Source organism: Streptomyces sp. WAC05374 (assembly GCF_004353505.1).
Lineage (GTDB): Bacteria > Actinomycetota > Actinomycetes > Streptomycetales > Streptomycetaceae > Streptomyces.
This window is the reverse complement of sequence record NZ_SMNQ01000001.1, coordinates 1,019,456-1,075,004: the sequence shown is the minus strand read 5'-3', so window position 1 is coordinate 1,075,004 and position 55,549 is coordinate 1,019,456. Positions and strand designations below refer to the sequence as shown.

Below are 55,549 nucleotides of genomic sequence, written 5' to 3'. Positions count from 1 at the left end.
CTGGCGGTGGCGGACCTGGAGCCGCTCGCCGACGCGGTGGCGGCGGCGAGCGGCCCGCTGGAGGCGCGCAGCTACGGCTGACCGGCCGGGCTCCGCCTCGGACGGCTCTGCGTGAGGGCGGCCCCCGCCAGGACGATCAGCGCCCCGACGGGCGTGTTCCAGGTCAGTGCCTCGTCCAGGAGCGTGACGCCCGCGGCGGTGGCGATGACCGGGATGAAGTAGGTGACCATCTGGCCGGTCGTCGGGCCGACCTCGGCGACGATCCCGTACTGGAGCAGGACCGCGAACCCCGTGCCCAGCGCGCCGAGCGCGACCACCGCGAGCACCGGCACCACCGGGAAGGACGCCGGCCACGTGGTGAACAGCGGGGTGACCACGGCCAGTTGGAGCGTGGCGAGGAAGAGCTGCGCACCGGTCAGGGACAGGTGCGACTCGCCGCGCCCCGCCAGCGTGCGGCGGACGTAGATCCATCCGACGGGGTAGCTCAGCGAGGCCAGCAGGGCCATCGCGGTGCCCGTGACGTCCAGCCCCGAAAAGCCCTGCCAGGCCCCGAGCACGGTGAGCACGCCGAGGAAGCCGATGCCGAGGCCCGCCACCCGGCGGCGCGTCGGACGGTCCTCCGACAGGGCGACCAGCGACAAAGCCATCCCCCAGAGCGGGGAGGTCGCGTTGCAGATGCCGGCGAGCGTGGAGGGGATCGTCAGCTCGGCGTACGCGAACAGCGAGAACGGCAGGGCGTTGAGGAAGAAAGCCGCCACGGCCAGATGGCCCCAGGTGCGGGCGCCGCGCGGCGGCCCGGCGCGCCTGACCGCCATGGCGACGGCGAGCACCGCGGTGCCGAACAGCAGGCGGCCGAAGGTGACCTGGAAGGGCGCGAAGGCGTGGGTGCCCACCTTGATCAGCAGGAAGCTGAAACCCCACACGAGGGAGAGCAGCGCGAAGCGGACGCGCCAGTCGAGGGCGCGGCGGGGGGCGGGCGCGGTGGTCGCCGTGGGCAGCGAGCGGTGGGAGGGTGCGGTTGCGGTGCTCATGACGGACACGATGGCCGACCACAACCTCGTAGAACAAGCGAGATTTCGTGATGCCGTTCGCTTAGTATTGCTTACATGTTGAACCTGGAGCGCCTGCGCACCCTGGACGCCCTCGCCCGCCACGGCTCGGTCAGCGGCGCGGCGGACGGCCTGCACGTGACCACCTCGGCCGTCTCCCAGCAGCTCGCCAAGCTGGAGCGGGAGGTGGGGCAGCAGCTCGTCGCCAAGAACGGCCGCGGCGTGCGGCTCACCGACGCGGGCCTGCTGCTGGCCGACCACGCGGCGCGCATCCTCTCCCAGGTCGAGCTGGCCCAGGCGGACATCGAGGCGCAGCGCGGCCAGGTGGTCGGCGAGGTACGGCTGGCCGGGTTCCCGACGGCGGCCCGCGGCCTGTTCCCCGCAGCGGTCGCCGCCCTGCGCCGGGACCACCCCGACCTGGTCGTCCGCACCAGCGAGCTGGAGCCCGAGCAGGGCGTGCGCCAGGTGATGCGCGGCGACATGGACCTGGCCGTGGTGCTCGACTGGAACAACAAGCGGCTGCCCGTACCGGCGGGGCTGGCCAGGGCGCAGTTGCTGGACGACACCGCCGACGTGGCGCTGCCGGCCGGCCACCCGCTCGCCGGGCGGGCGGAGCTGGACCTGGAGGAGCTCGCGGACGAGGACTGGGTGTCCTGGCCGGAGGGCGAGTTCTGCTACGAGTGGCTGATGTTCACGCTGCGCGCCAAGGGCGTCGAGCCCCGCATCGCGCACCTGGCCGGGGAGCACCACACCCAGCTCGCGCTGATCCGCGCCGGGCTCGGCGTGTGCGTCACGCCCCGCCTCGGCCGCGGGTCGGTCCCGGACGGCGTCGTCCTCGTGCCCGTACGGCAGCGGATGCTGCGGCACATCTACGCCGTGTGGCGTTCCGACGCGGACCGGAGGCCCTCCATCAGGGCGGCGGTGGAGGCGCTGCGCGAGGTGGGGCGGTCGGTGGGGAGCTGACGCTCAGGGGCGGTGGCCCAGCCTGCGGAAGTCCCAGGAGGCGACGGCGTCCGGGGTGAGCCGGAGCCACGCGTGGCGGCCGTCGTGGGGCATCGCGTCCAGGCCGAAGTTCTTCCGCGCGAACAGCCTCTCCACCGGCTCCAGTTCGGGGCAGGTCTCCCCCGTGCGCGGCGCCTCGCCGACGAAGACGGCCGTGCCCGACAGCTCCACGCCGCGCAGCTCGCCGTACTCCTCGCCGTCGTCCACCACGACCGCGATCCGCGGATCGCGGCGCAGGTCCGCCCAGCGCCGGCTGCGCGTGAGGGAGTACAGCCACAGCGACGTCCCGTCCCAGGCGAACCACAGGGCGCCGACGTGCGGGCGGCCGTCCGGGGAGACGGTCGCCACCCGGCAGGTGCGCTGCCCGGTGAGGTACGCGTCGAGCTCGGGCTCCGACATCATGATGCGCCGCCCCCGGCGCTGGGTGACCGCCATGACGCTCGCCCCGCCTTCCGCTGAGGTGTTCTGATGGGGTGTCAGAAATCATGGGGTCTCTTCCGCCTCCGCGCAATGGCGGCTACCCTCCCGCCGCATGCCGACGTTCGCACAGCTCCGCGAGCAGCTCGACCCCGCCCGGACCGTGCTGCTCACCGTCGAGTGCCAGCGCGGCGTCGTGGGCCCAGGCAGCGCCCTGCCCGAACTCGCCGCCGAGGCCCGGTCCTCCGGCACCCTGCACCGGATCGCCCGGCTCGTCACCGCCGCGCGCGAGGCGTCCGTGCAGGTGCTGCACGCGGTGGCGGAGCGCCGCCCCGACGGGCGGGGCGCGAGCCGCAACGCCCGGCTGTTCCGGGCCGCCGAACGCCTGCCCGTGCAGCAGCTCAGCGGCTCCGTCGCCGTCCGGGTCGCCGAGCCCATCGACGTGGCCGACGAGGACATCGTCGTACGCCGGCTGCACGGGCTTTCCCCGCTCGCGGGCACGGACGTCGACGCGCTGCTGCGCAACCTGGACTGCCGGACCCTCGTCGTCACCGGCGTCTCGGCCAATGTCGCGATCCCGAACGCCGTCTTCGACGCCGTGAACCTCGGGTACACGGCGGTCGTACCGGCGGACGCCATCGCGGGACTCCCCTCCGACTACACCCCCGCGATGGTGCGCCACACCCTCGCGCTCGTCGCCACGGTCACCACCACCGACTCCGTGCTGGCCTGCTGGAAGCGGCCGGTGCGCGGCGGCCGCGCCGTCACGCGAGCCTGATCGAGTCGCCCTCGACCGTGATCGGCGCGGCCGCCAGCGGCATGGTGGCCGGGCCCGCCTTGACGCTGCCGTCCGCCGCGTCGAACTTGCTGCCGTGGCACGGGCAGTTGATGACCCCGTCGGCGACGTCCTTGACCGCGCAGCCCGCGTGCGTGCACTTCGACGAGAACGCCTTGAACTCGCCCGCCTTCGGCTGCGTCACCACCACGTTCCCGACGACCTTGCCGCCGCCCTCGGGGATGTCGGCCGTCCTGGCGATCACCTGGCCCCCGGCACCCCCGCCCCCCGTCGCCGCGCCCCCGGTGCCGCCCGTCGAGCCGCCCGCGGTGCCGCCGCCCGCCGGGGCGTCACCCGCGGACGCGGCCGGGCTGTCCGACCCCCCGCACGCGGTGAGCGCGGCGGCCAGTCCGGCCCCGCCCGCCGCCGCGACGACGGTACGGCGCGCCACTGCCCTGCTGGTCCCCTGCGATCCCGTCATTCCGGCTTCCCTTCCGTGGTCCCGTGGTGGTCTCACGACGTCAACGCGTCACGGGGGAGTACGCGACGGCCGCACGGGCCGTTCAGCCGCCCAGGGACCTCTTCAGGAACTCCACCTCGGCCGCCAGCAGGCCGCTCGCCACCTCCTCCCGGGTCACGGCGTGCGTCGCGCCCGGCAGGGGCAGCACGCTGTGCGGACGCCCGGCCGCCAGCAGCGCGGCCGAGAGCCGCAGGGTGTGGGCGACCACCACGTTGTCGTCGGCGAACCCGTGCGTCAGCAGCAGCGGACGGGTCAGCCGGTGGGCGTACCCCAGGTGGGAGGAGCGCGCGTAGTTCTCCGGCCGCACGTCCGGGTGGCCGAGGAACCGCTCCTCCCAGTGCGTGTCGTAGAGCCGGCGGTCGGTCGGCGCGGCACCGGCGACGGCCGCGTGGAACACGTCCGGGCGGTGCAGTACGGCCCCGATGGCGAGGTAACCGCCGTACGACCAGCCCCGGACGCCCACCCGGTCCAGGTCCAGGTCCGGGTACCGCCCGGCCGCCACGCGCAGCGCGTCCACCTGGTCCTCCAGCGGGGCGGACAGCCGGTCGCCGTGGACGGCCGTCTCCCACGCCCGGCCGCGCCCCGGCGTGCCGCGCCCGTCCACGACCAGCACCGCGAAGCCCTGCTCGGCGAACCACTGGGCCACCGCGCCGTGCCACCCGGCCCCCCGCACGGCGAGCTGGACGCCGTACCCCGCGTACGGGCTGAGCAGCACCGGCAGCCGGCCGGAGCCCGGCCGGTGCCACGACGGCAGGTGGAGGTGGGCGCGCAGCTCCCGCACGCCCAGCGACAGGTGGACGGGCCGGGGCGTGACGAGGGGCGTCTCGGCGAGCACGGCGATCCGGCCGGCGGGCCTGCCGCCGCGCAGCACGGTCACCGTCCGCCCGCTGTCCGTCCGGCTGTCCAGGACGACGGTTCCGCCGCCCGCCGCGGCCGTGTGGACGCCCGGCTCCCGGCTCACCCGGCTGAACCCGTCCGCCGGGTCGTACGCCCACACATGGACCTCGGTGGGGTCCTCGCTCGCGGTGAAGTACACCCGCTCGCCGGCCGTGCCGAGGACGGCGCGCACCTCGAGCCCGGGCGGGCTCGCCACCTGCCCGACGCGCAGGCCGCGCACGTCGTCGCGTACGCCGGTCACGACCGGCGTCCCGGCGGCGGTGCGGGCCGGGACGCCCGGGGTGAGCTCCACCCAGGCCGGGTCGGCGCGGCGGACCAGCGGGCGGGTCGCGCCCGTGTCCGGGTCGATCGCCAGCAGCTCGGCCGACCGCTGGTCCCGCGTCTGGACCTCCACGAACGGCCCGGCCCCGTCCCAGCCGGCGGCCGTGACGTACTCGTAGCGCGTGTCGGTCCACGCGCCGGGCGGATGGGCGGCCGGATCGGCCCCGGCCGGTGTCCGGACGGGTGTCCGGCCGCCGTCCAGCCGCAGGACGTGCAGCGACACCTCCGCGTTGGCCGTACCGGCCGCCGGGTAGCGGACGGCGCGGGGCGCCCGCGCGGGATCGGCGGGATCGGTGAGGTGCCACCGCCCCACGCGCGCGTGGTCCGTCCGCGCCACCAGGAGGGCGTCCCCGTCCGGCGACCACCAGTGGCCGCGCGGCCGCCCGATCGACTCGGCCGACACATGGTCCGACAGCCCGTACGCCACCTCCGGCCCCTCCGGCGCGGCGAGCAGCCGGTCCTCCGCCCCGTCGGCGGTCCGCACGACACGCAGGGCGCCCCCGGTCACGTACGCGACGAGCGACCCGTCCGGCGACGGCCTCGGGTCCACGGCCGGGCCCGCCGTCGGCACCCGCCAGGGGGCGCCGCCACCGGTCCGTACCGCCCACACCGCGCCGGCCACCGTGAACACCGCCACGCGCGCGTGCCGGTCGGTGGCGTAGCCGGTCACACCGGTCGCCGTCACCCGGGCGCGCTCCCGGCGCACCCGTTCCGCCTCCGGGAGGTCCTCCTCCCGGCCGCCGCCCAGCACGGCGGGGTCGGCCAGCAGCCGCTCCCGGCCGTCCTCGTACAGCCACAGCCGCCCCACCGCGCTGGAGCCGGAGGCCGTCCGCACGAACAGCACGCGCTCGCCGTCCGGGGAGACGGTGAACCCGCCCGGGACGCCCAGCGAGAACCGGCGCGTACGGGCGAACTGGTGGGGGAAGCCGGGTGCGTTCAGGGCGGGAATCATGGTCATGGGGCGGATCATGACAGGCACGTACTGTGGGGGGATGCTCTCCGAAGTCACAGCGACCCGCTACGTCACGCCCTTGCGTGAGGGCGGCTCCCTCCCGGGCATCGTCGAGGCCGACGATCTCGGGACGTACGTCATGAAGTTCACCGGCGCCGGGCAGGGCCGCAAGACCCTCGTCGCCGAGGTCATCTGCGGCCGGCTCGGCCGCCGGCTCGGCCTGCGCGTCCCCGAACTGGTCGCCATCCAGCTCGACCCCGTCATCGGACTCGGCGAGCCCGACCAGGAGGTCCAGGAACTGCTCAAGGCCAGCGGCGGGCTGAACCTCGGCATGGACTACCTGCCCGGCTCGATCGGCTTCGACCCGCTCGCGTACGCCATGGACCCGACGGAGGCGGGGCGGGTCGTCTGGTTCGACGCGCTGATCAACAACGTCGACCGTTCCTGGCGCAACCCCAACATGCTCGTCTGGCACGGGGAGCCGTGGCTGATCGACCACGGCGCCACCATGATCTGGCACCACAACTGGCCCGGCGCCCCCGCGTCGGCCGCCAAGCCGTACGACGCCTCCGACCACGTCCTCGCCTCCTTCGCCCCCGACGTCGCGGCCGCGGCGGCCGCGCTGGCGCCCCTGGTCACCGAGGAGCTGCTGACGGAGGTGGCGGCGGACGTCCCCGACGCGTGGCTCGTCGACGAGCCGGGCTTCGCCACGGCCGACGCGCTGCGCCGCGCCTACGTGGAGACCCTGCTGGCGCGCGCCGCGACCATCCACGAGCGGATCACCCTGGGGGAGCGGACGCCGGACACGCCGTCCCGCGCCCCGGGCTGGCTCACCGACCACCTGGCCCCCTGGCCGCACCCCACCAAGCAGGACCGCACGAAGGACAGCAGCCAGTGACCGACCGGGACGTCTTCGAGTACGCGCTGCTGCGCGTCGTACCGCGTGTCGAGCGCGGCGAGTGCTTCAACGCCGGCGTGGTGGTCTACTGCCGCGCCAAGTCCTTCGTGTGCGCCCGTACGCACCTCGACGAGGCGAAGCTGCGGGCGCTGGACCCGGACGCCGACGTGACCGGCGTCCGGGCCGCCCTGCACGCCGTGGAGGGCGTGTGCGAGGGCGGCGAGCACGCGGGCCAGGCGGCGCGCGACGACGCCGGGCGCCGCTTCCGCTGGCTGATCGCGCCGCGGTCCACGGTCGTCCAGCCCGGCCCGGTCCACACCGGCCTGACCGCCGATCCGGAGGGCGAGGCCCAGCGGCTGCTCGACCTGCTGGTGCGCTGAGTGACCGGGTGCACCCGGTGGGCCGTTGACACCGGGTGCCAGGGTCTCTAGCGTCTCGTCTGCTGAAGGTACTAAGCGGTCGCTCACCGGCATGGACGAATGCCGGCCGGGCCGCTTTTCCGGCATCCAAGGGCGAGGAGAACCAGCATGTCCACCACCGAGCAGCGCGTCGCCGTCGTGACCGGGGCCGCGCGGGGCATTGGCGCCGCCACCGCGGTCCGGCTCGCGGCCGAGGGCCGCGCCGTCGCCGTACTCGACCTCGACGAGGCGGCCTGCAAGGACACCGTGGAGAAGATCACCGCGGCGGGCGGCAAGGCCATCGCCGTAGGCTGCGACGTCTCCGACGGCGCCCAGGTGGAGGCCGCCGTCGCGCGGATCGCCACCGAGCTCGGCGCGCCGACGATCCTCGTCAACAACGCGGGCGTGCTGCGCGACAACCTGCTGTTCAAGATGAGCGAGTCCGACTGGGACACCGTGATGAACGTGCACCTCAAGGGCGCGTTCCTGATGGCCAAGGCCTGCCAGAAGCACATGGTCGACGCGGGCTTCGGCCGGATCGTGAGCCTCTCCTCGTCCTCGGCGCTCGGCAACCGCGGCCAGGCCAACTACTCCGCCGTCAAGGCGGGGCTCCAGGGCTTCACCAAGACCCTCGCCAAGGAGCTCGGCAAGTTCGGCGTCACGGCCAACGCCGTCGCGCCCGGCTTCATCGTCACCGAGATGACCGCGCAGACCGCCGCGCGCGTGGGCATGGGCTTCGAGGAGTTCCAGGCCGCCGCCGCCACCCAGATCCCCGTCCAGCGCGTCGGCCGGCCCGAGGACGTCGCCCACGCGATCGCCTTCTTCACCGGCGACGACGCGGGCTTCATCTCCGGCCAGGTCATGTACGTGGCCGGCGGCCCGCTCAACTGAGGAAGGCGTGAAGGACATGACCGCACAGGAACTGCCCCCGCCGTCCGGCAGGGTCGCCCTCGTCACGGGCGCCAGCCGGGGCATCGGCCACGGCGTCGCCGAGGCGCTCGTCGCCCGCGGCGACCGCGTCTGCATCACCGGCCGCAACGAGGACGCGCTCAAGGAGGCCGTGGAGAAGCTGGGCGCCGACCGCGTGATCGGCGTCGCCGGCAAGGCCCACGACGAGGCGCACCAGGCGCTCGCCGTGGAGCGCACCATGGAGGCCTTCGGCCGCGTCGACTTCCTGATCAACAACGCCGGTACCAACCCGGTCTTCGGCCCGATGGCCGACCTGGACCTGAACGTGGCGCGCAAGGTCTTCGAGACCAACGTCATCTCGGCGCTGGGCTTCGCCCAGCAGACCTGGAAGGCGTGGCAGAAGGACAACGGCGGTGCGATCGTGAACATCGCCTCGGTCGCCGGTCTGGCCGCCTCGCCCTTCGTCGGCGCGTACGGCATGAGCAAGGCCGCCATGGTCAATCTGACCCTCCAGCTCGCCCATGAATTCGCCCCGGTCGTCCGGGTCAACGCGATCGCCCCGGCCGTCGTGAAGACGAAATTCGCCCAGGCCCTCTACGAGGGCCGGGAAGCGGAGGTCACGGCCTCCTATCCGCTGGGCCGGCTCGGCGTGCCCGAGGACATCGGCGGGGCCGCCGCATTCCTCACCTCCGACCAATCGGACTGGATCACCGGCCAGACGCTGGTCGTCGACGGCGGAATTTTCCTCAATGCCGGAGTCGGCTGATCCCGATTTTCCCGATTGACCGCTGAATGCCGCAAGCGCCCCGCCCGGCCACCACATTGACCTGGCGGGGCGCTGCGGTATGGTCGGCCGACCCATGGCTGAACGAGGAGCGTGCGCACGTGTTCAACCGGACCAGTCTGCAGGCGGCTGCAGCCCTTGCGTCCATATCCCTGCTGGCGGGATGCAGTCTCTTTTCGGAGGATGACGCCGATGGGGAGAACAAGATCGTGGTCGGCACGACGAGCGCTCCCAGCACGCTCGACCCCGCCGCCGCCTGGGACGGCTCCTGGGAGCTGTACCGGAATGTCTTCCAGACTCTCCTGAGCTTTCCGACCGGCAGCGCGACGCCCCAGCCGGACGCGGCCGAGTGCAAATTCACGGACACCGTGAGCAAAGTATTCGAATGCCGGCTCAAGGAAGGGCTGGCCTTCTCCGACGGCGGGAAGCTCGACGCCCGGGCCGTCAAGCACTCGATCGACCGCATCCGCACGATCAACGCCAAGGGCGGCCCCGCCCCGCTGCTCGGCACCCTCGACAAGGTCGTGACCAGCGGCGACCGCACCGTCACCTTCCACCTGAAGGAGTCGGACGCCACCTTCCCGTTCATCCTGGCCACCCCCGCCATGTCCATCGTCCCGCCCGAGAAGTACCCGGCGGACGGGCTGCGCGAGGACGGCAAGCTCACCGGCTCCGGCCCGTACGTGCTCAACTCCTACGAGGAGGGCACCAAGGCCGAGCTGACCAAGAACCCCACCTACAAGGGCTTCGCCAACCGCAAGAACGACGCCGTCACCATCCGGTACTTCCAGGAGTCCGAGGCGATGGTCGGCGCGCTGCGCGAGAAGGAGATCGACGCCACGTACCGCGGTCTCACCGCGGAGGAGGTCGTCCAGCTCCGGGAGAAGAGCCCCGAGAACGAGGGGCTCCAGCTCGTCGACTCCACCGGCGCGGACATCCGCTACCTCGTGTTCAACGCCGAGGACGCGTCCGTGAAGAAGCTCGCCGTGCGGCAGGCGATCGCCCAGGTCGTCGACCGCGAGGCGCTGGTCGCCAAGGTCTACAAGGGCACCGCCGAGCCGCTGTACTCGATGGTCCCGAAGGGCATCGCCGGGCACACCACCGCCTTCTTCGACCGGTACGGCGAGCCCGACGTCGACAAGGCGCGCAAGCTGCTGCGCGAGGAGGGCGTCGACGCCCCCGTGGCCCTGACGCTCTGGTACACCACCGACCGCTACGGCTCCGGCACCAAGGCCGAGTTCACGGAGCTCAAGCGGCAGCTCGACGCCTCCGGGCTGTTCGAGGTCACGCTGAACGGCAAGCCGTGGAAGGAGTTCCAGGCGGGCTACCAGAAGGGCCAGTACCCGGTCTTCGGCCGAGGCTGGTTCCCCGACTTCCCGGACCCGGACAACTTCATCGCCCCGTTCGTCGGCAAGGAGAACGTGCTCTCCACCCCGTACGTGCGGCCCGAGATCACCGACCAGCTCCTGCCCAAGTCCCGCAAGGTCAGCGACCGGGGCGCGGTCACCGAGGAGTTCGAGCGGGCGCAGGAGATCCTCGTGGACGACGTCCGGCTGCTGCCGCTGTGGCAGGGCAAGCTCTACATCGCGGCCAGCGAGGAGATCGCCGGCGGCGAGCGCGCGCTCGACCCGCAGACGGTCATGCAGATGTGGGAGCTCCAGCGCAAGACGAGCTGGTGACGATCGGCCGCCGGGGCCGGTTGTCAGTGGTCACCGGTAGGTTCTGTGATCAGAACAAGGCGATCACCACCGGAGGTTGTTGACGTGACCGACACCGACATGCTGCCCGAGTCCTGGCGCGGCGTCCTCGGCGACGAGCTGCAGAAGCCGTACTTCAAGCTGCTCACCGAGTTCGTCGAGGAGGAGCGGGCCAAGGGGCCGGTCTACCCGCCGCGCGAGGAGGTGTTCGCCGCCCTCGACGCCACTCCGTACGACGAGGTCAAGGTCCTCGTCCTGGGCCAGGACCCGTATCACGGGGAGGGCCAGGGGCACGGCCTGTGCTTCTCCGTGCGGCCGGGCGTCAAGACCCCGCCCTCGCTGCGCAACATCTACAAGGAGATGCAGGAGGAGCTCGGGCACCCCGTGCCGGACAACGGCTATCTGATGCCGTGGGCGCGGCAGGGTGTCCTGCTCCTCAACGCGGTGCTGACGGTCCGTGCCGGTGAGCCGAACTCGCACAAGGGCAAGGGCTGGGAGAAGTTCACCGACGCGGTGATCACGGCGGTGGCCTCGCGGCCCGACCCGGCCGTCTTCGTGCTGTGGGGCAACTACGCGCAGAAGAAGCTTCCGCTGATCGACGAGACGCGGCACGTGGTGGTGAAGGGCGCGCACCCTTCGCCGCTCTCCGCGAAGAAGTTCTTCGGCTCGCGCCCCTTCACGCAGATCGACAAGGCCGTCGCCGACCAGGGCCACGCCCCCATCGACTGGCGCATCCCGAACCTCGGCTGACGACGGCCACGGCCGGGGCGCCCCCGCGGGCGGGCGCTCCCGGCCCGTTGCGGTGCTCGGGGCGGGCGCTCCCGGCTTGGCGCGGCTCCCCGGGCGGGTGGCCGCTTCGGCCGGTGCGGTGCTCCGGGTGGGCGCTCCTGGCCGGGCGCGGTGCTCCGGGTGGGCGGGTGCTCCGAGCCCGGTGCGGTGCTCGGGGCGGGTGCTTCGGCCCGGCACGGTGCTCCGGGTGGGCGGGTGCTCCGGGCCCGGTGCGGTGCTCGGGGCGGGTGCTCCCGCCTTGGCGCGGCTCCCCGGGCGGGTGGCCGCTTCGGCCGGTGCGGTGCTCCGGGTGGGGCCGGTGCGGTGTCCCGGTGGGCCGGCCGGGGGGCGTGCCCCGAGCCTGACCGGGAATGGCCGGTGTCTGCGGCTAGCGTCGGAGCACCGGCCCGGGACCTCGCCGGTCCCGGGCCGGGATGCCGGCGGACGACTGGAGGCAGCGGTGCGGGAGCAGCAGCAGGACACCTCGGACGCGTCCGAGGACGCCCTCATGACCAGGATCGGGCAGACCAGGATGCTGCTCCACGGCGGGGACCGGGAGGAGGCCCGCAACCGCTTCGGTGAGCTGTGGCAGCGTCTCGCCGTCGACGGTGCCCCGCTCCACCGCTGCACGCTCGCGCACTACATGGCCGACGCCCAGGACGACCCCTACGACGAGCTCGCCTGGGACCTGCGGGCCCTGACCGCCGCCGAGGGCTCCGAGGGCCGGGGCGACGCGGCGCTGCGCGCCCTGTACCCCTCCCTGCACCTGAATCTGGCGGCCGACTACGTCAAGCTCCGGCGCCCCGACGCGGCCCGCGTCCACCTCGACCGGGCCCGCGCCGCCTCGCACGCCCTGCACGACGACGGGTACGGCAACGGCGTACGCGCGGCCATCGCCCGCCTCACCGAGCGCCTCGGCACGCAGTGACGCCACGGTGACGCCCGGCGGCGCGGTCCCGGCCGGGCGGCCGGCGGGTCAGTGGCCGTAGGCCTCCCGGCACACCGCGGCCTGGCGGCTTCCGGGGGCCCAGCCGCCGTGGGTCCGGCCGACTTCGCACACATCGGGGACGGTGTCCCGGACGGCCGGCACGTCGGGGCGCTCGATGCGGGGGAGCCGCTCCCGGACGTCCTGCGCCGACGGGAGCCGCACGGGCCGCTCGGCGCGGGGCTCGGCACGCGGTGGGGCGGGCGGGGCGGCTTCCGGGGCGTGCCGGGTGTCGTCCGCGGGCGGGGCGGGTGGGGCGGGAGAGGGCGCCCGTGGCGCGGGCGGCCGGGTGGGCGGCAGCGCGGCCTCCAGGGCCTCCCGTGCGGGCCCCTCCAGGATCTGCGGCGCGACGTCCTGGCCGGCCGGGTGGATCGCGTCCGGGGCGGCCGGCACGGAAGCGGGACCGGGGTCCACCGACACGCAGCCGGAGACGGCCGCGACGGCCACGGTGGCCAGTACCTTCGCTGTGATTCGCGTTCGTTGCACGCCGTAACTGTGGTCGCCGACCGGCCCGTTGGACATGGCTACCCGCGGTTATTGGTCCGCACGGGTGAAGGGTCCGGCCGCCGGACGGTCAGCCCCGGTCCTCAGGGCGGGCGCCGAGCATGCCGGTCAGCAACTCGCCGAGGCCCGTGCGCAGTTCCTCCCGGCCCGGTACGGCGGAGTGGAACGACCCCACCGCGCAACTGAACATCAGCCCCTCGCACCAGGCCACCAGCGACAGGGCGTGCCGCTCCGGCCGCGCCGAACCCGCCGCCCGCATCAGCGCCGCCAGCGGTTCCCGGAACCGCCGCCCGGTCTCGTCGTAGAACGCCCGCAGTTCGGGGCGCCGCGTGGCCTCCAGAGCCAGTTCGTACCGCGCGACGAGCAACTCCCGGTGCCCGGTCAGATAGCGGTGCAGCGCCACCGACAGGGCGTCCACCAGGGCGTCGAGCCCCGCGCCGGGGGCCGGCATCTCCTCCACCGACAGCACCTGGGCCTCCCGGTCCGCGAGCCGCCGCACCGCCGTCTCCAGCAGGGCCTGCCGGGTGCGGGCGGTGTTGGACGTCGAGCCCTGGGGGAGCCCGGCGGTCTCGTCCACCGCGCGGTGGGTCAGCCCGCGCATGCCCCGCTCGGCGAGCAGGGTCAGGGCGGCGTCGGCGATCAGGTCGGCACGTGCGGTCATGGGGACAACCTACCGCCGTCACTACATCCGTAGTACGGTGGCGGAGTCACTACAGATGTAGTTCGCCTTCGCGGAGGAGTCGAGGACCCATGGACAACCGGACCGCCCCCCGAGCCGTCGTGACCGGAAGCGGCATCGGCGGGCTGACCGCCGCCGTCGCCCTGCACCAACGCGGCTGGCACGTCACCGTCCTCGAGCGCGCCGCGTCCCTCAGGCCCGTCGGCGCCGGCATCGCCCTCGCGCCCAACTCCCTGCGCGCCCTGGACGTCATCGGCCTCGGCGACGACATCCGCGCCCTCGCGGCCTGGCAGGGCGACGGCGGCATGCGCACCCCGAGCGGCCGCTGGCTCGCCCGTACGGACGCGCGGGCCGCCGCCGACCGGTTCGGCGGCCCGCTCGTCCTGCTCCACCGGGCCACCCTCGTCGACGCCCTCGCCTCCCGCCTGCCGGACGGCGCCATCCGCACCGGCGAACCCGCCACCCTCGCCGACCCGGGCGCGACCGGCACCGGCGGCCGTCCCGCCGTGGTCACCACCCCGCACGGCGACATCGAGGCCGACCTGGTCATCGGCGCCGACGGCATCGGCTCCACCGTCCGCCGCGCCCTCTTCCCGGAGCACCCGGAGCCCGCGTACGCGGGCCTCACCACCTGGCGCGTCGTCGTCCCGGCACCCGGACGACCCTTCGCCCCGCACGAGACCTGGGGGCGAGGCGCCCTCTGGGGCACCCATCCGCTCAAGGACGGCCGCGTCTACGCCTACGCGGCGGCCGCCGCACCCGCCGGAGGCCGGGCCGCCGACGACGAACGCGCCGAACTGCTCCGCCGCTTCGCCACCTGGCACGACCCGATCCCCGCCATCATCGACGCCGTGGCCCCCGACCAGGTCCTCCGGCACGACGTCCGCCACCTGACCGCCCCGCTGCCCGCCTTCCACCGCGGCCGGACCGCCCTGCTGGGCGACGCCGCCCACCCCATGGCGCCCACCCTCGGCCAGGGCGGCAACCAGGCCATCGAGGACGGCATCGTCCTCGCCCACCACCTGCCCCCGCACACCGACCCGGGCGCCGGCCTCGCCGCGTACTCCGCCGCCCGCCTGCCGCGCACCACCGGCATCGTCCGCGCGTCGGCCCGCGTCGCCCGGCTGCTCACCGTCACCGCCGCGCCCGCCGTCGCCCTCCGCGACGCCCTGCTGAGCCTCTCCCGCCTCGCCCCCGGCGTCGCGCTGCGCGCCTTCGACGGCATCGCCGACTGGCGGCCGCCCCAGCACCCGTATTCTGACCGGGCACACCAGCACGGGCACGGTGGCGTACGGCGATAGGGAGCACGTGGTGAAGATCGGCTGCATCGGACTCGGCGACATCGCGCAGAAGGCCTACCTGCCGGTGCTCACCACCATCCCGGGCGCCGCACTGCACCTGCAGACCCGCACCCCGGCGACCCTCGCCCGGGTGGCCGCGACCCACCACGTGCCCGCCGACCGGTGCCACACCGACCTGGACGGGCTGCTCGCCACCGGGCTCGACGCCGCGTTCGTGCACGCCCCGACCTCCGTGCACGCCGAGATCGTCGGCCGGCTGCTGGAGGCCGGCGTGCCGACGTACGTCGACAAGCCCCTCGCGTACGAACTCCACGACTCCCGCCGCCTGGTGGAGCTGGCCGAACGGCACGGCACCGCCCTCGCCGTGGGCTTCAACCGCCGCCTCGCGCCCGCCTACGCCCAGTGTCTGGACCACCCGCGCGAGCTGATCCTGATGCAGAAGAACCGGATCGGCCTGCCCGAGGACCCGCGCACGCTCGTCCTGGACGACTTCATCCACGTCGTCGACACCCTGCGCTTCCTCCTCCCCGGGCAGGTCGAGCACACCGACGTGCGCGCCCGGGTCCGGGACGGCCTCCTGCACCACGTCGTGCTCCAGCTCTCCGGCGACGGCTTCACCGCCATCGGCATGATGAACCGGATGAACGGCTCCACCGAGGAGATCCTCGAGGTGTCCGGGCAGGACACCAAGCGCCAGGTCCTGAACCTCGCGGACGTCATCGACCACAAGGGCCAGCCCAGCGTCCGGCGGCGCGGCGACTGGGTTCCGGTCGCCCGCCAGCGAGGCATCGAGCAGAGCGTGCACGCCTTCCTCGACGCCGTACGGGCCGGGAAGGTGCTCAGCGCCCGGGACGCACTCGCGACCCACGAACTGTGCGAGCGGGTGGTACGGGAGTGCCTGGAGCAGGCCGCCGCCTGACCCTCCGCCCGGCCTCCACGGCACCCAGCGCGGCCAGCACCACCAGGGCCCCGTACACCGGCCAGGCGCCGAGCCGGACGAACGGGGTGGTCCCACCGGCCACCGGCACCTCGTACACGGCCGCCGTACTGGCCTCCGTGCCGAGCGGGGCGCCGACGCGGCCGCCGTCCGGGCCGTACACCGCGCTCACGCCGGTCAGCGTCGCGTGCACCACCGGACGGCCCGTCTCGGCCGCCCGCAGCGCCGCCAGGGACGCGTGCTGCCCGGGCGCCCAGCTCTCCTGGAACGTCGACGTCGCCGACTGGGCGACCAGCACCTGGGCGCCCTCGCGGGCCAGGTGCCGGCTCATGTCGGGGAACGCCGACTCGAAGCACACCAGCGGGCCCACCCGCAGCCCCCGCTCCCCGAGCGTCATCACCACCGGAGCGCCGCCGCGCCGCCGGTCCTCGGCCGCCGCCTTGCCGACCGAGGTGGCCCAGCCCAGCACCGAGCGGAACGGCACGTACTCGCCGAACGGCACCAGCCGCATCTTGTCGTAACGGTCACCGGTCGCGCCCCCGGGGCCGACGAGGACGCTGCTCTTGTAGATGCCCGGCCGGTCCGCACGCCGCGCGTCCACATTGACCAGCACCTCGGCGCCCACGTCCCGCGAGAGGTCCGCCAGCCGGCGGGTGTACTCGGGGCGCGCCGTCAGATCCGCCCCGACACTGCTCTCGCCCCACACCACCAGGTCGACGTCCCCCCGGCCGGCCAGCTCACGGGTCAGCTCCACGCCCCGGGCGAACCGCCGTTCCGGCCCGCCCACACCGTTGACGACCCCCGGCTGCACCACGGCGACCCGGGCCTGCCCCGCCGGCTCCGGGGCCGGGGCCCACCACGCCGCCGCGCCCGTGACGAGCGCGCACACCGCGAGCCCCGCCACCGCCGTCGCCCGCAGCGAGCGGACCGACACCAGCAGGGTCACCGCGGTGTTGACCGCCACCACGAGCAGCGACACCAGCCACACGCCGCCCAGCGCGGCCACCCGCAGCGCGGGCGGCACCTGCCACTGGCTGGCGCCGAGCAGTCCCCACGGCCCGCCCAACCCCTCCCAGGAGCGGACCAGTTCCACCATCAGCCAGCCCGACGGTACGACGGCGAGAGCGGCCGCCGCACGCGCGCGTGACGGCGTGCCCGCCAGCATCCGCCGCACCAGCGCCCCCCACGGCAGCCACAACAGCCCCAACAGCGCGGCCAGGAGCAGGATGAACACGTGCAGGCTCGGCATCAGCCAGTGGTGGACGGCCAGCATGAACCCGGTGCCGCCCAGCCAGCCCTCCAGGGCGGCCCGGCGCCCCGTGGCGGCCGTACGGAGCAAGAGCATCCACGGCACCAGCGCGACGTACGCCCACCACCACAGGGACGGCGCGGGGAAGGCGAGCGCGGGCAGCGCACCGGCCGCGACCGCGGCGGCACCCCGCCACCACGGGGACGTGAGCAGGGGCCCGGCCCCCGCCCGCCGGCCGACCGGAATCCGCATACCGCGCCTCCTCGCACTGGGGCCCTCCCGACGCCTCCAGTGTGCTGGAGCCGGTCATTCCGCCGACAGTACGCCCTCCGTGGCGCGCCGCCACTTCTCCCGCACCACCACCGTGCGCAGCCGCCAGCCGCCGTCCGTGCGCGCCAGGGCGAACGTGTACCGCCCGCCCGAGACGAAGTCGTCCCCGGCCGCCATCCGCATCGGGTTCACGTAGTCGGCCAGCGCCTCCGCGCTGTCGCCGGGGAAGCCGTCGACGTCCTCGATCCGCACCCGCCGGTTGACGATCAGGTGCTGGCGGACGGGGAACAGCCGCATCGTCCGCGCGAGCCAGTCGGCGACCTCGTCCGCCGCACCGGCCACACCTCCCGCGCCCCGGTAGTCGGCGTGCCCGTCGGCCGTGAAGAGGTCCCGGTACGCGGCCCAGTCGGCGTCGTCCACCGCGACCGCGTACCGGGTGATCAGCTCGTCGATGGCCAGCCGGTCCATCACGGTCGCGAGGTCCACGCGCTGCGTCATCGCATCAGTGTCGGGCAGTGGCGGCCACGGGCCAAGAGCCCTGCACGCCCCGCCCTCAGGCGGCTTCCCACTGGTGCGCCCGGCCGCCGCGCCACTCGACCAGGTGCGGGTCGTCCAGCGAGATGTCCGCCTCGTCCAGCCCGGCGCGGCGCAGGAACTCGACGAGGTCCGCGTCGTTGTGGGCGAGCCCCGCGATCTGTCCGCGTATGGTCACGCGCCGCCCGCCGCCGGGGGAGGGGCGGTGCACGACGACGGGTGCCTGCCAGGCCATGGGACCAGGGTGCGCCGTCCGGCGCGTGATCGCAGCCGGGGCCGCGCGGTCGGGGCCCGGCCGCCGGCCGCACCGGCGGGACGCGACGCGGGCGGGCGCGCGGGGCGGGACGTACACGGGGGTGCGACACACACGTGGCGGGGCGCACACCGGGTGCGATTCACACGGGGTGTGAAAGGAATGCGTGCATATATGCGTCGTGCGCCCTCGCGCCGGGCCGCCTCGGCGCGGGAGGCTCTTCTCGCGTGTCCGGGACGGAGGACCTGGGCATCGGGCCGCCGGTCACCCCCCCCTGCCGGCGGCCCCCGCCCATGCCCGTGGGGCGAGTCCCGGCGGGCGCGGGCCGTGCGGCGTGGACGGCGGGCGGGCCGGACCTACGCGGCGCGCTCCACGTCGCCCTGCTGCGAGGTGCGGGCCCACTGGAGGACCAGGGCGCTGTAGATGCGCTGTTCGTCGGCCGAGAGCCGCCCGCCGGAGCGCACCCACAATTCACGGATCGCCGCGTTCAGGGCGTCCGCGTCCGGGGTGGGCAGCTCGGCAGGGGATCTGGTCATGGCACCCAGCCTAGGCAGACGGTTCGGCGATCCGCCGCATCCTCGGGCCCTTTTGTGACGAAGCTCCCCTGGGCCCGGCCCGGCGCGGCGGGTGCCCGGGCCCGCCAGGCGCCGGGACTCCGCCCGTCCCCGGCGGCGGCCCCCAGGACCGGGGCGGCGGCCGGTCAGCCGGCCGATTCCCCGGCGTGCGGGCTGAGGACGCCCAGCGAGATCAGGGCGAGGAGCACCAGGCCCAGCAAGATCCGGTAGATGACGAACGGCATGAAGCTCTTCGTGGTGATGAACTTCATGAACCACGCGATGACCGCGTAGCCCACGCCGAACGCGATGATCGTCGCGAAGATCGTCGGGCCCCAGGCCACATGGCCGCCCTCACCCGCGTCCTTCAGCTCGAACAGGCCGGACGCCAGCACGGCCGGGATGGCGAGCAGGAAGGAGTACCGGGCCGCCGCCTCGCGGGTGTAGCTCATCAGCAGGCCGCCGCTGATCGTCGCGCCGGACCGGGACACGCCCGGGATCAGCGCCATCGCCTGGCACAGGCCGAAGATCAGGCCGTCCTTGACGCCGAGGTCCTGGAGCGTCTTGCGCTCGGGGGCGGCGCGGTGGCGCCCGCCCTCCTCGACCCTGGCCGCCAGCCGGTCGGCGATGCCGAGGACGACACCCATGACGATGAGGGTCGTCGCGATCAGGCGCAGGTCGCGGAAGGGACCCTCGATCTGGTCCTTGAGTGTCACGCCCAGCACACCGATGGGGATCGAGCCCACGATGACCAGCCAGCCCATCCGGGCGTCGTGGTCGCCGCGCAGGGACTTGTCCGTCAGCGAGCGGAACCAGGCCGAGACGATCCGCGCGATGTCCTTGCGGAAGTAGATGAGGACCGCCGTCTCCGTGCCGATCTGGGTGATCGCCGTGAACGCGGCACCCGGGTCGTGCCAGCCCGCGAAGGCCGCGGTGAGACGCAGGTGGGCGCTGGAGGAGATGGGGAGGAACTCCGTCAGCCCCTGGACGAGTCCGAGGATGAGCGATTCGAACCAATTCATGGGGCTAGGGCCGTCCCGAATGTGCTCGTGCGGTCATGGGCGCGGCCGTTGATCGACGGCCGGTCGGTGCGCAGCGTACAGCCCGAAGGTGAATGAACCGTCTCAGCCCTCGATCGGGCCCGCCGCCGTCCAGCCGGGAGCCCGTACGTGCGGGGTCAGACTGTCGCCCCGGGCCTCCTCGCCGCAGCAGCCGCAGACCAGGACCGGGGTGAGCGGGGCACCGCAGGAGTGCTCGACCACGGTGGGCGGCTGCGCGTTCAGGTGGCGGTCGCCCCAGGCCATGAGGGTGAGCAGTACGGGGTGGAGGTCGCGCCCGGCGTCGGTGGGCCGGTACTCGAAGCGGCGCGGACGCTCGCTGTAGGGGACCTTCTCGAGGATGCCCGCGTCGACGAGGCGGCGGAGGCGGGCGGTGAGGATGTCGCGGGGGGCGCCGGTGTTGCGGGCGATCCGGTCGAAACGGCGTACGCCCAGGAACACCTCGCGCAGCACCAGCAGCGCGTACTTCTCGCCGACCAGGGCCAGGGTGTCGGCGATCGAACAGGGCCGGGGGTCCTTCATGGCGGCCACCTTAAGGCGAGAGGGTTGGATTTCCCAACTGACTCGGTTATGTTACCGGTGAGTGTTGGTCCAGTTTTCCAACCCACCTCCGTGAGCGAGGAGCCGCACCCATGCGCGACGCCGTCATCGTCGAGGCCGTCCGGACCCCCATCGGCAAGGGCAAGCCCAACGGGTCCCTGGCCGGAACCCACCCCGTCGAACTGCTCTCCCACACCCTGCGCGCCCTCGTCGAGCGCAGCGGTGTCGACCCCGCCCTCGTCGACGACGTCATCGGCGGGTGCGTCGACCAGGTCGGCGAGCAGGCCATGAACACCACGCGGTACGCCTGGCTCGGCGCCGGGCTGCCCGAGCACGTGCCCGCCACCACCGTCGACCGCCAGTGCGGCTCCTCCCAGCAGGCCGTCCACTTCGCCGCGCAGGGCGTGCTGTCGGGCGCGTACGACATCGTCGTCGCGTGCGGGGTCGAGTCCATGAGCCGCGTCCCGATGTGGTCGAACGTGCCGCCCGGCGCCGACCCCTTCGGCCCCGGCGTCGCCGCCCGCTACCCCGAGGGCCTGGTGCCCCAGGGCATCAGCGCCGAGCTGATCGCCGCCAAGTGGTCCATCGGTCGCACGGCGATGGACGAGTACGCGGTCATGTCGCACGAGCGCGCCGCCCGGAGCTGGGCGGAGGGCCTGTTCGACGCCGAGGTGGCGCCCCTGGCGGAGCTGCGGCGCGACGAGTGCGTCCGGCCCGGCACGACCACCGGGGCACTGGCCGGACTGCGGCCCGCCTACCAGGACCCCGTCTTCGCCGAACGGTTCCCGCAGATCGACTGGTCCGTCACCGCCGGCAACGCCAGCCCCATCAACGACGGGGCGTCGGCCGTGCTCATCATGGCCGCCGACACCGCCCGCGATCTGGGCCTGCGCCCGCTCGCCCGGCTGCACGCCTTCGCCGTCACCGGCTCCGACCCCCTGCTGATGCTTACCGGCGTCGTCCCCGCCACCGAGAAGGTGCTGCGCAAGGCCGGGCTCCGGCTCGACGACATCGACCTGTTCGAGGTCAACGAGGCGTTCGCCGCCGTCGTCCTCGCCTGGCAGCAGGAGACCGGGGCCGACCTCGCCCGGGTCAACGTCCACGGCGGAGCCATCGCGCTCGGCCACCCCCTGGGCGCCAGCGGCACCCGGCTGACGACCACCCTCGTGCACGCCCTGCGCGAGCGCGGCGCGCGCTACGGCCTGCAGACCATGTGCGAGGCCGGCGGACTCGCCAACGCCATGATCCTCGAAGCCCTGTAGGGCTTCACCGGCCGCGCAGGCGGTGCCGCTTGCACCAGGCGACCACCGCCGCGCCGAGCCCGCTCACCACGATGAACCCCATCGCCAGCAGGAAGGCGGGCGAGGTCGGCGACGCGGCCTCGCTCCCGGCCACCACGTACGCCGCCGTGTTCGGGACGGACCCCAGCCCCGTCGCCAGCAGGAACGGCAGGTACCCCATCCGCGACACCGCAGCGCAGTAGTTGGCGGCGGCGAACGGCACGCCCGGGAACAGCCGGACCGCCAGCATCGACCGGAAGCCGTGCCGGCTGAGCTGCCCGTCGGCCGCCTTCAGCCACCGCCCCCGCAGCAGCGGCCGCAGCGCGTCCTGCCCCAGCACCCGCCCGAGCGTGAACGCGATCCCCGCGCCCAGCACCGTCCCCGCGACCGCCGCGGCGAGCCCCGCCTGCGAGCCGAAGAGCGCCCCCGCCGCCAGGTTCAGGATCGGCCGCGGGACGAAGGCGGCGGTGCACAGCCCGTACGCCAGCGCGAACAGCACCACGGCGGCGGCGCCGTTGACCTGCGGCGGCCAGCCCGCCGACAGCAGCCGCTGCGGCTCGTACAGCACCACCGTCACCGCCGCGGACGCGAGGACCACGAGGAGCAGCGACAGCCGCGACCAGGGCGACAGCAGGGCGCGGGAGCAGCGGACGGCGAGACCGGTCCGGGGACTGGGGACGGGGTCGAGCATCCGGGGAGACTAACCGACGGCGCCCGGTGATCGCCGTAACGTCCGCCTCATCCACGGCCCCCGCCCCGGAAAATCGGTCGACGCCACCGCCCCGCCGCGCCATGATCGGCACATGTTCCGGTACGCCTTCCTCGCAGCGCCGTCCGCAGTCGCGGACGCGCCGAAGGCTGCCGCATTCGCCTTCCCCGCCGTTCTCGACGGCGCCCGAAGCTGACCCTTCCCGGATCGTCCGGCGGACCCCGCAGGGGGAGGGTCGGCAAGGCCCAGGGGTCCTCTTCCACCGCTTCGAGTTCCGGGAAGGAACCGTCACAGCCATGCCCAAGACGGCATACGTGCGCACCAAGCCGCACCTCAACATCGGCACCATGGGCCACGTCGACCACGGCAAGACCACCCTGACCGCCGCCATCACCAAGGTCCTCAGCGAGCGCGGGACGGGCACGTTCGTGCCCTTCGACCGCATCGACCGCGCGCCCGAGGAGGCCCAGCGCGGCATCACCATCAACATCGCGCACGTCGAGTACGAGACCGACACCCGCCACTACGCGCACGTCGACATGCCCGGCCACGCCGACTACGTCAAGAACATGGTCACCGGGGCCGCGCAGCTCGACGGGGCGATCCTCGTCGTCTCCGCGCTCGACGGGATCATGCCGCAGACCGCCGAGCACGTCCTGCTGGCCCGTCAGGTCGGGGTCGACCACATCGTCGTCGCCCTCAACAAGGCCGACGCGGGCGACGACGAGCTCACCGACCTCGTGGAGCTCGAAGTGCGCGAGTTGCTCTCCGCCCACGGCTACGGCGGTGACGCCGTCCCCGTCGTCCGGGTCTCCGGGCTCAGGGCCCTGGAGGGCGACCCGCGGTGGACCGGTGCCATCGAGGCGCTGCTGGACGCCGTCGACACGTACGTGCCCATGCCGGAGCGGTACGTGGACGCGCCGTTCCTCCTGCCCGTGGAGAACGTGCTCACCATCACCGGCCGGGGCACGGTCGTCACCGGCGCCGTCGAGCGCGGCACGGTGCGGGCCGGCGACCGGGTGGAGGTGCTCGGGGCGGACACGGAGAGCGTGGTCACCGGCCTGGAGACCTTCGGCAAGCCGATGGAGTCCGCTCAGGCCGGCGACAACGTGGCGCTGCTGCTGCGCGGCGTGCCACGTGACGCGGTCCGCCGCGGCCACGTGGTGGCGGCGCCCGGCAGCGTCGCGCCACGACGGCGCTTCACCGCGCGCGTGTACGTCCTGTCGGCCCGCGAGGGCGGCCGCACCACGCCCCTGACGAGCGGGTACCGGCCGCAGTTCTACATCCGCACCGCGGACGTCGTCGGCGACGTCGACCTCGGAGACACGGCCGTCGCCCGCCCCGGCGACACGGTCACCATGACCGTCGAGCTGGGCCGGGACGTCCCGCTGGAGCCCGGCCTCGGCTTCGCGATCCGCGAGGGCGGCCGCACGGTCGGCGCCGGCACGGTGACCGAGGTGCTGTGAGGCGGCCGCCCGTCCCCACCGGGGCACCCCCGGTGGGGACGGGCCGTCGTGCGGCCGCCATAAGGTGGGGTGATGGACGAGCCCCTGCCGGTGCTGCGCACCGTCGACCACGGCACCGCCAAGCTGATGCCCGACGTGGACCGCGACCGGGCCTGGCTGCTGACGATCGACGGCGCCCCGCAGTCGTACGTCGACCTCGACGACCCGGCGCACCTGGAGTTCGAGTACGCGCGCCGGCTCGCCCACGCCGTGGACTGCGCGGCGCCCGCCCCGGAGGGCGAACCCCTCGACGTCCTGCACCTGGGCGGCGGGGCACTCACCCTGCCCCGCCGGCTGGCCGTCACCCGGCCCGGCTCCCGGCAGGACGTCGTCGAGGCGGACCGGGCACTGATCGCGCTGGTGGCCGAGCACCTGCCGCTGCCGCCCGGCAGCCGGATCACCGTGCACGGCGCGGACGCGCGGGCCTGGCTGGAGGCGGCGCCCGCCCGGTCGGCGGACGTGCTCGTCGCGGACGTCTTCGGCGGGTCACGGGTGCCCGCGCACCTGACGTCCCTCGACTACGCGCGGGCCGCGGAACGGGCACTGCGGCCGCACGGGGTCTACGTGGCCAACCTGGCGGACGGCGCGCCCTTCGCGTTCCTCCGCTCCCAGTTGGCCACCTTCGCCGCCGTGTTCGCGCACCTCGCGCTGATCGCCGAGCCCGCCGTGCTGCGCGGGCGGCGCTTCGGCAACGCCGTGCTCGTCGCCGCCCACCGGGAGATCGACACCGCGTGCCTGGCCCGGCGGGCGGCCGCCGACGCATTCCCCGCGCGCGTGGAGCACGGTGCGTCGCTGGCCCGCTTCATCGGCGACGCGCGGCCCGTACGGGACGAGGACGCCGTCGCGTCACCCGAGCCGCCCGACGGGGCCTTCGGCATCGGCTGAACGGTCCCCGGAAGCGACGGGCCGTGCGGCGACCTCCTTCGTACGCCGGGTCAGATTCCGTACGTCGGGCACCAGCAGCACCAGCGCGGTCACCAGCACCACCAGCGCCGCGCACCCCCACAGCGCCTGCGACCGCCCGAACGCGGTCTCCACCGGACCGGCCAGCGCCGTCGACAGCGGGAGCATCGCGGTCGAGCCGAACCAGTCGTACGCCGAGACCCGCGACAGCTTCTCCTCCGGGATCTCCTGGTGCAGGGCGGTCATCCACGCGACGCCGAACACCTCCAGCGCGAGCCCGCACACGAACATGGCCGCGATCAGCCCGCCCACGGAGAGCGGCACCGCCAGCGCGGCGGACGGCAGCGCCAGCGGGAAGACGCACAGGGTGCCGACCAGGAGCATCCGGCGCGGTTTCCAGCGCATCGACAGCAGCGCACCGCACACGGTCCCCGCGCCGAACCCCGCGAGCGCCAGGCCCCAGGGCCGGGCGCCGCCCAGCGTCTCCTCGGCGACCAGCGGCCCGTACACGGACTCGACCGCGCCGACCACCGCCACGACCACGGAGAACTGCGCCACGATGGACCACAGCCAGGGGCGCCCCGTGAACTCCCGCCAGCCCTCCCGAAGATCGGCCAGCAGCCCGCCCCCGGGCTCGCGCTCCGCGATGTGGCCGACGTCCAGGAAGGCGCGCAGCGCGCCCGCCACGGCGAACGCCGCCGCGTCGACGGCGAGGACCCACCCCGGACCGAACGCCGCGATCATCGCGCCGCCGAGCGCGGCACCGCCGATCGTCGCGCCGTTCATCGCCATCCGGAACAGGGCGAAGGCGCGGCTGGCCTGTTCGCCGCCGACGCTGGACATCAGCATGCCCTCGGCGGCGGGGCTGAAGAACGCCTGCCCGGTGCCGCACAGCGCGGTCAGCAGCATCATCTGCCACAGCTTGGGGTCGCCCGCGAGCACCAGCGCGGCGAAGACGGCCTGGGAGACGCAGTTGAGCGCGTTGGCGGCGACCATGACCCGATGGCGGGGAATCCGGTCGGCCACCGCGCCGCCTATGAGCAGGAACAGCACCAGCGGCAGGGTGCGGGCCGCGGCGACCAGGCCCACGTCGCCACCGTCGCCGCCGGCCTCCAGGACGGCGAACGCCGCCGCGATCAGGGCACCGTGGGTGCCCAGGTTGGTGACGACCGCGGCGGCGGTCAGCAGCGTGTAGTTGCGGCCGGCCCACTCGGGGCGTCGGGGGCGGCGGGACCGGCGGGGGGCGGCGGCGGGAGTACTCACCGGGGGACTATCCCCGCTGACGCGCCGCCGCGCCAAACCGATTACGGTTCCGACCGGCCGACACCGGCCACTTCCGAGGGGGGAGCGGTCGTCGGCCGGCCGGTTCCCGCCGGGGGCGGGTGGGTCAGGAACCGTCCTCGGCCAGCCGGACGGTGGCCAGGATCTTCTGAATGGTGGCGTCGTCCACCTCGTCCGGGATGCCGGTGTTGGCGTACATCACCCAGCTCACGAAGTCGCCCTTGGCGTTTTTGAAGGAGAAGGCGATGGACTTGCCGTCCGTGTCGCACTTGCCCTCCTTCTTGGTGTTCAGGGCGGTCGCCGTCGCCACGTGCCCGGTCAGCCCGGAGGTGGTGGTGTACGGCTTGGCCTTGGTCACCTTGACCGTGCCCTTGGGCTCGGTCTGGGCGTAGCCCGCCCACACCCAGTTGCCCGCCTCATTGAAGGCGGCCTCGGCGGTGTCCTTGGCGCCCTGGCCGCCCTTGGTGCCGACCACGGCCAGGCCGTGCTCCTCCTGGCGGCCGTCCTTGTTGGCGTCCTCCGTGCACCACTTGCTCTTGAACTCGGCGGGGGCGGACATCATGACGACGGAGCTGCCGTCGCCCTTCTTCTCGTCCTCGAAGCCCACGCTGGTGCCCGCGCCGATGACCTCCCAGTCGGCCGGCACGTCGAACTGGGCGCTGCGCTTGGGGTTGAAGACGACCTTCCAGCCCGCGATGGTCGGCTTGGCCGCGCCGGCCGCGTCGCGCGGGTTCTCGACCGGCGAGGGCGGGACCTCGGCCGGCGTGGAGGCGCTCTGGGAGGGCTTGGAGCCCCCGTCGGCCGTCGTCTTCTTCTCGTCGTCCTTGCCCAGCACCAGGAACCCGGTGACACCGGCGGCGACGACGACGGCGGTCGCGGCGGCGATGGCCACGACGGTCGTCTTCTTCTTGTCGTCGCCACCCGGCGGCGGCACGGGCGCGCCCGGGGCCTGGCCGGGCACCGCGTACTGCGGCACGGTCGGCTGCTGGTACGGGTTCGGCTGGGCGTACCCCGGCTGCTGCACCGGCTGCTGGCCGGAATGCGGCGGGTAACCGGGCTGCTGCGGCGGCGCGCTCGGCGGCGGAGGGCCGGGCTGCTGGTACGGGTTGGGCTGTGCGTACCCCGGCTGCTGGTACGGGTTCTGGTCCTGCGGGTTCTGCTCGCCCCCGGGCGGCTGCTGTCCTGGCCACATGGCGAGTAACCATAGAGGGGCGTGGTGACGGGTGCCACGCCCGCCCCCGGCAGCGGGGTTCCGGCCATCACTTCCCGCGCTTGCTACTGCCTGGTAACTTCGGGGCATGTCCGAGACCCTGCCGAACATCGGCGACATGCTGCTGGCCACGGTCCCCATGGCCAAGACCCTGAACCTGGACGTCGTCGAGGCGACCGCCGAGCGTGCCGTGCTCCGCCTCCCCGACCAGGCCGCCTTCCACAACCACGTCGGCGGCCCGCACGCGGGCGCGATGTTCACGCTGGGAGAGTCCGCCAGCGGCGCCATCGTCATCGGCGCGTTCGGCGACCAGATGAACCGGGCCGTGCCGCTCGCCGTGAAGGCGGAGATCGGCTACAAGAAGCTCGCGATGGGCCCCGTCACCGCCACCGCGACCCTCGGCCGCACCAAGGCGGAGGTCGTCGCCGAACTCGACGCCGGGCAGCGCCCCGAGTTCCCCGTGAACATCGAGATCACCCGCGAGGACGGCGCGGTGACGGGCGAGATGACCATCATCTGGACCCTGCGCCCCCACGCCTGACGGAGACGTCGGGACGAGCCACGCGCGCGTGGTCGGACGCGCGTGTGCCGCCGCCCCCACACCCCTCTTCGGGTGTGGGGGCGGCCCTGTCCGACGGCATGTCACACACGCGGGGCCGTCCGGTCCGCATAGTGCGCATATGCCAGATCCGTCAGAGAACGTCTCGCGCCGGACCACGCTCCGGCTCCTCACCGGAGCCGCCGCCGCGGCCGCCACCACCGCACCCGCCGCCACGGCCGCCGTCTCCACCGCCGCCGCCACCACGCCCCCCGCCACCGCCCGCGCCGCCGCCCCGCCCTCCACCGGCGGTCACGTCGACGCCCTGATCGCCCGGCTCACCCTCGACGAGAAGCTCGCCCTCCTGCACGGCGCCCAGGAGCCCCGCGGCACCGGCCAGGCCGGCTGGGTACCCGGCGTCCCCCGCCTCGGCATCCCGCCGCTCCGGCTCGCCGACGGCCCCGCGGGCGTCCGCGTCCGGGCCCGCGCCACCGCCCTGCCCGCCCCCGTGATGCTGGCGAGCGCCTTCGACCCCGCCCTCGCCCGCGCGTACGGCCGCACCATCGGCCACGAGGGCCGGGCGCTCGGCCAGGACGTCCTGCTGTCACCGATGGTGAACCTGATCCGCACCCCCTACGCGGGACGGAACTTCGAGACGTTCAGCGAGGACCCCCTCCTCACCTCCGACCTCGTCGCCGAGGAGATCCGCGGCATCCAGGACGAGGGCCTCATCGCCACCGTCAAGCACTTCGCCCTCAACAACCAGGAGAAGGACCGCACCAGCGTCGACGTCCGCATCGGCGAACAGGCCCTCCACGAGACCGAACTGCGCGGCTTCGAGGCCGCCGTCGCCGCCGGAACCGGAGCGGTGATGGGCGCGTACAACAAGGTCGACGGCGTCCACGCCTGCGAGAACCGCGCCCTGCTCACCGGCGTCCTGCGCGACACCTGGGGCTTCGACGGCTGGGTGATGAGCGACTGGGACGCCACCCACAGCACCGTCCCCTCCCTCACCGCCGGCCTGGACATGGAGATGCCCGCCGGCCGCTGGTACGGCGACGCCCTGCGGCGCGCCGTGCGCGACGGCACCCTCCCCGAGGCCGCCGTCGACCGCTCCGTACGCCGCCTCCTCACCGTCATGGGCCGCTTCGGCCTCCTCGACGGCACCGCCCCCGCCCGCCCCGCCGCCCGCGACCGCGAGGCCGGGGCGCGCCTCGCGTACCGCGTCGCCGTCGCGGGCGCCACCCTGCTGCGCAACGAGCACGCCACGCTCCCGCTCACCGGGCCCGCCGCCCGCTCCCTCGCCGTCATCGGCCCCACCGGCACGGTCCCGTTCACCAGCGGCGGCGGCAGCGCCCACGTCGTGCCCGACCGGGCCGACAGCCCGCTCGACGCCCTCACCGCCCGCGCCGGCGACGGCGCCCGGGTCACCCACGCCCTCGGCGAGGACCTGTACGGCAAGCCGCTCCCGCTCCACGGCACCGCCCTCGACGGACAGCGCGTACCCGCCGGGAAGACCTCCACCTACGAGGGGACCCTCACCCTCGACGCGCCCGACGAGTGGACGTTCGTCGTCCACTACGGCGGCGAACGCCCGCAGGTCCTCGTGGACGGCACCGAACTCTTCGCCCGCCAGGACCGTGAGGCGGAACTCTTCGCCGGCTTCGGCCTCGTCTCCACCGCGCCCGACGGCCTGAAGGTCCGCCGGCGCACCCTCGCCCTCCCCGCCGGACGCCACACCGTGCGCGTCACCGCCACCGGCGGCGCCCACGGCCAGCTCTTCCGGCTGCGCCACATCACCCCCGCCACCCGGGCGGCCGACGTCGCCGAAGCGGTACGCGCCGCCCGCGCCGCGCACAGCGTGGTGCTGTTCGCCTACGAGGACGCCGCCGAGGGCCGCGACCGCGCCACGCTCGCCCTGCCCGGCCACCAGGAGGCGCTGATCCACGCGGTGACCGCCGCCAACCCCCGCACGACCGTCGTCCTCAACACCTCGTCCGCCGTCACCATGCCGTGGCTGGAGCGCACCGGCGCGGTGCTCCAGATGTACTACCCGGGCCAGGAGGGCGCCGCCGCCACCGCCGCCGTGCTCTTCGGCGACACCGACCCCGGCGGCCGCCTCACCCAGACCTTCCCGGTCTCGGACACCCGCCACCCCATGGCGGGCGACCCCCGCCGCTACCCCGGCACCGGCGGCGTCCAGGAGTACTCCGAGGGCGTCCACACCGGCTACCGCTGGTACGACGCGCAGGGCGTCGAGCCGCTGTTCCCCTTCGGCCACGGCCTGTCGTACACCACCTTCACCTTCAGCGGGCTCACCGTCACGCCCGCGCCGGACGGCGGCCTCACGGCACGCTTCACCGTCCGCAACACCGGCCGGCGCACCGGCGTCACCGTCCCCCAGCTCTACGCCGGGCCCTCGCCCGCCCTGACCCTGGACCAGCCGGCGTGGGCCCTGGCGGGCTACCGGCGCGTCACACTGGCGCCCGGCCGGGCCCGCCGGGTCACCGTGCCCATCGCCGCCCGGACCCTGTCCTCCTGGGACCCGGCACGGCACGGCTGGGTCCTCGGGACGGGCACCCGCACGGTCCGGCTGGGCACCTCCGCGCGCGAGGTGCGGCTCACCGCTCGCGCGCGGGTCCTGTCGCCGTAGGAGGTAGGCTGCCCCGGCGTGCGCGCCTCGCTCGCGCCGCACGCCGGGTGGCACGGAATCGACGACGGAGGAACCGGCTTTGCACGTCCAGGAGTGGCTCGAGACCGTTCCCGCGGTCAGCATCTACATCCTGGTGGGGGTGGTGATCGGGCTGGAGAGCCTCGGCATCCCGCTGCCGGGCGAGATCGTCCTCGTCAGCTCGGCGCTGCTCGCGTCGCAGCACGGCGACATCAACCCGTGGGTGCTGGGCGCGTGCGCCACGGCGGGCGCGATCATCGGCGACTCGATCGGCTACGCCATCGGCCGCAAGGGCGGCCGGCCGCTCCTGGCCTGGCTGGGCGGCAAGTTCCCCAAGCACTTCGGCGAGGCCAACATCGCCATGGCGGAGCGGTCGTTCGAGAAGTGGGGCATGTGGGCCGTCTTCTTCGGGCGGTTCGTGGCCCTGCTGCGGATCTTCGCCGGGCCGCTGGCGGGTGTGCTGCGCATGCCGTACTGGAAGTTCGCCCTCGCCAACGTCTTCGGCGGCATCCTCTGGGCGGGCGGCACCACGGCCGTCATCTACTCGGTCGGCGTGGTCGCCGAGGCGTGGCTGAAGCGCTTCTCCTGGCTGGGGCTCGTGCTCGCGGTCGTGGTGGGGCTCACCTCGATGCTGGTCCTCAAGAACCGCGCCAAGAAGGCGGCGGCCCGGGCCGAGGCGCAGACGGCCGCCGGCGCGGCCACCCCCGGCACGGCCCCGGAGCCGGTCGGCGCGACGGCGGACTGAGCGCCCCGGGGCGGGTGCGGCCGGGGGCCGGAACCCGCCCGGGCACGGGCGTCAGGACGTGTGCGCCTCGCCATGCGCACGCGCCAGCTCCAGGTACATCGCGGCGTTCAGCTTGATGCCCTCGCGCTCCTCGTCCGTCAGCTCCCGCTTGACCTTGGCCGGCACGCCCGCGACCAGGGAACCCGGCGGGACCCGCATGCCCTGCGGGACGAGCGCCTGGGCGGCGATCAGCGAGCCGGCGCCGATGTGGGCGCCGTTGAGGACCGTGGCGCCCATGCCGACCAGGACGTCGTCCTCGACGGTGCACCCGTGCAGAACGGCGTTGTGACCGACCGAGACGCGCTCGCCGACCGTCACCGGGAAACCGGGGTCGACGTGCACCGTGCAGTTGTCCTGCACGTTGGAGCCCGCGCCCAGGACGATCGGTCCGCAGTCGGCGCGCAGCACGGCGTGGTACCAGACGCTCGACCCCGCCGCCATCGTCACCTCGCCGACCACCACGGAGGTGGGTGCGGCGAAGGCGTCCGGGTGGACGTCCGGTTCCTTGCCGCCCACGCCGGTGATCAACGGCCGCTCTGTCATCGTCTGTGCTCCTCGTGTGCCTGAAGTCGCGCCAGGGGGAACGTTAGGCGACGGCCGGGGCGGCGGCGACGGTGGGGCGAACATCACAGGCCGCGGCGCGGGCCGGTCGTGAGCGGGGCGATTACCGTGTCGGGGTGCCGAAGAACAGAAACACGTTCTCATCCCTGGCCGCGTGGCGGCGCCGGGTCCTCAGCCGAGCCGTGCAGGGCGGATGGCGCTGGGTGCAACAGACGGGCGCCGTCACCGCGGAGCACCCCGGGCGGCTGCGCTTCCGCCGCCTCGGCCCCGGGACGCGGCTGGCCTTCCCGCAGGGCACCGTCTTCGGCGAGGAGTGGATCGAGCTGGGCGACCACTGCATCATCGCCGAGCAGGTCACGCTGACCGCGGGGATGCTGCCCGGGCTGGACCTCGGACCCGACGCGGTCCTGAGCCTGGGCGACGGGGTCGTCCTGGGGCGCGGCAGCCACGTGGTCGCCGACGCGGCGGTGACCATCGGGTCGGACACCTTCTGCGGCCCGTACGTCTACATCACGTCCACGAACCACAGTTACGACGACCCCGACGAGCCCGTCGGCAGGCAGTGGCCGCGCTCCGCGCCGGTGGAGATAGGCCCCGGGTGCTGGCTCGGCACCGGCGCGGTGATCCTGCCCGGCGCCCGTCTGGGGCGCAACGTGGTGGTCGCCGCGGGCGCCGTCGTACGCGGCGAGGTGCCCGACCACGCGGTGGTGGCCGGGGCGCCCGCCCGGGTCGTACGCCGCTGGGACGCCGTGAGCGGCTGGCAGCCGCCGCTGCGCACGCCCGCCCCCGTGCCCGTACCCGAGGGCGTCACGCCCCGGCAACTGGCCGCGCTGGCCGAACTGGACCTGGAGGAGGCCTGATCAGCCGGCCGCCAGCAGCACCGTTCCGACCAGCGCCAGCCCCGCGCCCGCGGCCTGCACCGCGCGCAGCCGCTCCCTGAGCACACCCCGCGCGGCGAGCGCCGTCACCACCGGGTAGAGGCTGGCGAGCACGGCGGCCACGGTGACCGGGCCGTTCTGCGCGGCGATGGAGTACGTGCCGTTGGCGGCGACGTCCGCGAGACCGACGAAGGCGAGCGCGGGCAGCGCGCGCCACACCACCCGCGCCCCGCCGTCCTCGGGCAGGGCGCGCCCGCCGCGCCGGACCGAGGCCCACAGCGCTGCGCCACCGACGACGACATTGGTGACGCGCTGGACGAACAGGGCGAGGAACAGTCCGGCGAGGGTCGAGGACGCCTCGGAGATCAGTGCCATGACCGAGCCGAACCCGAAGGCCGCGACCAGGGTGAGCAGCACCGCCTGCCGCTGCACGGGCGCGCCGCGCAGCTCCGGCCCGCCCGCCAGCACCACACCGGCGATCGCCACCCCGATCCCCGCGAACTGGAGCAGCCCCGGCCGGTCGCCGACCAGCAGGCCGACCGACACGGGGACGACGACGCCGAGGGAACCGAGCGGCGAGACCACGCCCATCGGGCCGAGGGCGAGCGCCTTGTAGAAGGCCAGCATGGCCGCCGGTCCCACGACGCCGGCCGCCACCGCGTACCAGAGCTCTCCTCCGGCCTCGCTCCAGCCGCCGGTGGCGACGACGAGGGCGCCGAGCACGACGACCGCGAGGGCCTGGGAGACCACGACGACCGTGAGGGCGGGCATGCGCCGGGTGAGCAGCCCGCCGCCGAAGTCGGCCAGTCCCCACAGGAGACTGGTGGCCAGGGCGAACAGGGCTGTCATGGCATCCTCGCAGTACAGTGCGGTGAACATGGGGGTGCACCACACGGTAGTGCAGTCCATTGAACTCTGTCATCCAAAATATTGGACGGAATGTGTCGGACCTCGATCAGCTCACGCAGTCGCTCGCCCGCAACCTCAAGCGCTGGCGCGGCGAGCGCGGCTTCACGCTCGACGCGCTCGCGGCCCGCGCGGGCGTCAGCCGCGGCATGATCATCCAGATCGAGCAGGCGCGGACCAACCCGAGCGTCGGCACCACCGTCAAGCTCGCCGACGCGCTGGGCGTCTCCATCACCACGCTCCTCGACTACGAGCAGGGCTCCCACGTCCGGCTCGTCCCTCCGGAGCAGGCGGTACGGATGTGGTCCACCGAGCGGGGCAGCCACACCACCCTGCTGGCCGGCACCGAGGCCCGCGGCCCGCTGGAACTGTGGTCCTGGACGCTGATGCCGGGCGACGCCAGCACCTCCGACCCGCACCCGGCCGGCACCACCGAACTGCTCCACGTCACCGCCGGAGAGCTCACCCTGGTCGTCGACGGCGTGAACCACCGGGTCCCGGCCAAAACCTCCGCCGTCTTCGAGTCCAACGTCCCGCACGCCTACCGCAACGACGGCGAGGAGACCGTCGAGATGACCCTGGCGGTCTCCATCCCGCCCGTACGCTGAGACGGCCAACCGGCCGCGTCACCAGCGCTGTTAGCGTGCGCGCATGCGCGCACCCATCGGAGACTTCGACCGGGCCCGCCCCGCCCCCGACTGCCTCGACCTGCTCACCGCGCCCGTCGCCGACGCCGTGCGGGCCTGGCGCGGGAGCGTCCCCGCCGACCAGCTCCTGTACGTCGACACCGACCCGGCCATCGCCGACACGGCCGTCTTCGTCGAGCACCACGGCCGCGACCTGCTGGAGGCCTCCGCCAACTGCGTGGTCGTGGCCGCCCGGCGCGGCGGCGGGACGTCGCTCGCCGCGTGCGTGGTCCTCTCCAGCAGCCGCGTCGACGTCAACGGCGCCGTACGCAAGCACCTCGGCGCCCGCAAGGCGTCCTTCGCGCCCATGGACACGGCCACCGGCGAGACCGGCATGGAGTACGGGGGCATCACCCCGATCGGGCTGCCCGCCGACTGGCCGCTGCTCGTCGACCCGGCCGTCGTCGACATCCCGTGGGTCCTGATCGGCAGCGGCCGGCGCCGGGGCAAGCTCATCGTGCCCGGCAAGTCCTTCGCGGAACTGCCGGGCGCGGTCGTCCTCGAAGGACTCGGCGTCAGCGCGGGCTGAGCAGCGGGATCTCGATCGCCGGGCAGCGGTCCATCACCATCTCCAGGCCCGCCGCCCGGGTCCGCTCGTACGCCGCCTCGTCGATCACCCCGAGCTGGAACCACACGGCCCTGGCCCCCTTCGCCACCGCCTCGTCGGCGACGGCCCCCGCCAGGTGGCTGTTGACGAACACGTCCACCACGTCCACCGGGAACGGAATGTCCGCGAGCGAGGCGTACCCCTGCTCCCCGTGGACCGTCTCCGCCTTGGGATGCACGGGCACCACCCGCTTGCCGAAGCGCTTCAGCACGGCGGCCACGCCGTAGGCGGCCCGGGCCCGGTTGGTGGACAGGCCGACCACCGCCCACGTGTCCCCGGACTCGGTCAGGATCTTCTCGATGGTCTCCGTCTCGCTGGGCACGCTGCGCCTCCGGTGCGTAAGGTCGTCGTCTCCCAGCGCCAACGGCCACGCACCGCCGGAGATTCCCGGAGACGGGTGCGCATAGGGTGGCGGGATGCAGGAGCAGTACCGGACCGTCGCCCGCGAGGGCGTGCACGAGACCGAGATCGGCCGATCGCGCTTCATCTGCGCCCTCGCGCCCGCCGCGACCGAGCAGGAGGCGCAGGACTTCGTCGCACGCGTCCGCAAGGAGCACCCCACCGCCACGCACAACTGCTTCGCCTACGTCATCGGCGCCGACGCCGCCGTCCAGAAGGCGAGCGACGACGGCGAACCGGGCGGCACCGCCGGCGTGCCCATGCTCCAGATGCTGCTGCGCCGCGAGGTCCGGTACGTCGCCGCCGTCGTCACCCGCTACTACGGCGGCGTGAAACTCGGCGCGGGCGGGCTCATCAGGGCGTACGGCGGAGTGGTGGGGGAGGCGCTCGACGCGCTGGGCACCCGCACCCGGCAGCGCTTCCGGCTCGCCACCGTCACCGTCGACCACCAGCGGGCCGGGAAGCTGGAGAACGACCTGCGGGCCACCGGGCGGACCGTGCGCGACGTGCGGTACGCCGAGGCCGTCACCATCGAGATCGGCCTGCCCGGCGCCGACGTCGACGCCTTCCGCGCCTGGCTCGCCGACGCGACGGCCGGGACCGCCCGGCTGGAGCTGGGCGCCGAGGCCTACGGGGACGCCTGACCCCGCACCCCGGGGGGCGCCTTGACACGCGCCCGGTGACGTTCTATGCACGTTCTGAGGACGTCAGTGAGGTGAGCACCGTGGCGGGCCCGCGCGACCACGACGCGGTACCCGGGGCCTGCGGCAGCCATCGCGACCCGGCGCGGCGCGCCGCGTACGACGACGCCCGCCGGGCACGCCGGACCCCGTGCGGCGCGTCCCCGCCGACGGGCCGCACGCGGCACGGCCCCCCGCGGGCCGCCGCACGGTCCGGGACCTCCCGCGGGAGTGGACGGTGAGCTGAGGAGACGGCGATGGCACGCGCGGTGGGTATCGACCTCGGTACGACGAACTCGGTGGTCAGCGTTCTGGAGGGCGGCGAGCCCACGGTGATCACCAACACGGAGGGCGCCCGCACGACCCCCTCCGTGGTCGGCTTCGCCAAGAACGGAGACGTCCTGGTCGGCGAGGTCGCCAAACGGCAGGCCGTGACCAACGTCGACCGCACCGTGCGGTCGGTGAAACGCCACATGGGCGAGGCCGCCTGGCACTTCCCCGGGCAGGGCGACGTCGACGGCAAGCGGTACACGGCCCAGGAGATCTCCGCACGGGTGCTTCAGAAACTCAAACGGGACGCGGAGGGCTACCTCGGCGAGGACGTGAAGGACGCCGTGATCACCGTGCCGGCGTACTTCAACGACGCGCAGCGCACGGCCACCAAGGAGGCCGGCGAGATCGCGGGCCTCAACGTCCTGCGCATCATCAACGAGCCGACGGCCGCGGCCCTCGCGTACGGCCTGGACAAGGAGAGCGACCAGACGATCCTGGTCTTCGACCTCGGTGGCGGCACCTTCGACGTCTCGCTGCTGGAGATCGGCGACGGCGTCGTCGAGGTCAAGGCGACCAACGGCGACACGCACCTGGGCGGCGACGACTGGGACCAGCGGATCGTCGACCACCTGGCCCAGCGGTTCGCGAGCGCGTACGGCATCGACCTCAGCAAGGACAAGATGGCCACGCAGCGGCTCCGGGAGGCCGCGGAGAAGGCCAAGATCGAGCTGTCGGCGACGACCGAGACCACCATCGGCCTGCCCTACCTCAGCGCGTCCGCCGAGGGCCCGCTGCACCTGGACGAGAAGCTCACCCGCGCCCAGTTCCAGCAGCTCACCGAGGACCTGCTGGAGCGCTGCAAGACCCCGTTCCACAACGCCGTCAAGGACGCCGGGATCAAGGTGTCCGACATCGACCACGTCATCCTGGTCGGCGGCTCCACCCGGATGCCGGCGGTCACGGACCTGGTGCGCGAGCTGACCGGCAAGGACCCGCACAAGGGCGTGAACCCGGACGAGGTCGTCGCCATCGGCGCCTCGCTCCAGGCCGGTGTCCTCAAGGGTGAGGTCAAGGACGTCCTGCTCCTCGACGTGACCCCGCTGTCCCTCGGCATCGAGACCAAGGGCGGCATCATGACCAGGCTGATCGAGCGCAACACCACGATCCCGACGAAGCGCTCCGAGATCTTCACGACGGCCGAGGACAACCAGCCGTCGGTGCAGATCCAGGTGTTCCAGGGCGAGCGCGAGATCGCGGCGTACAACAAGAAGCTCGGCATGTTCGAGCTGACCGGTCTGCCCCCGGCCCCGCGCGGCGTCCCGCAGATCGAGGTCTCCTTCGACATCGACGCCAACGGCATCATGCACGTCACCGCCAAGGACCTGGGCACCGGCCGGGAACAGAAGATGACCGTCACCGGCGGCTCCGCCCTCCCCAGGGACGACATCGACCAGATGGTGCGGGACGCCGAACGCCACGCGGAGGAGGACCGGCGCCGGCGCGAGGCCGCCGAGACCCGCAACCAGGGCGAGCAGCTCGTCTACCAGACGGAGAGGTTCCTCAGGGACAACGAGGACAAGGTCCCGGGCGAGGTGAGGAGCGAGGTCGAGACCGCGCTCGCCGACCTGAAGGAGAAGCTGAAGGGGGAGGACACCGCAGCCATCCGCACCGCCACGGAGAAGGTCGCGGCCGTCTCGCAGAAGCTCGGCCAGGCCATGTACGCGCAGGCCCAGGCCGGCCAGGCCGGCCAGGGGCCGCAGGGCGGCGCCGGTGCCGGTGCCGGTGAGGGCGCGAAGGACGCCACGGCCGAGGACGACGTCGTCGACGCGGAGATCGTCGACGACGACCGGCAGGAGCGGGGAGGCGGGTGATGAGGCCGGACACGCGCCGCGGGCTGACCACGGTGAACGGCCGCACCGACCCGCCCCCGATGATCGCCCCGGCCGCCCCCGGCCCGTCCGCGGCGCCACCCGCCGAGCCACAGGCGCCACCCGCCGCACCGCAGGCGCCACCCGCCGGGCCGCAGACGCCACCGGCCGGGCCGGCCGGGGCGCTGGCCGAGCGGACGGCGGACCTCCAGCGGCTGAAGGCCGAGTACGACAACTACCGCGGCCGGGTCCACCGCGACCGCCTCGCGGTGCGCGAGGCCGCCGTGGCGAACGTGCTGCGCCGGTTCCTGCCCGTGTTCGACGCCCTCGCGGAGGCGGCCCGGCAGGGCGAGCTCACCGGCGGGTTCGAGCGTGTCGCCCTCGCCCTGGACGGCGAGGCCGCGGCGCTGGGCCTGCGGGCCTTCGGCGCGGTCGGCGACCCCTTCGACCCGCGCGTCCACCAGGCCGTCGCGTACCGCCGCTCCCGTCTCGTCGAGCGGCCGGTCTGCACCGAGATCGTGCGCCCCGGCTACCGCGTCGGCGACCACCTCCTCCGCCCCGCCGACGTCACGGTCACCGGTCCCGCGCAGGGGTGAGAAACGAGGTCCGTGACATATCGGGTCCCGGGCACCGTTAGCGTGTACGGAGTGCACAACGGGGCCCGAGCGGGCCCGGGGGCGGAGGAGCGGTACACATGCGGCCATCGCGGGTCGGAGCGGCGTCGTGAGGATGCTGCACACATCGGACTGGCACCTGGGGCGGTCGTTCCACCGTGTGAACCTGCTCGACGCCCAGGCGGCGTTCCTCGACCACCTCGTGGCGACGGTGCGCGCGCACGCCGTGGACGTGGTGCTGGTGTCCGGCGACATCTACGACCGCGCGGTGCCGCCGCTGCCCGCCGTGGAGCTGTTCGACACCGCGCTGCACCGGCTCGCCGACGCCGGCGTACCCACCGTGATGATCTCCGGCAACCACGACTCGGCCCGCAGGCTCGGCGTCGCGGCCGGGCTCATCGAGAAGGCCGGCATCCACCTGCGGACCGACCCCGCCGGAGTCGGCAGCCCCGTCCTGCTCGCCGACGCCCACGGCGACGTGGCGTTCTACGGACTGCCGTACCTCGAGCCCGCCCTCGTGCGCGACCGGTTCGGCGCCGCGAACGCCGGCCACGAGGCCGTCCTGACCGCCGCCATGGAACGCGTCCGCGCCGACCTCGCCGGCCGTACGCCCGGCACCCGCTGCGTCGTCCTCGCCCACGCCTTCGTCGCGGGCGGCGAGCCCAGCGACAGCGAGCGCGACATCACCGTCGGCGGGGTCGCCGCCGTCCCGGCCGGGGTGTTCGACGGGGCCGACTACGTCGCTCTCGGGCACCTGCACGGCAGCCAGGCCCTCACCGGGCGCATCCGCTACTCCGGCTCGCCCCTCGCGTACTCCTTCTCCGAGGCCGACCACCGCAAGACGATGTGGCTCGTCGACCTGGACGGCGACGGGACGGTCCGCGCCGAGCGGGTCGACTGCCCGGTGCCGCGCCCGCTCGCCCGCCTCCGGGGCCGGCTCGACGACCTGCTCGGCGACCCCGCGTTCACCCGTCACGAGGAGTCCTGGATCGAGGCGACCCTCACCGACCCGGTGCGGCCCGCCGAGCCCATGGCACGCCTCGCCGAGCGCTTCCCGCACGTCCTGAGCCTCCTCTTCGCCCCCGAGCGGGCCGAGGACGACCACCTCGCCTCGTACGGGCAGCGGCTGCGCGACCGCGACGACCAGCAGATCGCCGAGGACTTCGTCGCCCACGTGCGCGGCGGGACCGGCCCCGACGACCGGGAGCGCGCCGCGCTCCTGCGCGCCTTCGACGACGTACGGGTGGACATGGCACAGCGCGAGGTGGCCGGTTGAGACTCCACCGGCTCGACATCACCGGCTTCGGACCGTTCGGCACCACCCAGACCGTCGACTTCGACACCCTGTCGCAGGCCGGGCTGTTCCTGCTCCACGGGCCGACCGGCGCGGGCAAGACCTCCGTCCTGGACGCCGTCTGCTACGCCCTGTACGGGGCGGTGCCCGGCGCCCGGCAGAGCCCGGGGACCTCGCTGCGCAGCGACCACGCCCCGGTGGGCACCTCCACGGAGGTGGTGCTCGACCTGACCGTGGCCGGCCGGCGGCTGGAGATCACCCGGCGGCCCGCCCAGCCCCGCCCCAAGAAGCGGGGCGGCGGCTTCACCACCGAGAAGGCCCAGTCGTGGCTGCGGGAGTACGACGCGGAGCGCGGCGAGTGGCACGGGCTGAGCCGCTCCCACCAGGAGATCGGCGAGGAGATCACCCAGCTCCTCGGCATGAGCCGGGAGCAGTTCTGCCAGGTGGTGCTGTTGCCGCAGGGCGACTTCGCGCGGTTCCTGCGCGCCGACGCCGAGGCGCGCGGCCGGCTCCTCGGCCGGCTCTTCGACACCCGGCGCTTCGCGGCCGTCGAGGAGCGGCTCGCCGAGCTGCGGCGCGCGGCCGAGCAGCGGGTGAAGGACGGTGACGAACGGCTCCTCGCGCTCGCCCACCGGATGGCGCAGGCGGCGGGCGACGCGGCCGCCGGCCTGCCCGCCCCGGACGCCAGGCCCGGCGACCCGGGCCTCGCCGGCTCCGTCCTGGAGTGGGCGGCCGTGGCCCGCTCCGGCGCCCGGGAGGCGCTGGACGTCGCCGACCTCGCGCTCCTGGCCGCCGAGGGCCGGCAGGCCGCTGCGCGCCGCGCCCTGGACGAGGAGCGGGAGCTGGCCGCGCGGCAGCGCCGGTACGAGGACGCCCGGCGGCGCGCCGCCGAACTGGAGGCCCGGCGCGGTGAGCGCGACGGGTGGCAGGCCCTGCTGGACCGGTCCCGCGAGGCCGAGCGGGTGGCCGGCCCGCTGAGCCTGCGCGACGACGCCGAACGGGAGCACCGCGCGGCACGCGCCGCCCAGGAGCGGGCGGCGGCCGGACTGCCCCCGGACCTCGCCGACGCGGGCGCCGAGCGGCTGGCCGCCCTGGCGGGGCGGGCGAGGGAGGAACTGGGCGGCCTCGCCGGTGCCCGCCGGGCCGAGCGGCGCGGCGCTGAACTCGCCCGCGAGCGCGAGGAACTGGACCGCCAGGCCCGCGCCGACGAGGAGACCCGCCAGGAGGCCGCCGCGTGGCTGGCCGACTGGGAGACCACCCGCCGCGCCCTCCTGGACCGGGTCGACGCCGCCCAGGAGGCCGCCACCCGCGCCGAACACCTCGCGGGCCGCCTGGAGCCCGCCCGCCGGCGGCTGGCCGCCGCCCGCCGCCGCGACGCGCTCGTACGGGACGCCGAGGCCGCCGAGGCGCGCCTGGCGGCGGCGCGGGAGCACGCCAACGCCGCCCATGAGACGTGGCTGGACCTGCGGGAGCGCCGCCTGCGCGGCATCGCCGCCGAACTCGCGGCGGGCCTCGTGGACGGCGCACCGTGCGCGGTCTGCGGCTCCGCCGACCACCCGGACCCCGCCCGCGCCGACGCCGGGCACGTCGACCGTTCGACGGAGGACGCGGCCTACGCGGCCCACACCCGCGCGGACGAGGCCCGCTCCGCCGCCGAACGCGAACGGGCGGTCGTCCAGGAGGCGCTGGCCGCGGCACACGCGGACGTCGCCGCCGGAGCGGCCGAGGACGTGGCCGAAACCGTGGCGGGGGCGCCGAGCGTCGCCGTACTTGCCGAGCACGTCGCGTCGCTGGAGCGGGCCCACGCCCGGGCCCGCGAGGCGGCGGGCGACGCGCACGCGGCCCGGGAGGCCCTGGACCGGGCGGAGCGCGAGCACGAGCGGCGGCTCGACGCGCGGCAGCAGGTGGAGCGCCGTGCCGCCGCGCGGACCTCGCGGCGCGAGGCGCTCGACCGCGAACAGGCGGCCGTCGACGCCGAGCTGGCCCGCGTTCCGGGCGGCGCCGTGAGCGCGCACGCCGCCTTCCTGGAGCACCGGATCGCCCGCCTCACCGAGGCCGCCGGTGCCGTACGTACCGTCGAGGAGACCGCACGCCGGCTGAAGGAGGCCGACGACCGGCTCGCCGACGCCGCGTACCGGGCCGGGTTCGACACCCCCGCCGCCGCGGCCGCCGCACTTCTCGACGACGCACACCGGCGCGACCTCCAGCGGCGGCTGGACGCCTGGCAGGCCGAGGCCGCCGCGGTCGCCGACCGGCTCGCCGAGCCGGAGACGCGCGCCGCGGCCGGGCGCCCGCCCGCCGACCCGGAGGGCGCCCATGCCGCCCACGCCGCCGCCGACCGGGCCGCCCGCGACGCGGACTCCGCCCTGTCCGCCCAGCGCGAGCGGTGTGCGGAGCTGGACCGACTGTCGGAGAGGGCCGCCGCCGAGGTGCGGCGCCTGGGGCCGCTGCGGGAGGAGTACGAGCGGGTGGCGCGGCTGGCCGGGCTGACCGCCGGCACGTCCGCGGACAACGAGCGCAAGATGCGGCTGGAGTCCTATGTGCTCGCGGCCCGGCTCGAACAGGTGGCGGCCGCCGCGACGGCGCGGCTGGCGCGGATGTCGTCCGGCCGGTACACGCTCGTCCACTCCGACGCCCGGGCCGGCGGCAAGCGCGCGGGCCTCGGCCTGCACGTCGTCGACGCCTGGACGGGCAGCGAGCGCGACACGGCGACCCTCTCGGGCGGGGAGACGTTCTTCGCGTCGCTGGCGCTGGCGCTGGGCCTCGCCGACGTCGTCACCGACGAGGCCGGCGGCGTACGGCTCGACACCCTCTTCATCGACGAGGGCTTCGGCAGCCTCGACGACCAGACCCTCGACGAGGTGCTGGACGTCCTGGACTCCCTGCGCGAACGCGACCGCAGCGTCGGCATCGTCAGCCACGTCGCCGACCTGCGCCGCCGCATCCCCACCCAGCTCCAGGTGGTCAAGGAACGCGGCGGCTCGGCGGTGAGGCTGCGCGGCGCGGCGGCGCTCAGCGGCTGATCGCGCGGCGCGGCAGCGGCGAGGAGTACACGACGCTCGTGGTCACCGAGCCCAGCACGGCGACCTTCGCGGAGATCTCCTCCAGGTGCCGCATCGAGCGGGCGGCGACCTTCAGCACGAAGCAGTCGTCGCCCGTCACGTGGTGCGCCTCCAGGACCTCCGGAGTGGTCTCCAGCATGTGGTGGAACGGCTTGTAGTTGCCGGTGGGGTAGCGGAGCCGTACGAAGGCGAGTATTGGCAGCCCCAGCCGTTCCGGGTCGACGACCGCCGTGTACCCGGCGATCACCCCGGCGTCCTCCAGCCGGCGCACCCGCTCGGTGACGGCGCTCGCCGACATGGAGACGGTGCGCGCCAGTTCGGCGAAGGAGGCCCGGCCCTGCTCCTGGAGAGCGGCGAGGATGCGCCAGTCGGTGGCGTCCGGTGAATATCCCGTCATGGTCGAGGAATAGCAGGGGAATCCCCGGCCGGACAAGGCAAGCTCCGGGGATTGTCACTTCACCGGAATGATCAACGAACCGTAGATTTCTGGGCATGACGACGACACCGATCACCGCCGCCCCCGCCCCCGCCAACCCCGTCCTGCGCGTCCCGCCCGCCTCGCCGGCCGCGGCCGCCGCGTACTTCTCGGCGAGCCTGGCCTTCCACGCGGACGTCTCCGACGTCGCCGCCGCGCTCGCCTCCGGCGGCGACCCGGGATTCGTCGTCCTGGACTCCCGGTCGACCGAGTCGTGGGACCAGGGCCACATCCCGGGCGCGGTCCACCTGCCGACCGCGCTCATCCCCGCCCAGGCGGAGGAACTGCTCGACAAGGCCGTGCCGGTCGTCACCTACTGCTGGGGCCCCGGCTGCAACGGCGCCACCCGCGCGGCGCTCGCCCTGGCCGAACTCGGCTACCAGGTCAAGGAGATGCTGGGCGGCTTCGAGTACTGGGCCCGCGAGGGCTTCGCGTACGAGACCTGGGAGGGCACGCGCGAGCGCGACGCCGACCCGCTGACCGCCCCGGTCGGCGCGGACGACTGCGGCTGCTGACGCGCCCGGGGCCCGGTGGCGTCACAGCCTGGCCAGCTCCTCCACCAGGTCGTCCAGGCCCAGGGGGCCCTGGGAGAGCGCGGCCATGTGCCACCGCTTGGCGTCGAACGCGGTGCCGCGCGCCCGGCGGGCCCTCTCCCGGCCCAGCAGCCAGGCGCGCTCGCCCAGCTTGTAGCCGATCGCCTGGCCGGGCATCGACAGGTACCGGGTCAGCTCGCTCTCGACGAAGGCCGGCGGACGGCTGCTGTGCCGCTGGAAGAACTCCTGCGCCAGCTCCGGCGTCCACCGCTCACCCGGGTGGAACGGCGCGTCCGCCGGGATCTCCAGCCCCAGGTGCATGCCGATGTCCACGATCACCCGGCAGGCGCGCATCATCTGGCAGTCCAGGTAGCCCAGGCGCCGCTCGGGGTCGGGCAGGAAGCCCAGCTCGTCCATGAGCCGTTCCGCGTACAGCGCCCAGCCCTCCGCGTTGGCGCTGACGACACCGACGGTCGCCTGGTAGCGGGAGAGCCGGTCGGCGACGTGCACCCACTGCGCGATCTGGAGGTGGTGGCCCGGCACGCCCTCGTGGTACCAGGTCGACACCAGGTCGTACACCGGGAAGCGCGTCTCGCCGTCGACCGGCAGCCAGGTGCGGCCCGGCCGGGAGAAGTCCTCCGACGGGCCGGTGTAGTACGGCGCGGCCGCCCCGCCGGGCGGGGCGATCCGGGACTCCACCTTCCGTACCCGCTCGGCCAGTTCGAAGTGCGTGCCGTCCAGGGCCTCGATCGCCTCGTCCATCAGCGCCTGGAGCCAGGCCCGCACCTCCTCGACGCCCTCGATGTGCGTGCCGTGCTCGTCGAGGTGGGCGAGCGCCTCCCACGGCCCGGCGCCCGGCAGGATGCGGTCCGCCTCGGCCCGCATCTCGGCCAGGAGCCGGTGGTACTCGCCCCACCCGTACGCGTACGCCTCGTCCAGGTCGCAGTCGCTGCCGTTGAAGTAGCGCGACCAGCGCGCGTACCGCTCGCGGCCCACCGTGTCGGGCGCGCCCTTCACGGCCGGGGCGTACACGTCACGCATCCAGTCCCGCAGCCCGGCCAGCGCCCGGGTGGCGGCCCCCGCCGCCGCGTCCAGCTCCCCGCGCAGCCCCGCCGGGGCGGGCACCACGAACTCCTCGAACCAGCCGCGCCGCGCCCCGTCGTCGCCCGTCCACTCGGTGAGCTGCCCGATGAACGTGGCCGTGGCGCGGGGTCCGCCCGGCAGGCCGCGCTCCAGCCCGAGCGCGAGGGACTCGCGGTAGCCCTCCAGCGCGGCGGGCACGGCCCGGAGGCGCTCGGCCACGGCCGCCCAGTCGTCGTCGCTCTCCGTCGGCATCACGGTGAACACGATGCGCACGCTGTGCGCGGGCGAGCGCATGTTGCTGACCGTGCGCAGCCCCTCACCGGCGTCGTGCACGGCCAGTGAGGCGGTGAGACGCTCCCGCAGCAGCCGGCCGCAGCGCCGCTCGGCGTCGTCACGGGCGCCGGGCAGGCGCTCGGCCTCGTCGAGCCGGGCGAGCGTCCTGCGGGCCAGTGCGGCGATCTCCTCCTGACCGGCGGGCGAGAAGTCCGGAAGGAGCCCGGCGCTTTTCCGGACGCCCAGGTACGTGCCCGTGATCGGGTCGAGTTCGATGAGCGCGTCGACGTAGGCGTCGGCGACCGCGCGGGGGAGCGCGCTGCTGGAGGTCTCTGGCATGAGGCCATCCTGGTATGCCGCCGGCCCCGTCGTCACCCTCATCCGTCCCGGTCGGCTGACAAATGAGCGGGCGCGCCGGGTGGCAGGAGGGGCCCGCACTCCCACTGCTGGAAGATCAGCCGGGTCTCCACACGGGCGACCTCCCGCTGCGAGGTGAACTCGTCCAGTACGAGTCGTTGCAGGTCGGAGGGGTCGGACACGGCCACGTGCACCAGGTAGTCGTCGGGGCCGGTCAGGTGGAACAGGGCCCGCGACTCGGGCAGGGCGCGGATGCGTTCGACGAACGGGCCGATGAGCTCCCGGCGGTGCGGGCGCACCTGGACCAGGAGCAGCGCCTCCAGGCCGCGGCCGATTTTGGCCGGATCGAGTCGGAGCCGGTTGCCCAGGATGATGCCCGTGCGCCGCAGCCGTGCCACCCGGTCCAGGCAGGTGGAGGGGGCGACCCCCACCTCCGCGGCCAGCTCCCGGTAGGTGGTCCGGGCGTCGTTCTGCAAAAGGCGAAGTATGTGCAGATCGACCGTGTCCAGCACGACAGAATCGTTCATTCGCCGAACGTAACACGGCGATTTTCGGATACTCCCCGGTATCTGTTCACAGTGCCGTCCATGGAAGCCCTGTCTCACGACACCACCCCCGCCCTCCCCACTCCGGGAGCCCCGCGGGCGCTGGCCACCGAAGCGGTGCACGCCGGGCGCGACGACCTCGCCGCCCTGGGCCTGCACGCCGTGCCGATCGACCTCTCCACCACGTACCCGTCCCACGACGCGCGGGCCGAGGCGGAGCGGATCGACGCGTTCGCCACCACCGGCGCCCGCCCGGACGGACCGCCCGTCTACTCGCGGCTCGACAACCCCACCACGGCACGCTTCGAGACCGCCCTCGCCCGCCTGGAGGGCACGCAGAGCGCCGTCGCGTTCGCCAGCGGCATGGCCGCGCTGACCGCCGTCCTGCTCGTCCGCGCGAGCATGGGTCTGCGCCACGTGGTGGCGGTCCGGCCCCTGTACGGGTGCAGCGACCACCTCCTGACGGCCGGACTGCTCGGTACGGAGGTCACCTGGACCGACGTGGAGGGCATCGCCGCCGCCATCCGGCCCGACACCGGCCTGGTGATGGTCGAGACCCCGGCGAACCCGACCCTCGCCGAGGTCGACATCCGGGCCGTGGCCCGGGCCTGCGGCTCGGTGCCGCTGCTGGTCGACTCCACCTTCGCCACCCCCGTGCTCCAGCGCCCCGTGGAGCACGGCGCCCGGATCGTGCTGCACAGCGCCACCAAGTACCTGGGCGGGCACGGCGACGTGCTCGCGGGCGTCGTGGCCTGCGACGAGGAGTTCGCCGGGAAGCTGCGCCAGGTGCGCTTCGCCACCGGTGGCGTACTGCACCCGCTGGCGAGCTACCTGCTGCTGCGCGGGCTGTCCACGCTGCCGGTGCGGATGCGGGCCGCCGCCACGACCGCCGCCGACCTGGCGCGCCGGCTGGCGGCCGACCCCCGGATCGCCCGGGTGCACTACCCGGAGATCGGCGGGGCCATGGTCGCCTTCGAGGTGTACGGGGACCCGCGCGACGTGATCGCCGGAGTGCGGCTGATCACGCCGGCGGTCAGTCTGGGCAGCGTGGACACCCTGATCCAGCACCCGGCCTCCATCAGCCACCGGATCGTGGACGAGGACGACCGCCGCTCGGCGGGCGTCAGCGACCGGCTGCTGCGGATGTCCGTCGGTCTGGAGGACGTCGAGGACCTGTGGCGGGACCTGACCGAGGCGCTCAGCGCTCGGCCCGGCCGGCCTGCCGCCGAGTCCGGGGCACAGGAAGCCCGTTCAGCCGCGCGGTGATCACCAGGGTGCCCTCCTCGATCTGGTAGTCCAGCGGCAGGTTCAGCCCCCGCATCGCGGCGACCATGCCCGTGTTGGACGACTGCGTCACGGCGTACACGCTCTCGCAGCCGGCCTCGCGGGCCAGCGCCACCAGCCGGCCCAGCAGCTCCGAGCCGATGCCGCGGCGCTGCCAGTCGTCCTCGACGACCAGGGCCACCTCGGTCTCGTCGCCGTCCCACATCAGGTGGCCGAGGGCGACGAGCCGGCCGGACGCCGTCTCCACGGCGAGCGTCCGGCCGAACCGGGGGCTGAGGAGATGGTTCAGGTACCCGGCCGCGTCCGCCACCGGACCGTGGTAGCGCAGGTTCAGGGTCCGGTCCGAGCAGCGCTCGTGCATGGCCCGGGCGGCCTCCAGGTCGCCCTGGTCGGCACGGCGGACCGTGATCTCCCTCCCTTCCGGGAGGGTCAGCACGTCCTGGCTGCGCGGGATGCGCGGCCCGAGGCGCGCGTCCAGCTCCACCAGGGCCCGGGCGCGGGCGAACTCGGTGGGCGTGAACGGCAGGTACGGCCGCTCGACGGTGATGGCGCCGCCGTTCGGGTCGCGCAGCCGCATCACGGTCTCGCCCTCCTCCAGGACGCCCTCGACCGGTGCCGTCGCACCGGTGGGGCGGCCGGTGGGCGAGACCGCGGGCAGCGAGTGGATGGTGCACCGGCCCAGCAACTGGCGCAGCGCGAGCGGCAGTTCGGCGGCGTCCAGGGCGGTACGGGTGGCCAGGCCCAGCACCCGCGCCGGGGTGTCGACCAGGTCGTGGGCGTCGGCGCGCTCGGTCCACGTGCCGGTGCCGCCCGCCGCGGCGACCTCCCGGGTCAGCTCGGCCGCCTGGAGCGAGGCGGGCGCCCGCAGCAGGAACTCGTCGACCGTCCCGTCGGCCAGCGGATGCGTCTGGAGCGTCAGGATGTCGACGCGCAGGTGCGCGAGCGCGGTGCACAGCGCGGCGAGGCTGCCCGGCTCGTCGCGCACGGTGGTCCGCATCCGCCACAGCGCCGTCCCGCCCGCCGCCGCGCCGCCGCCCGTCCCGGCGGTAGTCGGGGCGGGCGGCGGGGCATGGCTGTGGCGCCGCGCCCACCAGGTGTGGAACGCCGCCGTGGCGATCAGCACCACCGCCGACACGGCGAGGAGGTACGGTCCGTCCGGGCCGTGCACGACGGTGTTGGCCACCGCGTCCGCGACGGCCACGGCGGTGAAGAGGGCGGCCAGTTCGACGAGGTCCCGCCGCCAGTGGTGACGGCGGGTGTTCTTCGGAGAATGCACATCGGTCATGCCAGCACTGTGACCCAGTGGTGTTGCGTGATCACGAACGCTCTGTGACTGATGGGTTAAGTGTGCCTCTGACCCCAATGGTCCGGTTTTCACAGTTCGGGCCCCGCCCTCACTGCCCGACCCGGCCCGGCGCGAGCGTCGTGGTGAACAGCGTCGCGCCCCCGGTCGCCCGCAGCCGTACGGTCAGTTCGCCGCTGTCGCCGTCGATGTCCACCTCGCCGAAGTACTGCGGCGACTCCAACGGCGACACGTTCGCCCGCTCCGGCGCCCGGACGAAGACCCGCCGCGGGCCGAACGTACCGTCCAGGGCGTTCGCCGGGAACCCGCCCGCCGCGAGCGGCCCCGACACGAACTCCCAGAACGGCGCGAAGTCCTGGAACGCGGCCCGCTCCGGCGCGTAGTGCTGGGCCGACGTGTGGTGCACGTCGGCCGTCAGCCACACGGTGCCGGTGATCCGCCGGTGCTTGACGAACCGCAGCAGCTCGGCGATCTGGAGCTCACGGCCCAGCGGCGCGCCCGGGTCGCCCTGCGCGACCGCCTCGATGTCCGTGGCCCCGTCCGGCACCACCAGGCCGAGCGGCATGTCCGCGGCCAGCACCTTCCACACCGCGCGCGACCGGCTCAGCTCCCGCTTCAGCCAGGCCAGTTGCGCGGCGCCCAGGATGCCGGTGCCGTCGTCCGTCTGCCGCCCGGGCGAGTTGGCGTTGCGGTACGTACGCATGTCCAGGACGAACACGTCCAGCAGCGGCCCGTACCGCACCACCCGGTGCATTCGGCCCGCGTGGAGGGTGGACACCGGGAAGTACTCGCCGAACGCCCGCAGTGACCGGGCGGCCAGCACGTCGACGTCCTTCTCGGTGTAGCGCGGGTCGTCCAGGATCTGGCCCGGGTACCAGTTGTTGCGCACCTCGTGGTCGTCCCACTGCACGACGGACGGCACCTGGGCGTTGAACGCCCGGACGTTGTCGTCCAGCAGGTTGTACCGGAAGTTCCCCCGGTACTCGGCGAGCGTCTCGGCGACCTTCGCCTTCTCCTCGGTCATCAGGTTGCGCCAGACGCGCCCGTCCGGGAGCGTCACGCTCGGCCGCAGCGGCCCGTCGGCGTAGACGGTGTCGCCGCTGCACAGGAAGAAGTCCGGGTCCAGGCGCCGCATCTCCTCGTACGCGAAGAAGCCGCCGATGTCCGGGTTGATGCCCCAGCCCTGCCCCGCGATGTCACCCGACCACAGGAACCGCACCCCGTCCCGGCGCCGCGCGGGGGCCGTGCGGAAGGTGCCCGTGACCGGCTCCCCGCCGCGCCGGGGGTCGTCGGGGTCGGTGAGCGTGACCCGGTAGTGGACCTGCTCGCCCGGCGGCAGGCCGCGCAGCGCGGTGGTGCCGGTGAAGTCGGTGTCCGGGCCCAGCAGGGGGCCCGGGTGGCGGCGGACGTGCCGGAACGACTCCGTGGCCGACGTCTCCACCACCATCCGGGCCGGCCTGTCCGAGCGGACCCACACCAGCCCGGACGTCGCCGTCACGTCACCCGTCTGCACCCCCCACCGGGCACTCGGCCGCCCGGAGCGGGCGAACGCGGGCGCGGACGCGACGGCGCCCAGGGACAGGGCCGCCGACGCGGCCAGCGAACCGCGCAGGACGGAACGGCGGGCGGGCAAGGGGCTCGTACGGTGCGGCATCGGTACGCCTCCGGAACACGGGACAGGGGAACCGCCCCATGCCTAGCGCCCGGGTGCGGCGCACACGCGAACCCCGCGTGAACAACCCCCCTCAGCCACCGGCCATCAGCCGCACCCCGAGCGCGATCTCGGACGGCGTCAGATGGGCGTACCCCAGCACCAGCCGCACGTCGCCGTCCCCGAACCGCGCCGACCCATAGTCGGTGAGCGGCCGCAGCGCCACCCCCGCCGCGGCCGCCCGCCGCAGGAAGGGCCCCTCGGCCGCGTACCGCCCCGGCACGCGCGCGATGACATGGAGCCCGGCCGCGATGCCGCTGACCTCCGTACCGGGGAAGTGCTCCTCCAGAGCGGCGATGAGCGCGTCCCGCCGCTCCCGGTAGGCGCGGCCGCAGCGGCGCAACTGGCGGTCGTAGCCGCCGCTCGTCACGAAGTGGGCGAGCACGGCCTGCTCCAGCGACGGGTTGCCCAGGTCCATGGTGCGCTTGCGCCCCACCACCTCGTCGGCCAGCGCTCCGGGCACGAGCATCCAGCCGAGCCGCAGCCCCGGCGCGAGGGACTTGCTGACGGAGCCGGTGTACACCACGCGCTCCGGATCGAGGCCCTGGAGGGCGCCGACGGGGGAGCGGTCGTAGCGGAAGTCGCCGTCGTAGTCGTCCTCGATCAGGTACCCGTCCACCGCGCGGGCCCACTCCAGCAGGTGGGCCCGGCGCCGCGCGGAGTAGGCGATCCCGGACGGGAACTGGTGGGCCGGCGTGGTGACCGCCGCCCTCAGACCGGACGCGGCCAGCGGCCCGACGGCCAGCCCCTCCGCGTCCAGCGGCAGGGGTACGGTCCCCAGTCCGGCCGACGCGAACAGGGCGGCGGGCTCCGGCGTGCCCGGATCCTCGACGCCCAGGGCCCGCAGGCCCCGCTCCCGCAGGACGAACCCGAGGAGCGTCATCGCCTGCGCCACCCCGGAGCACACCACGAGCCGCTCCGGGTCGGCCACCACGCCCCGCCGCCGCGTCAGCAGTGCGGCCAGGGCCGTCCGCAGCTCCGGCAGCCCGCGCGGGTCGGGATAGCCGAGCGCGTGGTGCGGCAGCCGGGACAGCACGGCCCTGTGGGCGGCCGCCCAGGCGGTGCGCGGGAAGAGCGACAGGTCCGGCGTGCCGGGGCGGAAGTCCACCCGGGCGTCCCCGCCGCGCGGCGCCAGGTCCCGTGCCGCGGGCGTGGCGCTCCGCACCGCGTCGCCCACCCACGTCCCGGCGCCCCGGCCGCTGCGCAGGTACCCCTCGGCCGTGAGCTGCTCGTACGCCTCCGTCACCAGCCCCCGCGAGACGCCGAGGTCGGCCGCCAGCTCGCGGCTGGACGGCAGCCGCGTCCCCGCCGCCAGCCGGCCCGACCTGACCGCGTCGCGCAGCGCCGACTGGAGCGCCCGGCCGCGCCGCCGGGGCGGTGCCGCGACCGCCGGTGACAGCAACTCCCAGGTTCCCCCGCCCTGTTCCTCCCTCATGCCGCCGACCCTACAAGTGGTCCACGAACCACCGGGCGAAGTGGTCCTGCCACCGGACCGCCGCCCCGCCTAGCGTCGTCGCCATGAACGCGAACCGGACCCGGGGAGCCCTGCTCGCCGCCTTCGCCTGCGTCCTCGTCGGCGCCTCCTTCACCGCCAACAGCCTGCTCGGCGATTACCCGTACGCGGGCGGGCAGGCGCTCCGCTACGGCCTGGCGCTCCTGCTGCTGATGCCGTTCGTGGGCCGGGGCGGAGCCGCCGCCGTACGGAGGCTCACGGCACGCCAGTGGGCGCGGGTGGCGGTGCTGGCGGCCGTGGGCATGGTCGGGTTCAACCTCGCCGTACTGGCGGCCGAACGCACCGCGGAACCGGCCGTCCCGGGTGTCCTCGTCGGCTGCGCGCCCGTGGTGGTCGCCGTACTGGTGCCGGCCCTGGGCGGGCGCCGGCCCGCGCGGCCGGTGCTGTACGGGGCGCTGCTCGTGGCCGCCGGGGCGTTCACCGTGCAGGGGTGGGGGCGCACCGACCTGGCCGGGCTCGCCTGGTCGGTGGGGGCGCTGGCGGGCGAGGTGGGGTTCGCGGTCCTGGCCGTGCCGGTGCTGAAGCCGCTCGGGCCCAAGGCGCTGTCGGCCACCGTGTGCGGGGTCGCCGCCCTGGAAGCGGCCGTGGCGGGGCTGCTGATGGACGGCACGGCCGCGCTGCGCGTACCGACCGGGCAGGAGGCGCTCGCGCTGCTGTGGCAGGCCGCCGTCGTCACGGTCGTCGGGTTCGTCTGCTGGTACATGGGCGTGCAGCGGATCGGGGCCGAGCGCGCCACCCTCTTCTCCGGGCTGATCCCGGTGTCCGCGGCGATGACCGCGCCGCTCGTCGCCACCGGCTCCTACGGTCTCGCCCAGGGCGCCGGCAGCGCGCTGGTCGGCGCGGGCGTCGCGCTCGGCTCGGGGGTCCTGGGCCGCCGGTCAGCGGCTGCCGTCCAGGAGCACGCGCGCGACCAGGGCGGGATCGTCGTTCATCGGCACGTGTCCGCAACCGGGCAGGCGCACCAGCCGCGCCCCGGGGACCGCCCGCTTGGCACGGACGCCCTGGCGGCGCAGAAGCAGCCGGTCACGGGTGCCCCACGCGATGGTGACGGGCAGCCCGGGGACGTCGTCGGTGAACAGGACCCGGCGCCCGGCGTCCAGCGTCCGGCGGAAGCCGGTGGCCCCGCGCAGCGCGAGCGTCTCGGCGACCACCGCCTCCGGTGAACGGCGCCCGGGCCGCGCGTAGATGCTGCTGGTCAGCGCGGCCCGCCCGGCGGGCGACCGGGACAGCCACTCGATCATCGGCAGCGGCAGGGACTCGGCCCCCTGGCGCATGGCGAGCAGCGTCCCGAAGGCGTACCGGCGCTCCTGCTCGGTCCAGAAACCGGCGGGCGAGAGCGCCGTCACCGACCGTACGAGCCTGTCGCGGCCGAGCGCGAGCGCCAGCAGGCCGCCCAGCGAGTTGCCCGCCACGTGCGGACGGTCGAGGTCCAGGGCCTCGCACAGCGCGCCCAGCACCGGCACGACCGTCGCCAGGTCGTACGCGAAGCCGTCGGGCAGCGCGGAGGAGGCACCGAACCCCGGCAGGTCGACGGCGATCACCTCACGGTCGGCGGCGAGAATGTCCACCACCGGCTGCCACGCCTGCCAGTGGTGGCCTATGCCGTGGAGCAGCAGCAGCGGCTCCCCGTCACCCTTCCGCTCGTACTCCACCGACACCGTGCCGGAGCCGCGCGGCGACTCGACCGGGAAGGACACCTGTGCGGCCATGCTGCTGCTCCCTGTCCCTGTGCACGCCCTGTGGTAGACGCTGCGTCAGCAACAATTACCGTCCAGTAGCTTCGAGTTCAAGGGGTCGGGCCGAGCCGCGTGCCCGCCGTACCGCATGATGGGACGGTGGCTACCGACACCCGCACGCACTCCGGCACGGACGCCGACGACGTCACCGGCATCTTCGAGACCCACCGGGCCGTACTGACGGGCGTGGCCTACCGGATGCTCGGCCGGGTCGCCGACGCCGAGGACGTGGTCCAGGACGCCTGGCTGCGCTGGTCGGCAGCCGACCGCTCGGGCATCCGCGAACCGCGGGCCTTCCTGATCCGGGTCACCACCCGGCTCGCCATCGACCGGCTGCGCCAGGTCCAGGCGCGGCGCGAGGCGTACGTGGGCCCCTGGCTGCCCGAACCGGTCGTCACCGACTTCGGCCCCGCCGTCCCCGACACCGCCGAACGCGCGGTGCTCGCCGACTCCGTGTCGCTCGCCGTCCTGGTGGTCCTCGAATCCCTCTCGCCGCTGGAGCGGGCGGTGTTCGTGCTGCGCGAGGCGTTCGGCTTCCCGTACGCGGAGATCGCGGCCACCCTCGACCGGTCGGAGGCGGCCGTGCGGCAGCTCGCCGGCCGGGCCCGCCGCCATGTCGACGAGGGCAGGCCCCGGTACGACGTCGACCCCGCCGAACGCCGCGATCTCACCGAGCGGTTCCTCGCCGCGGCCGCCGGGGGCGACCTGGACGGGCTGCTCGCCCTGCTGGCCCCGGACGTCCGGCTCGTCGGCGACAGCGGCGGCAAGGCGAAGGCGCCGCTGCGGGTCATGGACAGCGCCGACAAGATCGGCCGTTTCCTGTGCGCGGTCGCCGGTGCGCCGGCCGCCCACGCCGAGCTCCGGGTCCTCGAGGTCAACGGGGGACCGGCCCTGCTGGTCCTGGACGGCGGGAAGCCCGACTCGCTGGTGCAGGTCGACGTGGCCGACGGCCGGATCCGGTGCATCTACATCGTGCGCAATCCGGACAAGCTTTCCTCCCTGGTGCCGTAACCGCCGCCGTAACCGCCGTCCACGGCCACCCCAAGGGCCCCGCGCTCCGGTCGGGCGCGGGGCCCTTCGCCGTGCCCGCGCCGCCGCGAGCCGCGTACGCGAACACCCTGTGAACGCTCTGCGACAGGGCTCGACCCCGCTCCGTAACCGGCCGACGATTGGTCTTGACCAAGGGTGAGTGCCGCCTTATGGTCGCAGGGATAGTGCAGGAACCTTTAATAAACAAGGCACGGAAAGCCGCCGGGAGCCCGGCGATTGCGGAGGATCAGGGTGGGGACCACGCAACTGGAATCGGTGCCGGAGCCCAAGTACTGGCATCTGAAGACCGTGATCGGTGAAGCACTGGACACGGATTTCTCCGTGGGGGAGATCCTGCCCAACGAGCGTGAACTGGCCGCCCGTTTCGGCGTCGCCCGCGCCACGCTCCGTCAGGCACTGGAGCAGCTCGAACTGGAGGGCCGCCTCCAGCGCCGCCGCGGCGTCGGCACCACCGTCGCGCCGCCCCGCATGGGGGTGGACGTCTCCACCGCCCAGGCCCGGTGGCCCGGCGCCGGCGAGGAGACCTGGCAGCCCGTCGACTGCGCGCTCACCGCCCCGCCCGCCGCCGTGGCCCGCCTCCTCGAGCTGGACCGGGGCGCCGACGAGCCGGTGCACACCGTGCGCCGCCTCCGTATGACGCACGGTCAGGCCGTCGCGGCGGAGCAGCTCTACGTCCCGGCCGCCTCCGTGCCCGGGCTCACCGCCATCGAGGCCCCCTCCGGCGCC

At 74.4% G+C, this 55,549-nt stretch carries 55 protein-coding genes and 1 pseudogene (2 of these 56 cut by a window edge); 31 read left to right on the top strand and 25 right to left on the bottom strand.

The genetic code is table 11. The annotated features are described in order from the left end of the window. A protein-coding gene (locus E2B92_RS04840; RefSeq protein ID WP_126887601.1) for an aminotransferase class I/II-fold pyridoxal phosphate-dependent enzyme crosses the window boundary here: on the top strand, nt 1–81 show its end. The gene continues 1,254 nt to the left of window position 1, outside the view; the window shows 81 of its 1,335 coding nt (coding positions 1,255–1,335); its start codon lies off the left edge, out of view; the stop codon is at nt 79–81. Here E2B92_RS04840 and E2B92_RS04835 read toward each other — a convergent pair. Further along, the gene (locus tag E2B92_RS04835; protein ID WP_126887602.1) at nt 72–1,031 is read right to left on the bottom strand and encodes a DMT family transporter; all 960 of its coding nucleotides are present in this window, start codon (nt 1,029–1,031) and stop codon (nt 72–74) included. The two genes, E2B92_RS04840 and E2B92_RS04835, sit on opposite strands and share 10 nt — an antisense overlap. A 75-nt stretch (nt 1,032–1,106) precedes the next feature. On the opposite strand from E2B92_RS04835, the gene E2B92_RS04830 reads away from it, so the two are divergent. Continuing rightward, entirely contained in the window at nt 1,107–2,012 is a 906-nt protein-coding gene (locus tag E2B92_RS04830) for a LysR family transcriptional regulator (protein ID WP_126887603.1), read from the top strand. Between the two features lie 3 nt (nt 2,013–2,015). Here E2B92_RS04830 and E2B92_RS04825 read toward each other — a convergent pair whose 3' ends face one another. Beyond that, nucleotides 2,016–2,486: a pyridoxamine 5'-phosphate oxidase family protein gene (locus E2B92_RS04825; protein ID WP_126887604.1), complete on the bottom strand. Its 471-nt coding sequence runs from the start codon at nt 2,484–2,486 to the stop codon at nt 2,016–2,018. A gap of 97 nt (nt 2,487–2,583) precedes the next feature. Between E2B92_RS04825 and E2B92_RS04820 the strand changes: the two genes are divergently transcribed. Next, nucleotides 2,584–3,246 (top strand): cysteine hydrolase, encoded by a 663-nt coding sequence (locus E2B92_RS04820; protein WP_126887605.1) that lies wholly within the window; start codon nt 2,584–2,586, stop codon nt 3,244–3,246. Here E2B92_RS04820 and E2B92_RS04815 read toward each other — a convergent pair. Together E2B92_RS04815 and E2B92_RS04810 are read right to left on the bottom strand one after the other, a co-directional pair. Continuing rightward, nucleotides 3,233–3,724 (bottom strand): Rieske (2Fe-2S) protein, encoded by a 492-nt coding sequence (locus tag E2B92_RS04815; RefSeq protein ID WP_133087397.1) that lies wholly within the window; start codon nt 3,722–3,724, stop codon nt 3,233–3,235. The genes E2B92_RS04820 and E2B92_RS04815 overlap by 14 nt on opposite strands. 82 nt (nt 3,725–3,806) lie before the next feature. Then, complete coding sequence (locus E2B92_RS04810) at nt 3,807–5,939, bottom strand: S9 family peptidase (RefSeq protein ID WP_126888813.1); 2,133 nt, start codon at nt 5,937–5,939, stop codon at nt 3,807–3,809. A gap of 34 nt (nt 5,940–5,973) precedes the next feature. On the opposite strand from E2B92_RS04810, the gene E2B92_RS04805 reads away from it, so the two are divergent. From E2B92_RS04805 to E2B92_RS04775, 7 genes are all read left to right on the top strand, one after another. Continuing rightward, nucleotides 5,974–6,831, top strand: coding sequence for a HipA family kinase (locus E2B92_RS04805; protein WP_126888812.1), 858 nt, complete (start codon nt 5,974–5,976; stop codon nt 6,829–6,831). Beyond that, nucleotides 6,828–7,211, top strand: a complete 384-nt coding sequence (locus E2B92_RS04800; protein WP_126888811.1) for a DUF3037 domain-containing protein — start codon at nt 6,828–6,830, stop codon at nt 7,209–7,211. The genes E2B92_RS04805 and E2B92_RS04800 overlap by 4 nt, the downstream gene beginning before the upstream one ends. Nucleotides 7,212–7,358: 147 nt before the next feature. Beyond that, complete coding sequence (gene fabG, locus E2B92_RS04795) at nt 7,359–8,120, top strand: 3-oxoacyl-ACP reductase FabG (protein ID WP_126888810.1); 762 nt, start codon at nt 7,359–7,361, stop codon at nt 8,118–8,120. Between the two features lie 16 nt (nt 8,121–8,136). Further along, a complete protein-coding gene (locus E2B92_RS04790; protein WP_126888809.1) occupies nt 8,137–8,904 on the top strand; it encodes an SDR family oxidoreductase in 768 nt (255 codons plus the stop codon). A gap of 119 nt (nt 8,905–9,023) precedes the next feature. Continuing rightward, on the top strand, nt 9,024–10,601 hold the full coding sequence (locus E2B92_RS04785) for an ABC transporter substrate-binding protein (protein ID WP_126888808.1): 1,578 nt from the start codon (nt 9,024–9,026) through the stop codon (nt 10,599–10,601). Nucleotides 10,602–10,685: 84 nt separating this feature from the next. Continuing rightward, entirely contained in the window at nt 10,686–11,369 is a 684-nt protein-coding gene (ung, locus tag E2B92_RS04780; protein ID WP_126888807.1) for a uracil-DNA glycosylase, read from the top strand. A gap of 526 nt (nt 11,370–11,895) precedes the next feature. Next, complete coding sequence (locus E2B92_RS04775; protein ID WP_126888814.1) at nt 11,896–12,315, top strand: hypothetical protein; 420 nt, start codon at nt 11,896–11,898, stop codon at nt 12,313–12,315. A 48-nt stretch (nt 12,316–12,363) separates the two neighbouring features. Here the strand turns inward: E2B92_RS04775 and E2B92_RS04770 are convergent, their stop codons facing one another. Further along, complete coding sequence (locus E2B92_RS04770) at nt 12,364–12,858, bottom strand: hypothetical protein (protein ID WP_235023682.1); 495 nt, start codon at nt 12,856–12,858, stop codon at nt 12,364–12,366. A gap of 88 nt (nt 12,859–12,946) precedes the next feature. Next, complete coding sequence (locus E2B92_RS04765; protein WP_126889622.1) at nt 12,947–13,537, bottom strand: TetR/AcrR family transcriptional regulator; 591 nt, start codon at nt 13,535–13,537, stop codon at nt 12,947–12,949. 89 nt (nt 13,538–13,626) lie between these two features. Between E2B92_RS04765 and E2B92_RS04760 the strand changes: the two genes are divergently transcribed. Then, nucleotides 13,627–14,856 carry an FAD-dependent monooxygenase gene (locus E2B92_RS04760; protein ID WP_133087395.1) on the top strand — a complete coding sequence of 410 codons (1,230 nt, stop codon included), beginning with the start codon at nt 13,627–13,629 and terminating at the stop codon, nt 14,854–14,856. A 10-nt stretch (nt 14,857–14,866) separates the two neighbouring features. Further along, on the top strand, nt 14,867–15,775 hold the full coding sequence (locus E2B92_RS04755) for a Gfo/Idh/MocA family protein (RefSeq protein ID WP_126888451.1): 909 nt from the start codon (nt 14,867–14,869) through the stop codon (nt 15,773–15,775). Here E2B92_RS04755 and lnt read toward each other — a convergent pair. The 6 genes from lnt to E2B92_RS04725 form a co-directional block, all read right to left on the bottom strand. Continuing rightward, nucleotides 15,696–17,294: an apolipoprotein N-acyltransferase gene (gene lnt, locus E2B92_RS04750; RefSeq protein WP_126888452.1), complete on the bottom strand. Its 1,599-nt coding sequence runs from the start codon at nt 17,292–17,294 to the stop codon at nt 15,696–15,698. The genes E2B92_RS04755 and lnt overlap by 80 nt on opposite strands. A 54-nt stretch (nt 17,295–17,348) precedes the next feature. Then, nucleotides 17,349–17,810, bottom strand: a complete 462-nt coding sequence (locus E2B92_RS04745; protein WP_185923731.1) for a nuclear transport factor 2 family protein — start codon at nt 17,808–17,810, stop codon at nt 17,349–17,351. Nucleotides 17,811–17,865: 55 nt separating this feature from the next. Then, a complete protein-coding gene (locus E2B92_RS04740) occupies nt 17,866–18,081 on the bottom strand; it encodes a hypothetical protein (RefSeq protein WP_126888453.1) in 216 nt (71 codons plus the stop codon). Between the two features lie 374 nt (nt 18,082–18,455). Further along, a complete protein-coding gene (locus E2B92_RS04735; protein WP_126888454.1) occupies nt 18,456–18,635 on the bottom strand; it encodes a hypothetical protein in 180 nt (59 codons plus the stop codon). Between the two features lie 164 nt (nt 18,636–18,799). Next, complete coding sequence (locus E2B92_RS04730; RefSeq protein WP_126888455.1) at nt 18,800–19,675, bottom strand: undecaprenyl-diphosphate phosphatase; 876 nt, start codon at nt 19,673–19,675, stop codon at nt 18,800–18,802. 102 nt (nt 19,676–19,777) lie between these two features. Continuing rightward, entirely contained in the window at nt 19,778–20,233 is a 456-nt protein-coding gene (locus E2B92_RS04725; protein ID WP_126888456.1) for a winged helix-turn-helix transcriptional regulator, read from the bottom strand. A gap of 110 nt (nt 20,234–20,343) precedes the next feature. Between E2B92_RS04725 and E2B92_RS04720 the strand changes: the two genes are divergently transcribed. Beyond that, entirely contained in the window at nt 20,344–21,513 is a 1,170-nt protein-coding gene (locus E2B92_RS04720) for a thiolase family protein (protein WP_126888457.1), read from the top strand. 4 nt (nt 21,514–21,517) lie between these two features. On the opposite strand, the gene E2B92_RS04715 is transcribed toward E2B92_RS04720, so the two are convergent. Further along, complete coding sequence (locus E2B92_RS04715; RefSeq protein WP_126888458.1) at nt 21,518–22,222, bottom strand: TVP38/TMEM64 family protein; 705 nt, start codon at nt 22,220–22,222, stop codon at nt 21,518–21,520. 314 nt (nt 22,223–22,536) lie between these two features. On the opposite strand from E2B92_RS04715, the gene tuf reads away from it, so the two are divergent. Beyond that, complete coding sequence (gene tuf / locus E2B92_RS04710; RefSeq protein WP_126888459.1) at nt 22,537–23,706, top strand: elongation factor Tu; 1,170 nt, start codon at nt 22,537–22,539, stop codon at nt 23,704–23,706. Between the two features lie 72 nt (nt 23,707–23,778). Then, nucleotides 23,779–24,630: a spermidine synthase gene (locus E2B92_RS04705; RefSeq protein ID WP_126888460.1), complete on the top strand. Its 852-nt coding sequence runs from the start codon at nt 23,779–23,781 to the stop codon at nt 24,628–24,630. Here E2B92_RS04705 and E2B92_RS04700 read toward each other — a convergent pair. Then, nucleotides 24,592–25,911 (bottom strand): MFS transporter, encoded by a 1,320-nt coding sequence (locus tag E2B92_RS04700; protein WP_133087394.1) that lies wholly within the window; start codon nt 25,909–25,911, stop codon nt 24,592–24,594. The two genes, E2B92_RS04705 and E2B92_RS04700, sit on opposite strands and share 39 nt — an antisense overlap. Nucleotides 25,912–26,035: 124 nt before the next feature. After that, nucleotides 26,036–27,121 carry a hypothetical protein gene (locus tag E2B92_RS04695; protein ID WP_126889580.1) on the bottom strand — a complete coding sequence of 362 codons (1,086 nt, stop codon included), beginning with the start codon at nt 27,119–27,121 and terminating at the stop codon, nt 26,036–26,038. 106 nt (nt 27,122–27,227) lie between these two features. Here E2B92_RS04695 and E2B92_RS04690 point away from each other — a divergent pair, with 106 nt between their 5' ends. From E2B92_RS04690 to E2B92_RS04680, 3 genes are all read left to right on the top strand, one after another. Then, a complete protein-coding gene (locus tag E2B92_RS04690; RefSeq protein WP_126889579.1) occupies nt 27,228–27,680 on the top strand; it encodes a DUF4442 domain-containing protein in 453 nt (150 codons plus the stop codon). 139 nt (nt 27,681–27,819) lie between these two features. Further along, the gene (locus E2B92_RS04685) at nt 27,820–30,330 is read left to right on the top strand and encodes a beta-glucosidase family protein (RefSeq protein ID WP_133087393.1); all 2,511 of its coding nucleotides are present in this window, start codon (nt 27,820–27,822) and stop codon (nt 30,328–30,330) included. Between the two features lie 79 nt (nt 30,331–30,409). Beyond that, a complete protein-coding gene (locus E2B92_RS04680) occupies nt 30,410–31,093 on the top strand; it encodes a DedA family protein (protein WP_126884790.1) in 684 nt (227 codons plus the stop codon). Nucleotides 31,094–31,144: 51 nt separating this feature from the next. Here the strand turns inward: E2B92_RS04680 and E2B92_RS04675 are convergent, their stop codons facing one another. Further along, a complete protein-coding gene (locus E2B92_RS04675) occupies nt 31,145–31,675 on the bottom strand; it encodes a gamma carbonic anhydrase family protein (RefSeq protein ID WP_126884789.1) in 531 nt (176 codons plus the stop codon). 134 nt (nt 31,676–31,809) lie between these two features. Here E2B92_RS04675 and E2B92_RS04670 point away from each other — a divergent pair, with 134 nt between their 5' ends. Continuing rightward, nucleotides 31,810–32,553 carry an acyltransferase gene (locus E2B92_RS04670; protein WP_126884788.1) on the top strand — a complete coding sequence of 248 codons (744 nt, stop codon included), beginning with the start codon at nt 31,810–31,812 and terminating at the stop codon, nt 32,551–32,553. Here the strand turns inward: E2B92_RS04670 and E2B92_RS04665 are convergent, their stop codons facing one another. Continuing rightward, entirely contained in the window at nt 32,554–33,420 is an 867-nt protein-coding gene (locus E2B92_RS04665; protein WP_126884793.1) for a DMT family transporter, read from the bottom strand. A 92-nt stretch (nt 33,421–33,512) separates the two neighbouring features. On the opposite strand from E2B92_RS04665, the gene E2B92_RS04660 reads away from it, so the two are divergent. Then, nucleotides 33,513–34,085 carry a helix-turn-helix domain-containing protein gene (locus E2B92_RS04660; RefSeq protein WP_126884787.1) on the top strand — a complete coding sequence of 191 codons (573 nt, stop codon included), beginning with the start codon at nt 33,513–33,515 and terminating at the stop codon, nt 34,083–34,085. A 43-nt stretch (nt 34,086–34,128) separates the two neighbouring features. Continuing rightward, nucleotides 34,129–34,692 carry a YbaK/EbsC family protein gene (locus tag E2B92_RS04655; RefSeq protein ID WP_126884786.1) on the top strand — a complete coding sequence of 188 codons (564 nt, stop codon included), beginning with the start codon at nt 34,129–34,131 and terminating at the stop codon, nt 34,690–34,692. Here the strand turns inward: E2B92_RS04655 and E2B92_RS04650 are convergent. Then, nucleotides 34,679–35,092: a CoA-binding protein gene (locus E2B92_RS04650; RefSeq protein ID WP_126884785.1), complete on the bottom strand. Its 414-nt coding sequence runs from the start codon at nt 35,090–35,092 to the stop codon at nt 34,679–34,681. The genes E2B92_RS04655 and E2B92_RS04650 overlap by 14 nt on opposite strands. Nucleotides 35,093–35,186: 94 nt before the next feature. Here E2B92_RS04650 and E2B92_RS04645 point away from each other — a divergent pair, with 94 nt between their 5' ends. From E2B92_RS04645 to E2B92_RS04625, 5 genes are all read left to right on the top strand, one after another. After that, on the top strand, nt 35,187–35,813 hold the full coding sequence (locus E2B92_RS04645) for a YigZ family protein (protein ID WP_126884784.1): 627 nt from the start codon (nt 35,187–35,189) through the stop codon (nt 35,811–35,813). A 293-nt stretch (nt 35,814–36,106) separates the two neighbouring features. After that, on the top strand, nt 36,107–37,993 hold the full coding sequence (gene dnaK / locus E2B92_RS04640) for a molecular chaperone DnaK (RefSeq protein WP_126884783.1): 1,887 nt from the start codon (nt 36,107–36,109) through the stop codon (nt 37,991–37,993). Next, on the top strand, nt 37,993–38,586 hold the full coding sequence (gene grpE / locus E2B92_RS04635; protein WP_235023681.1) for a nucleotide exchange factor GrpE: 594 nt from the start codon (nt 37,993–37,995) through the stop codon (nt 38,584–38,586). The genes dnaK and grpE overlap by 1 nt, the downstream gene beginning before the upstream one ends. Nucleotides 38,587–38,713: 127 nt before the next feature. Further along, on the top strand, nt 38,714–39,880 hold the full coding sequence (locus tag E2B92_RS04630; protein ID WP_126884782.1) for an exonuclease SbcCD subunit D: 1,167 nt from the start codon (nt 38,714–38,716) through the stop codon (nt 39,878–39,880). Beyond that, nucleotides 39,877–42,921, top strand: a complete 3,045-nt coding sequence (locus E2B92_RS04625; protein WP_126884781.1) for an AAA family ATPase — start codon at nt 39,877–39,879, stop codon at nt 42,919–42,921. Before E2B92_RS04630 ends, E2B92_RS04625 begins: the two co-directional genes overlap by 4 nt. Here the strand turns inward: E2B92_RS04625 and E2B92_RS04620 are convergent. Further along, nucleotides 42,911–43,357 (bottom strand): Lrp/AsnC family transcriptional regulator, encoded by a 447-nt coding sequence (locus E2B92_RS04620; protein WP_126884780.1) that lies wholly within the window; start codon nt 43,355–43,357, stop codon nt 42,911–42,913. The genes E2B92_RS04625 and E2B92_RS04620 overlap by 11 nt on opposite strands. 95 nt (nt 43,358–43,452) lie before the next feature. Between E2B92_RS04620 and E2B92_RS04615 the strand changes: the two genes are divergently transcribed. Further along, a complete protein-coding gene (locus E2B92_RS04615; RefSeq protein WP_126884779.1) occupies nt 43,453–43,950 on the top strand; it encodes a rhodanese-like domain-containing protein in 498 nt (165 codons plus the stop codon). A gap of 21 nt (nt 43,951–43,971) precedes the next feature. On the opposite strand, the gene E2B92_RS04610 is transcribed toward E2B92_RS04615, so the two are convergent. Together E2B92_RS04610 and E2B92_RS04605 are read right to left on the bottom strand one after the other, a co-directional pair. Further along, nucleotides 43,972–45,663 (bottom strand): DUF885 domain-containing protein, encoded by a 1,692-nt coding sequence (locus E2B92_RS04610; protein WP_126884778.1) that lies wholly within the window; start codon nt 45,661–45,663, stop codon nt 43,972–43,974. A 38-nt stretch (nt 45,664–45,701) separates the two neighbouring features. Beyond that, the gene (locus E2B92_RS04605) at nt 45,702–46,208 is read right to left on the bottom strand and encodes an Lrp/AsnC family transcriptional regulator (RefSeq protein WP_126884777.1); all 507 of its coding nucleotides are present in this window, start codon (nt 46,206–46,208) and stop codon (nt 45,702–45,704) included. A gap of 60 nt (nt 46,209–46,268) precedes the next feature. Between E2B92_RS04605 and E2B92_RS04600 the strand changes: the two genes are divergently transcribed. Then, nucleotides 46,269–47,492, top strand: coding sequence for a trans-sulfuration enzyme family protein (locus E2B92_RS04600; RefSeq protein ID WP_126884776.1), 1,224 nt, complete (start codon nt 46,269–46,271; stop codon nt 47,490–47,492). On the opposite strand, the gene E2B92_RS04595 is transcribed toward E2B92_RS04600, so the two are convergent. The 3 genes from E2B92_RS04595 to pdxR form a co-directional block, all read right to left on the bottom strand. Continuing rightward, nucleotides 47,425–48,795, bottom strand: a complete 1,371-nt coding sequence (locus tag E2B92_RS04595; protein ID WP_126884775.1) for a GNAT family N-acetyltransferase — start codon at nt 48,793–48,795, stop codon at nt 47,425–47,427. The two genes, E2B92_RS04600 and E2B92_RS04595, sit on opposite strands and share 68 nt — an antisense overlap. 109 nt (nt 48,796–48,904) lie before the next feature. Continuing rightward, on the bottom strand, nt 48,905–50,467 hold the full coding sequence (locus E2B92_RS04590) for an alkaline phosphatase D family protein (RefSeq protein WP_126884774.1): 1,563 nt from the start codon (nt 50,465–50,467) through the stop codon (nt 48,905–48,907). A 91-nt stretch (nt 50,468–50,558) separates the two neighbouring features. Further along, on the bottom strand, nt 50,559–51,959 hold the full coding sequence (pdxR, locus tag E2B92_RS04585; protein WP_126884773.1) for a MocR-like pyridoxine biosynthesis transcription factor PdxR: 1,401 nt from the start codon (nt 51,957–51,959) through the stop codon (nt 50,559–50,561). An 83-nt stretch (nt 51,960–52,042) separates the two neighbouring features. Here pdxR and E2B92_RS34075 point away from each other — a divergent pair. Beyond that, nucleotides 52,043–52,447 (top strand): annotated as a pseudogene (locus E2B92_RS34075) (EamA family transporter); the annotation flags it as partial. A 468-nt stretch (nt 52,448–52,915) separates the two neighbouring features. On the opposite strand, the gene E2B92_RS04575 reads toward E2B92_RS34075, so the two are convergent. Then, on the bottom strand, nt 52,916–53,746 hold the full coding sequence (locus E2B92_RS04575) for an alpha/beta fold hydrolase (RefSeq protein ID WP_126884772.1): 831 nt from the start codon (nt 53,744–53,746) through the stop codon (nt 52,916–52,918). A 126-nt stretch (nt 53,747–53,872) separates the two neighbouring features. Here E2B92_RS04575 and E2B92_RS04570 point away from each other — a divergent pair, with 126 nt between their 5' ends. Both E2B92_RS04570 and E2B92_RS04565 read left to right on the top strand, forming a co-directional pair. Further along, entirely contained in the window at nt 53,873–54,784 is a 912-nt protein-coding gene (locus E2B92_RS04570) for an RNA polymerase sigma-70 factor (RefSeq protein ID WP_126884771.1), read from the top strand. Between the two features lie 270 nt (nt 54,785–55,054). After that, nucleotides 55,055–55,549, top strand: the 5' portion of a protein-coding gene (locus tag E2B92_RS04565; RefSeq protein WP_126884770.1) for a GntR family transcriptional regulator. It continues 252 nt past the right edge of the window; the window shows 495 of its 747 coding nt (coding positions 1–495); it begins with the start codon at nt 55,055–55,057; the stop codon falls past the right edge of the window.

Coding starts and splice junctions, on each gene's coding strand:
- E2B92_RS04835 (WP_126887602.1), bottom strand. CDS start 1,031: ATGAGCACCGCAACCGCACCCTCCCACCGCTCGCTGCCCACGGCGACC.
- E2B92_RS04830 (WP_126887603.1), top strand. CDS start 1,107: ATGTTGAACCTGGAGCGCCTGCGCACCCTGGACGCCCTCGCCCGCCAC.
- E2B92_RS04825 (WP_126887604.1), bottom strand. CDS start 2,486: ATGGCGGTCACCCAGCGCCGGGGGCGGCGCATCATGATGTCGGAGCCC.
- E2B92_RS04820 (WP_126887605.1), top strand. CDS start 2,584: ATGCCGACGTTCGCACAGCTCCGCGAGCAGCTCGACCCCGCCCGGACC.
- E2B92_RS04815 (WP_133087397.1), bottom strand. CDS start 3,724: ATGACGGGATCGCAGGGGACCAGCAGGGCAGTGGCGCGCCGTACCGTC.
- E2B92_RS04810 (WP_126888813.1), bottom strand. CDS start 5,939: ATGACCATGATTCCCGCCCTGAACGCACCCGGCTTCCCCCACCAGTTC.
- E2B92_RS04805 (WP_126888812.1), top strand. CDS start 5,974: ATGCTCTCCGAAGTCACAGCGACCCGCTACGTCACGCCCTTGCGTGAG.
- fabG (WP_126888810.1), top strand. CDS start 7,359: ATGTCCACCACCGAGCAGCGCGTCGCCGTCGTGACCGGGGCCGCGCGG.
- E2B92_RS04790 (WP_126888809.1), top strand. CDS start 8,137: ATGACCGCACAGGAACTGCCCCCGCCGTCCGGCAGGGTCGCCCTCGTC.
- E2B92_RS04775 (WP_126888814.1), top strand. CDS start 11,896: ATGACCAGGATCGGGCAGACCAGGATGCTGCTCCACGGCGGGGACCGG.
- E2B92_RS04765 (WP_126889622.1), bottom strand. CDS start 13,537: ATGACCGCACGTGCCGACCTGATCGCCGACGCCGCCCTGACCCTGCTC.
- E2B92_RS04760 (WP_133087395.1), top strand. CDS start 13,627: ATGGACAACCGGACCGCCCCCCGAGCCGTCGTGACCGGAAGCGGCATC.
- lnt (WP_126888452.1), bottom strand. CDS start 17,294: ATGCGGATTCCGGTCGGCCGGCGGGCGGGGGCCGGGCCCCTGCTCACG.
- E2B92_RS04745 (WP_185923731.1), bottom strand. CDS start 17,810: ATGACGCAGCGCGTGGACCTCGCGACCGTGATGGACCGGCTGGCCATC.
- E2B92_RS04740 (WP_126888453.1), bottom strand. CDS start 18,081: ATGGCCTGGCAGGCACCCGTCGTCGTGCACCGCCCCTCCCCCGGCGGC.
- E2B92_RS04735 (WP_126888454.1), bottom strand. CDS start 18,635: ATGACCAGATCCCCTGCCGAGCTGCCCACCCCGGACGCGGACGCCCTG.
- E2B92_RS04730 (WP_126888455.1), bottom strand. CDS start 19,675: ATGAATTGGTTCGAATCGCTCATCCTCGGACTCGTCCAGGGGCTGACG.
- E2B92_RS04725 (WP_126888456.1), bottom strand. CDS start 20,233: ATGAAGGACCCCCGGCCCTGTTCGATCGCCGACACCCTGGCCCTGGTC.
- E2B92_RS04720 (WP_126888457.1), top strand. CDS start 20,344: ATGCGCGACGCCGTCATCGTCGAGGCCGTCCGGACCCCCATCGGCAAG.
- E2B92_RS04715 (WP_126888458.1), bottom strand. CDS start 22,222: ATGCTCGACCCCGTCCCCAGTCCCCGGACCGGTCTCGCCGTCCGCTGC.
- tuf (WP_126888459.1), top strand. CDS start 22,537: ATGCCCAAGACGGCATACGTGCGCACCAAGCCGCACCTCAACATCGGC.
- E2B92_RS04705 (WP_126888460.1), top strand. CDS start 23,779: ATGGACGAGCCCCTGCCGGTGCTGCGCACCGTCGACCACGGCACCGCC.
- E2B92_RS04695 (WP_126889580.1), bottom strand. CDS start 27,121: ATGTGGCCAGGACAGCAGCCGCCCGGGGGCGAGCAGAACCCGCAGGAC.
- E2B92_RS04690 (WP_126889579.1), top strand. CDS start 27,228: ATGTCCGAGACCCTGCCGAACATCGGCGACATGCTGCTGGCCACGGTC.
- E2B92_RS04685 (WP_133087393.1), top strand. CDS start 27,820: ATGCCAGATCCGTCAGAGAACGTCTCGCGCCGGACCACGCTCCGGCTC.
- E2B92_RS04675 (WP_126884789.1), bottom strand. CDS start 31,675: ATGACAGAGCGGCCGTTGATCACCGGCGTGGGCGGCAAGGAACCGGAC.
- E2B92_RS04665 (WP_126884793.1), bottom strand. CDS start 33,420: ATGACAGCCCTGTTCGCCCTGGCCACCAGTCTCCTGTGGGGACTGGCC.
- E2B92_RS04655 (WP_126884786.1), top strand. CDS start 34,129: ATGCGCGCACCCATCGGAGACTTCGACCGGGCCCGCCCCGCCCCCGAC.
- E2B92_RS04645 (WP_126884784.1), top strand. CDS start 35,187: ATGCAGGAGCAGTACCGGACCGTCGCCCGCGAGGGCGTGCACGAGACC.
- dnaK (WP_126884783.1), top strand. CDS start 36,107: ATGGCACGCGCGGTGGGTATCGACCTCGGTACGACGAACTCGGTGGTC.
- grpE (WP_235023681.1), top strand. CDS start 37,993: ATGAGGCCGGACACGCGCCGCGGGCTGACCACGGTGAACGGCCGCACC.
- E2B92_RS04620 (WP_126884780.1), bottom strand. CDS start 43,357: ATGACGGGATATTCACCGGACGCCACCGACTGGCGCATCCTCGCCGCT.
- E2B92_RS04615 (WP_126884779.1), top strand. CDS start 43,453: ATGACGACGACACCGATCACCGCCGCCCCCGCCCCCGCCAACCCCGTC.
- E2B92_RS04610 (WP_126884778.1), bottom strand. CDS start 45,663: ATGCCAGAGACCTCCAGCAGCGCGCTCCCCCGCGCGGTCGCCGACGCC.
- E2B92_RS04605 (WP_126884777.1), bottom strand. CDS start 46,208: ATGAACGATTCTGTCGTGCTGGACACGGTCGATCTGCACATACTTCGC.
- E2B92_RS04600 (WP_126884776.1), top strand. CDS start 46,269: ATGGAAGCCCTGTCTCACGACACCACCCCCGCCCTCCCCACTCCGGGA.
- E2B92_RS04595 (WP_126884775.1), bottom strand. CDS start 48,795: ATGACCGATGTGCATTCTCCGAAGAACACCCGCCGTCACCACTGGCGG.
- E2B92_RS04590 (WP_126884774.1), bottom strand. CDS start 50,467: ATGCCGCACCGTACGAGCCCCTTGCCCGCCCGCCGTTCCGTCCTGCGC.
- pdxR (WP_126884773.1), bottom strand. CDS start 51,959: ATGAGGGAGGAACAGGGCGGGGGAACCTGGGAGTTGCTGTCACCGGCG.
- E2B92_RS04575 (WP_126884772.1), bottom strand. CDS start 53,746: ATGGCCGCACAGGTGTCCTTCCCGGTCGAGTCGCCGCGCGGCTCCGGC.